At 47.4% G+C, this 52961-nt stretch carries 45 protein-coding genes; 29 read left to right on the top strand and 16 right to left on the bottom strand.

Annotation, left to right across the window (positions count from 1 at the left end; all coding sequences use genetic code 11):
- The 3 genes from ABIO93_RS03230 to ABIO93_RS03220 all read right to left on the bottom strand — a co-directional run.
- The coding region (locus tag ABIO93_RS03230) for an MFS transporter (protein ID WP_348064378.1) at positions 1-933 on the bottom strand (933 nt) is incomplete at its 3' end.
- 23 nt (positions 934-956) lie between these two features.
- On the bottom strand, positions 957-1190 hold the full coding sequence (locus ABIO93_RS03225) for a hypothetical protein (protein WP_348064376.1): 234 nt from the start codon (positions 1188-1190) through the stop codon (positions 957-959).
- 24 nt (positions 1191-1214) lie between these two features.
- On the bottom strand, positions 1215-3923 hold the full coding sequence (locus tag ABIO93_RS03220) for a PQQ-dependent sugar dehydrogenase (RefSeq protein WP_348064374.1): 2709 nt from the start codon (positions 3921-3923) through the stop codon (positions 1215-1217).
- A 380-nt stretch (positions 3924-4303) separates the two neighbouring features.
- Between ABIO93_RS03220 and ABIO93_RS03215 the strand changes: the two genes are divergently transcribed.
- Both ABIO93_RS03215 and ABIO93_RS03210 read left to right on the top strand, forming a co-directional pair.
- Positions 4304-5185, top strand: coding sequence for an alpha/beta hydrolase (locus ABIO93_RS03215; RefSeq protein WP_348064372.1), 882 nt, complete (start codon positions 4304-4306; stop codon positions 5183-5185).
- 240 nt (positions 5186-5425) lie between these two features.
- Positions 5426-6055, top strand: a complete 630-nt coding sequence (locus ABIO93_RS03210) for an L-2-amino-thiazoline-4-carboxylic acid hydrolase (RefSeq protein WP_348064370.1) — start codon at positions 5426-5428, stop codon at positions 6053-6055.
- A gap of 177 nt (positions 6056-6232) precedes the next feature.
- Here the strand turns inward: ABIO93_RS03210 and ABIO93_RS03205 are convergent, their stop codons facing one another.
- Positions 6233-6988: an MBL fold metallo-hydrolase gene (locus tag ABIO93_RS03205; RefSeq protein ID WP_348064368.1), complete on the bottom strand. Its 756-nt coding sequence runs from the start codon at positions 6986-6988 to the stop codon at positions 6233-6235.
- 314 nt (positions 6989-7302) lie between these two features.
- Between ABIO93_RS03205 and ABIO93_RS03200 the strand changes: the two genes are divergently transcribed.
- The 13 genes from ABIO93_RS03200 to ABIO93_RS03140 all read left to right on the top strand — a co-directional run bounded on the left by ABIO93_RS03200 (position 7303) and on the right by ABIO93_RS03140 (position 20831).
- Positions 7303-7434 carry a hypothetical protein gene (locus ABIO93_RS03200; protein ID WP_348064366.1) on the top strand — a complete coding sequence of 44 codons (132 nt, stop codon included), beginning with the start codon at positions 7303-7305 and terminating at the stop codon, positions 7432-7434.
- Between the two features lie 182 nt (positions 7435-7616).
- The gene (locus ABIO93_RS03195; RefSeq protein WP_348064364.1) at positions 7617-7931 is read left to right on the top strand and encodes a type II toxin-antitoxin system HigB family toxin; all 315 of its coding nucleotides are present in this window, start codon (positions 7617-7619) and stop codon (positions 7929-7931) included.
- A complete protein-coding gene (locus ABIO93_RS03190) occupies positions 7931-8287 on the top strand; it encodes a transcriptional regulator (protein ID WP_348064362.1) in 357 nt (118 codons plus the stop codon). The genes ABIO93_RS03195 and ABIO93_RS03190 overlap by 1 nt, the downstream gene beginning before the upstream one ends.
- 132 nt (positions 8288-8419) lie before the next feature.
- Positions 8420-10864, top strand: coding sequence for a heavy metal translocating P-type ATPase metal-binding domain-containing protein (locus ABIO93_RS03185; protein ID WP_348064360.1), 2445 nt, complete (start codon positions 8420-8422; stop codon positions 10862-10864).
- Between the two features lie 92 nt (positions 10865-10956).
- On the top strand, positions 10957-11115 hold the full coding sequence (ccoS, locus tag ABIO93_RS03180; RefSeq protein WP_348064358.1) for a cbb3-type cytochrome oxidase assembly protein CcoS: 159 nt from the start codon (positions 10957-10959) through the stop codon (positions 11113-11115).
- Positions 11116-11161: 46 nt separating this feature from the next.
- Positions 11162-13312 carry a cytochrome-c oxidase, cbb3-type subunit I gene (gene ccoN / locus ABIO93_RS03175; RefSeq protein ID WP_348064356.1) on the top strand — a complete coding sequence of 717 codons (2151 nt, stop codon included), beginning with the start codon at positions 11162-11164 and terminating at the stop codon, positions 13310-13312.
- A gap of 6 nt (positions 13313-13318) precedes the next feature.
- Entirely contained in the window at positions 13319-14341 is a 1023-nt protein-coding gene (locus ABIO93_RS03170) for a cbb3-type cytochrome c oxidase N-terminal domain-containing protein (RefSeq protein WP_348064354.1), read from the top strand.
- 71 nt (positions 14342-14412) lie between these two features.
- Positions 14413-15744, top strand: a complete 1332-nt coding sequence (ccoG, locus tag ABIO93_RS03165) for a cytochrome c oxidase accessory protein CcoG (protein WP_348064352.1) — start codon at positions 14413-14415, stop codon at positions 15742-15744.
- A gap of 22 nt (positions 15745-15766) precedes the next feature.
- A complete protein-coding gene (locus ABIO93_RS03160; protein WP_348064350.1) occupies positions 15767-16228 on the top strand; it encodes a FixH family protein in 462 nt (153 codons plus the stop codon).
- Between the two features lie 4 nt (positions 16229-16232).
- A complete protein-coding gene (locus tag ABIO93_RS03155) occupies positions 16233-16931 on the top strand; it encodes a sulfite exporter TauE/SafE family protein (protein ID WP_348064348.1) in 699 nt (232 codons plus the stop codon).
- A gap of 137 nt (positions 16932-17068) precedes the next feature.
- Positions 17069-18433, top strand: a complete 1365-nt coding sequence (gene hemN / locus ABIO93_RS03150; RefSeq protein WP_348064346.1) for an oxygen-independent coproporphyrinogen III oxidase — start codon at positions 17069-17071, stop codon at positions 18431-18433.
- A 79-nt stretch (positions 18434-18512) separates the two neighbouring features.
- The gene (locus tag ABIO93_RS03145; RefSeq protein WP_348064344.1) at positions 18513-19745 is read left to right on the top strand and encodes a PAS domain-containing sensor histidine kinase; all 1233 of its coding nucleotides are present in this window, start codon (positions 18513-18515) and stop codon (positions 19743-19745) included.
- 21 nt (positions 19746-19766) lie between these two features.
- Positions 19767-20831: a response regulator gene (locus ABIO93_RS03140; protein ID WP_348064342.1), complete on the top strand. Its 1065-nt coding sequence runs from the start codon at positions 19767-19769 to the stop codon at positions 20829-20831.
- Here ABIO93_RS03140 and ABIO93_RS03135 read toward each other — a convergent pair.
- The gene (locus tag ABIO93_RS03135) at positions 20828-22702 is read right to left on the bottom strand and encodes a hypothetical protein (RefSeq protein ID WP_348064340.1); all 1875 of its coding nucleotides are present in this window, start codon (positions 22700-22702) and stop codon (positions 20828-20830) included. The genes ABIO93_RS03140 and ABIO93_RS03135 overlap by 4 nt on opposite strands.
- Before the next feature lie 59 nt (positions 22703-22761).
- Here ABIO93_RS03135 and ABIO93_RS03130 point away from each other — a divergent pair, with 59 nt between their 5' ends.
- Positions 22762-24216 carry a TlpA disulfide reductase family protein gene (locus ABIO93_RS03130; RefSeq protein WP_348064339.1) on the top strand — a complete coding sequence of 485 codons (1455 nt, stop codon included), beginning with the start codon at positions 22762-22764 and terminating at the stop codon, positions 24214-24216.
- 78 nt (positions 24217-24294) lie between these two features.
- Here ABIO93_RS03130 and ABIO93_RS03125 read toward each other — a convergent pair whose 3' ends face one another.
- Entirely contained in the window at positions 24295-24684 is a 390-nt protein-coding gene (locus ABIO93_RS03125; RefSeq protein WP_348064338.1) for a LytTR family DNA-binding domain-containing protein, read from the bottom strand.
- A 320-nt stretch (positions 24685-25004) separates the two neighbouring features.
- Between ABIO93_RS03125 and ABIO93_RS03120 the strand changes: the two genes are divergently transcribed.
- From ABIO93_RS03120 to ABIO93_RS03110, 3 genes are read left to right on the top strand one after another with little or no spacing between them, the layout of a single operon-like run.
- Positions 25005-25889, top strand: coding sequence for a histidine kinase (locus tag ABIO93_RS03120; protein WP_348064336.1), 885 nt, complete (start codon positions 25005-25007; stop codon positions 25887-25889).
- The gene (locus tag ABIO93_RS03115) at positions 25886-26965 is read left to right on the top strand and encodes a histidine kinase (protein ID WP_348064334.1); all 1080 of its coding nucleotides are present in this window, start codon (positions 25886-25888) and stop codon (positions 26963-26965) included. The genes ABIO93_RS03120 and ABIO93_RS03115 overlap by 4 nt, the downstream gene beginning before the upstream one ends.
- A complete protein-coding gene (locus ABIO93_RS03110; RefSeq protein ID WP_348064332.1) occupies positions 26962-27759 on the top strand; it encodes a LytTR family DNA-binding domain-containing protein in 798 nt (265 codons plus the stop codon). The genes ABIO93_RS03115 and ABIO93_RS03110 overlap by 4 nt, the downstream gene beginning before the upstream one ends.
- Here the strand turns inward: ABIO93_RS03110 and ABIO93_RS03105 are convergent, their stop codons facing one another.
- From ABIO93_RS03105 to ABIO93_RS03080, 6 genes are read right to left on the bottom strand one after another with little or no spacing between them, the layout of a single operon-like run.
- Positions 27760-29532, bottom strand: a complete 1773-nt coding sequence (locus tag ABIO93_RS03105) for a hypothetical protein (RefSeq protein WP_348064330.1) — start codon at positions 29530-29532, stop codon at positions 27760-27762. It lies immediately after the preceding gene.
- Positions 29533-29561: 29 nt separating this feature from the next.
- Positions 29562-30584 carry a substrate-binding domain-containing protein gene (locus ABIO93_RS03100; RefSeq protein WP_348064328.1) on the bottom strand — a complete coding sequence of 341 codons (1023 nt, stop codon included), beginning with the start codon at positions 30582-30584 and terminating at the stop codon, positions 29562-29564.
- 43 nt (positions 30585-30627) lie between these two features.
- Positions 30628-32103 carry a sugar ABC transporter ATP-binding protein gene (locus ABIO93_RS03095; RefSeq protein ID WP_348064326.1) on the bottom strand — a complete coding sequence of 492 codons (1476 nt, stop codon included), beginning with the start codon at positions 32101-32103 and terminating at the stop codon, positions 30628-30630.
- 12 nt (positions 32104-32115) lie between these two features.
- On the bottom strand, positions 32116-33159 hold the full coding sequence (locus ABIO93_RS03090) for a Gfo/Idh/MocA family oxidoreductase (RefSeq protein WP_348064324.1): 1044 nt from the start codon (positions 33157-33159) through the stop codon (positions 32116-32118).
- 1 nt (position 33160) lies between these two features.
- Positions 33161-34174, bottom strand: a complete 1014-nt coding sequence (locus ABIO93_RS03085; RefSeq protein ID WP_348064322.1) for a GntR family transcriptional regulator — start codon at positions 34172-34174, stop codon at positions 33161-33163.
- Positions 34171-35112 (bottom strand): ABC transporter permease, encoded by a 942-nt coding sequence (locus ABIO93_RS03080; protein WP_348064320.1) that lies wholly within the window; start codon positions 35110-35112, stop codon positions 34171-34173. Before ABIO93_RS03080 ends, ABIO93_RS03085 begins: the two co-directional genes overlap by 4 nt.
- A gap of 138 nt (positions 35113-35250) precedes the next feature.
- On the opposite strand from ABIO93_RS03080, the gene ABIO93_RS03075 reads away from it, so the two are divergent.
- From ABIO93_RS03075 to ABIO93_RS03065, 3 genes are read left to right on the top strand one after another with little or no spacing between them, the layout of a single operon-like run.
- Complete coding sequence (locus tag ABIO93_RS03075; protein ID WP_348064318.1) at positions 35251-36063, top strand: TIM barrel protein; 813 nt, start codon at positions 35251-35253, stop codon at positions 36061-36063.
- Between the two features lie 22 nt (positions 36064-36085).
- Complete coding sequence (locus tag ABIO93_RS03070; protein WP_348064316.1) at positions 36086-36919, top strand: phosphogluconate dehydrogenase C-terminal domain-containing protein; 834 nt, start codon at positions 36086-36088, stop codon at positions 36917-36919.
- Between the two features lie 6 nt (positions 36920-36925).
- Positions 36926-38335, top strand: coding sequence for a glycoside hydrolase family 140 protein (locus tag ABIO93_RS03065; RefSeq protein ID WP_348064314.1), 1410 nt, complete (start codon positions 36926-36928; stop codon positions 38333-38335).
- 45 nt (positions 38336-38380) lie between these two features.
- Here the strand turns inward: ABIO93_RS03065 and ABIO93_RS03060 are convergent, their stop codons facing one another.
- Positions 38381-39301 (bottom strand): TIM barrel protein, encoded by a 921-nt coding sequence (locus ABIO93_RS03060; protein ID WP_348064312.1) that lies wholly within the window; start codon positions 39299-39301, stop codon positions 38381-38383.
- 287 nt (positions 39302-39588) lie between these two features.
- Between ABIO93_RS03060 and ABIO93_RS03055 the strand changes: the two genes are divergently transcribed.
- The 4 genes from ABIO93_RS03055 to ABIO93_RS03040 all read left to right on the top strand — a co-directional run bounded on the left by ABIO93_RS03055 (position 39589) and on the right by ABIO93_RS03040 (position 46767).
- The gene (locus ABIO93_RS03055; RefSeq protein WP_348064310.1) at positions 39589-41229 is read left to right on the top strand and encodes a tetratricopeptide repeat protein; all 1641 of its coding nucleotides are present in this window, start codon (positions 39589-39591) and stop codon (positions 41227-41229) included.
- 217 nt (positions 41230-41446) lie between these two features.
- A complete protein-coding gene (locus ABIO93_RS03050) occupies positions 41447-44239 on the top strand; it encodes a TonB-dependent receptor (RefSeq protein WP_348064308.1) in 2793 nt (930 codons plus the stop codon).
- A 43-nt stretch (positions 44240-44282) separates the two neighbouring features.
- A complete protein-coding gene (locus tag ABIO93_RS03045; RefSeq protein ID WP_348064306.1) occupies positions 44283-45542 on the top strand; it encodes a right-handed parallel beta-helix repeat-containing protein in 1260 nt (419 codons plus the stop codon).
- A 142-nt stretch (positions 45543-45684) separates the two neighbouring features.
- Entirely contained in the window at positions 45685-46767 is a 1083-nt protein-coding gene (locus ABIO93_RS03040; protein WP_348064304.1) for a phytase, read from the top strand.
- On the opposite strand, the gene ABIO93_RS03035 is transcribed toward ABIO93_RS03040, so the two are convergent.
- Entirely contained in the window at positions 46764-47882 is a 1119-nt protein-coding gene (locus ABIO93_RS03035) for a metallophosphoesterase (RefSeq protein ID WP_348064302.1), read from the bottom strand. The genes ABIO93_RS03040 and ABIO93_RS03035 overlap by 4 nt on opposite strands.
- 260 nt (positions 47883-48142) lie before the next feature.
- On the opposite strand from ABIO93_RS03035, the gene ABIO93_RS03030 reads away from it, so the two are divergent.
- Both ABIO93_RS03030 and ABIO93_RS03025 read left to right on the top strand, forming a co-directional pair.
- A complete protein-coding gene (locus ABIO93_RS03030) occupies positions 48143-49330 on the top strand; it encodes a hypothetical protein (protein ID WP_348064300.1) in 1188 nt (395 codons plus the stop codon).
- Positions 49321-50871 carry a glycosyltransferase family 39 protein gene (locus ABIO93_RS03025; protein WP_348064298.1) on the top strand — a complete coding sequence of 517 codons (1551 nt, stop codon included), beginning with the start codon at positions 49321-49323 and terminating at the stop codon, positions 50869-50871. Before ABIO93_RS03030 ends, ABIO93_RS03025 begins: the two co-directional genes overlap by 10 nt.
- A gap of 3 nt (positions 50872-50874) precedes the next feature.
- Here the strand turns inward: ABIO93_RS03025 and ABIO93_RS03020 are convergent, their stop codons facing one another.
- A complete protein-coding gene (locus ABIO93_RS03020) occupies positions 50875-51687 on the bottom strand; it encodes a sugar phosphate isomerase/epimerase (protein ID WP_348064296.1) in 813 nt (270 codons plus the stop codon).
- An 85-nt stretch (positions 51688-51772) separates the two neighbouring features.
- Between ABIO93_RS03020 and ABIO93_RS03015 the strand changes: the two genes are divergently transcribed.
- The gene (locus tag ABIO93_RS03015) at positions 51773-51940 is read left to right on the top strand and encodes a LytTR family DNA-binding domain-containing protein (RefSeq protein WP_348064289.1); all 168 of its coding nucleotides are present in this window, start codon (positions 51773-51775) and stop codon (positions 51938-51940) included.
- A gap of 94 nt (positions 51941-52034) precedes the next feature.
- On the opposite strand, the gene ABIO93_RS03010 is transcribed toward ABIO93_RS03015, so the two are convergent.
- Positions 52035-52961, bottom strand: a 927-nt coding sequence (locus ABIO93_RS03010) for an enolase C-terminal domain-like protein (RefSeq protein ID WP_348064286.1), incomplete at its 5' end; no start/stop codon positions are given.

Genomic DNA, 52961 nt, shown 5'->3' with positions numbered 1-52961 from the left:
GATCAGCAAAACCGAAGCTGCCGCGCATACCGACAGTACTACCGGCGGCCGCATTACCCTCAAAAGTCCCGCGCCTAAAAACCTGCCCATCAGCATTCCGCCCCAATAAAAAGCAACAAAACTGTTGGCTGCATTTTCACTGACCACCATTTTGTCGGCAATGTAATTTGTTAAAAATGATCCTATTGAAACTTCGGCACCTACATAGCAAAACAGTGCAATGACCCCGAATTTCAGGTTTCGGAAGTTCAAAATATTGGTTTCGCTTCGACCGTTATTTTCAGAATGCATGTTGATTACAGGCAATTTCAAGCGATTAACGACGATGGCAATGACGATCAGCAGCCCGGTAATGCACAAATACGGAATCCGCAAGGAATCGCTTGACCGCTGAACCTGACCTTCCGGCCCCAGGATCAGCCATGACCCGAGCAGCGGCGCGGCAGTGGTACCCAGCGAGCCAACACCCTGTATCAGCGTGAACCGGGAAGACGCGCTCGACGACGGGCCGAGCACCGTAATGTATGGGTTCGCAGCCACCTGCAAAAGCACAATTCCAATGGCCAGAATGAACAATGCCGCCAGAAAAAGATAGTACTGATGCATGATCGAGGCGGGAAAGAAAAGGAAAGTACCCAATGCCGCCACCAGAAAGCCAGCGACCATTCCATGCTTGAAACCTAACTTTTCGACCAGCCATCCCGCCGGAATCGACATAATGCCGTAGGTGAAAAAGAAGTAAAACTGCACCAGCGCGGACTGCGTGTAGGTCAGGTTAAAACTGCTCTTAAAAAACGGGACAAGTGTGTCATTCAGGCAGGTAATGAGCCCCATCATGAAGTACAAAACGGCAAGTGTCGCCAATGCAGACACATTGCCCTGCCGCTGGGGTATGGCGGTGGTCTGTGCGGAAGAAATCGGGATTTGTGCCATATCAGATGCTTAATAGCGATTTTTCACGGATAGATTCCCGCGTGTTCCAGCTGTTGCGGCCGGTTACCTTTTACATCCATAAAATAGAAAGTACCTCCGTGCTTAGGATCCCAACCATATTGGGTATCCAACACGTTTCCGTATTGATCCAGGCAAGTAAAATAACCCCCTGGCTGGTAATCACGTGAGTTTTTCATCCAAAACGGTATCACGTCATTCAGCAGTCCGCCACGGTACTGGTCAATGTATTTTTGCATTCAAAGTAAATATTCAGGGTTAGGCTATTTTTCAAAATACATGTGATCGACGTGAAACAATGCGCCTTTCGCAACCGGATTTTTAAAAACAAAATACAGGTCGTGCGTGCCGGATACCGGATTTATTTTAAGCAAAACATCTTTCCAATCCGTTTTAGGATCCTTCACCTGACCTCCCGGAACATCAACTTTACCCAATAACGGACCATCTTTCGCACCCTGCCGTAACTCGATCGTCCCGCCCACGCCTTCCTCCTGCACACGCATACGTATGCCTTTGATGTGCGTGAGATCTAGCGCATTGAATCGGGCGTATTTGCCATTGGTAATGTTGGCAATGTAGGAAATGAAACCAGTGTTCTGAGTCGCGATCACCACGCCCACATTTCCTTCCTGGTAGTCTTCCAGCTGAATCAATGGGTTTTTCAAAACAACGTGGCTGCTGGATTTTAATGGTTCAATGCCGTTTGCACCCTTATCCGTATACGCGGCGAGTAGTACGTAGGCGCCTTCGTTACCCTTGCCCTCGTGGTCGATCAGTTTAATGGTGCTGGCGAGCGGCGTTTTGCTCTGTTTTTGTGCCAATGATAAAATGTATGCAGCAATATCTTTGGCATCCTTTTCCGGCAGGTCGGCATGTGGCGGCATTGGATAAGTACCCCAGCTTCCGCTGCCTCCGGTAATGATTTTACGGGACAATGTGGCTTCTGCACCCTCCTTACCGGTATATCTTTTCGAGATTTCCTTCAACGCCGGCCCGATAGACTTGGTTTCCATGGTATGGCAGGCTTTGCAATCCAATGTTGCGTAAAGTTTTTGGGTACCGGCAAATCGCAGATCGCTTTCACCGGCAGACGTCAGCGCGCCAGCCAGGTCTTTCCCAAATGGCAGATAATTGAAGCTGACCTTCACATTTTCGGGGTCAATTTTACCATCTTCCTGATCTGTAACTTTTACCTGGTAATCCAATGTGGTGTTGTCCCAATAAAAGCTGCGGTTTGCCTTTGTGGCGATTGCAACGTCAGGAGGCGTATTTCCAACTTTGATTTCAGCCGTAGCAGTACCTTTCCCACCATTCTGGTCGGACACTGTGAGCACGACATTGTAGATTCCGGCTTCGGTAAATGTATGTTTTAGCTCCTCTCCGCTCAGCCTTTTCTCACCGATTTTCCATTCATAAGTAAGCTTGTCCCCCGGGTCATAATCTTTGGAACCTTTTGCGGATAATGTTACGGTAAAGGGTGCTGCGCCAATGGTCTTTCCTGTTTTCAAAGAAGCCACAGGATTACGGTTTCCCTCCGAATATTCAACCCTGATGATACCTGAATCGGTATTTCGTGCAAACCAGTTGGTACCATAAGCCAGCAAATACACCGCTCCGTCCGGCGCGATCTGCATATCCATCGGCGCTACCACTTTCAATTGCGGCAAAAACGGCTCCATACTTACATAGTTACCATTGCTATCCAGCGTCACGGCCATGATCCACTTCCTGATCCATTCAAAAATGAACAGTTTGCCGTTGTAGTAGTCCGGCAATTTGTACGGAGAATTGGGATATAAATCACTGTAATACACCGGCCCGGCCATTGCACTTGCTCCTCCTTTGCCCACCAGCGGCCACTTTTTAGAGGGAACTTTACCATACCAGATGAATGCAGGCTGCGCGGGTGGCAGCTCTTTTACGCCGGTATTATTAGGCGAGTCATTGATCGGACGTTTCGGATCTTTACCCGGCCCTTCTTTTTTTGTTTCAAAATTATAATCCGGAAATACCTCATTATCGCCCAAAAAATAGGGATACCCGAAAAACCCCGGTTTTCTTGCCTGGTTGATCTCGTCATAACTCAACTTTCCTTCGCTGGCGGGAATTTCAGTATCTGGCCCCACATCGCCCCAGTACACATATTTAGTTTTTGGGTCCACTGATATCCTGAATGGATTTCTCAAACCCATCGCGTATATCTCAGGCTTGCCTATCGAGCCGTCTTTGGGAAATAAATTACCTTCCGGAATGCTATACTCGCCGTCCGCCGTAGGTTTGATCCTCAATATTTTACCTCTGAAATCATTACTATTTGCCGTCGCACCCTGGTCGTCTGCCAGCTCGTGCCCTGGCCTTTCATCGGTTGGATTGTGACCTTCTATTTCTTCGGCATTGGTATTGTCGCCAATTGACAAATACAACAATCCGTCGCTATCGAAAGTCAGGTAACCTGCTGAGTGGCAGCAATATTTTCGCTGTGTAGGCACTTCCAGCAATACTTTTTTGGAGGATTGATCCAGATTTTGTCCACGCAATTCAAACCTTGTCAATTGGCTCACGTGCCGGTCACCTGCTATGCCATAGTAAAAGTAAATCCAGTGATTATTCTTAAAATCAGGGTCAGCAGCGACACCCAGCAAACCATCCTCAATGCCGCTAAATACATTGAATTGCGCAATGGTGGACAGCTCTTTGGTAGTATTGTTAAAATACCGCACCGCACCTTTTCGCTCAGCCACCACCATATCATAGTTTGGCAAAATAGCCATTTCCATAGGCTCGTCGAATCCTGAGATGAGGGTTTGATAAGTAAACCTGCTGGAATCCGGCCCCTGCTTTCTCGCCTCCATTTGAATGGCCTTGCTATCGGTTATGCTTCGGAACAGCGGCTGCTCCGGTTTTGAAACGGAAGCCACGCAGACGGCTGCCACGACCAGTAACCCGATGTAAGTTTTGATATTTTTCACCTGATAAACTTAATAATTTATTTTATTTAAAAATGCCTAGAATGGATAATTTTAATATAAAGTCACTCCAAAAAAATAGTTATTAATAATTTTATGGAACGCAGTGAAGCACCTGGCCCACTATACCCCAATGCATCCCTGTCGCCATCCGGCAAACGGGAAAGCAGTACGTCGTCCGGCTTATGTGAGTATCAGGACTAATGGTGCAGAAGGCGTAGGATTTCGCGATTTCTCAAAAAATGTGGTATCGTGAAGTGATCTACCATATATAAGTTGAAATTCCCCTGCAGTACCGGAATCAAGGGTAAACTCTTCCGACTTTCAGCTTTTGTCTCAAAGTAATAACCACCCGATTGCACAGAATTAAACTACGAGAACTCATGATATCCCGGAATATCCGAATTGACTGCACAGCATTTGTCACACTCCTCACATTTGTATTAGTACCCACATTCAATTTTGCCCAGGACACAAAAAAAGTATTTCCGCTTTGGGAAAATGGCGTTCCGGGCTTTGAAAACCGGCGTACTGAACCTGAGCAGGCTAAGGATTACTGGGTCAAAAATATTAATAGTCCATCATTGGAGGTAGTGCTTCCTCCTGCCGGAAAAGCCAATGGCACGGCGGTTGTGGTTTGCCCGGGTGGCGGATTCCGGTTGCTGGTTTACAATGCGGAAGGCACCGAACCGGCTGAATATCTGGCTAAATTGGGTATTACTGTTTTTGTCTTGAAATACCGTCTTCCACGGGAGGAGGGCTCACCCTATTCATTGGAAAAGGCGCCTCGTGAGGATGCATTACGGGCCATGCGACAAGTGAGGAGCCGCGCAAAAGAGTACGGTATAGATCCAAATAAAGTAGGTATGCTGGGCTTTTCCGCTGGCGGCGAGGTAGTAGCGGCGGTAGCCTATGCTTCCGGCAAAGGCGATCCTGCAGCCAAAGACCCAATCGATCGCCTCGACGGTAAGCCCGATTTTCAAATGCTCGTATATCCCGGTCCACTCGGAATACCCGAAACTGTCCCAGCAGACGCACCGCCCGCATTCCTGCTCGCCGCCAACGATGACCCTTGCTGCGGTGTGACCACCGCAAGTCTACTCGTTAAATACCGCGAGGCCAAACGCCCTGTCGAGGCGCACCTTTACACCAAAGGCGACCACGGATTCAACATGGGAAACCGCTCGCAGTGGCAGAGCATTAAGTCATGGCCACAGAGAATGGCTGATTGGTTGGGCGATAATGGGTATTTGGGGAAACAGTGAGATCGTCCGGATTAAATCTGTTGCCTACTTTTTCATCTCGCTCAATTTCACTTTCAATTCTTCCAAACCAGGATTTTAGCGACAACCCGCCCATCTGGACCAATGAGTAAAACATTAGGACAAAAATAACAGGAAGGAAAGAGGCACCATTAGGTTTTTTGAAATAAAAACTTCTAGTTAACCATGCAAATATTGGTGTAATTTAATCATTGCACACTCACTACCAACCAGGCCCGCGGGATGGACAACTTTAAAAAGTATTTCTTGCAAGCGATCAGGAAGCATTTTCCAGAGAACTCTGATCAATTGGTCGCGGAAATGGAGAATCATTTCAGCCATATTTCAAAAGACACCCGGTTTGCCGCTACTTCTAAAAATCCGATCGACAGGCGACTTGATTTTAGCGCATACTTTTTAGCGTTGGTACAAACGCTGGATGAGCTCGGTGAGAACTTTGAGAAGATCAGGGAAATATGCCTCGAAATAGTGATCGATTACGTGAAACCGAAAAACAAATTTCAGCAATTTCTAAAAAAGCTTCCGCCCAAATTGATCGGTACACGCGTTGCAGGGTTACTATTGAAGGTATTTAGCAAAAGGGTAAGCCAAAACGCCAATCCTGACGGCTTCATCGCCAATATTATTACCGATAAAAACGAAACCTACGGATTCGGGTACGGTGTTGACATTATCGAATGCGGCATCTGCAAACTTTTCAAAAAACATCACTACGAAAAATACGCCGCAATACTCTGCGAAGTAGACAAAGTCACCTCCGGTCTGGCCGGCCTCGACCTGATCCGCACCGGAACCATAGCGAATGGAGCTGACAAATGTGATTTTCGGTTTAGGAGGATTGTGGAGCCATAGCCATTTTGTAAAAGTGGTGCTCCCCTACAACCCAAATTTCTCCTGTGATTCTCATTTCGATTACGTTTCCGGCTTGACACCATTTTAACGTCAGTTATAGCAAATCGGGCACAGACCTTTATGATCCGTGCCCGATTTGCTATTGATTCTGAAAGTGTTTGGGTTCGTTGGTTAACCCTATTTAATTGTATACCAATCCCGCAACCGAACGTCAATGGATTTGTTTCCTTCATTAACCAATTTTTTGAATGCTTCGGTGTCGCTGAATCCGTTTGCACCGCGGTAATGGTAAGGATAAATGATTTTGGGTTTGAAATCCAGAACGGAAGAAGCGGCCTCAGGGACGTCCATCGTGTAAGGCAAATTCATGCAGACAAATGCCACATCGATGTTTTTCAGGGCGCGCATTTCGGGAATTCCTGCTGTATCGCCGCTGATATAAAGCGTTTTGTCGCCAAATTTCAGCACATAACCATTACCTCGGCCCTTTGTGTGCTTGGCATCCGCAGCTTCGGGGAGATTGTACATCGGAATGGCAGTGATCGAAATGTCGAGTTTACTGATCGTCTGGCCATTAGCAACTGCCACCGTTTTTGCTTTCAACTGGTCCGACATTTTATCAATAACGGCCTGTGGAGCAACGATAATCGTTTTGGTCAAATCCAGTACATCCAGGGTTGATGGATCAAAATGGTCGCCGTGGATATCGGTGATCACGATCAGATCGGGTGTGGCGATGCCAGCGAATGTTTTGGCGCCGCCATAAGGATCGGCATAAATTGTTTTGCCGCTCCATGTCAGTGCCAGGGTAGCGTGATTGAGCGGCTGAATTTTCAGCGGACCTTTGGAAGTTTTGATCTCATCTGCGGCCGGCAGCTGCGCCCAAAGTGGCGCTGAAATCATCAGTAATAAAAGTGCGAACGTCGTTTTCATAATTTGGTTTTTTTAATTGATCAAAGTTAAGTTTTCCAACGGTTTCTGCAACCGCAACATTTCCCTAAATATGCTGATCTGGCAAAACAGATATAATAATAGTAGGGTTAGTTTCAAAGTTGTTTCAATGTCAATTTTAAGGCTTGTGCCGCTGATGCTTTGCGATCCATTCCGGAGATTTTTGTATTTATTTCGGGCCGGGTAAATTGGGAAAGAATTTGCTGGGTGATGCCAGGCCTTATTATTTGGATGGGTATAACGCACATTATTAGTATCATTATTGGATTTTTACGAATCAAAAATATTCTAAGAAAATGAGCATTCAATCAACAGCTGGAAAAATGAAAGTGCATACCACAAACTACCATGACGCATTTATACAGGTTGCCGATGACAGTCCGGCCAGGGCAGGGGAAAATTTTCTGATGATGAAAAACTGGAAATAGTAAAGGCCATGCGGTCGAAGCGCGCTTAAATTTTGGTACGAAACTTGGCAAGTCTTGGAGACTTACCAAGTTTTTTTTGCGCGATTATTAAAATTAATGTGACCGATTGAAGGATGTTGAGTCTAAATGTTTGGAAAGACGAAAATAATCTATAATTTTGTTCACTAATAGTAAACTTTACTATGTTTAATATTATCGCCAGGAAGACTTTATTAGCCTATTGCGCACTTTACCCACAAGCATCCAATGCACTCAGAGAATGGTACGAGGAAATGATTAATGAAGAATTCGGAAGTTTTCAGGATTTAAAATCGGTGTATCCGAAGGCTAGTTTGGTGGGTGATGACCGGGTTGTTTTTAATATTATGGGGAATCATTACCGGCTGGTTGTGAGAATGGCTTTTGAGTACAAAGTGATCCAGATCAAATGGTTTGGTACACATTCTGAATATGATAAAATCGATGTTAAAACAGTAAAATTTAAATCTCAAATCTGATGGAATTGAAACTGATTAAAAATGACGCTGAATACGAATTGATGCTCGAATGGGTTGATGATCAGTTCGATAAAAAGCCACATCCCGAAAGTAAAGAAGGCAATAACTTACAAATTGCCCTGCTTCTGATCAAGGCTTATGAAGATGTGCACTATCAAATCCCTACACCGGATCCGATAGAAGCCATCAAACTTAAGATGGACGAGAAAGGGTTGAAGAGCAAAGATTTGGTTGAATGGGTAGGCAGCAAAAGTTATGTTTCTGCTTTGCTAAATAGAAAAAAACCACTAACATTGAAACTAGCGAAGCTTTTTCATGAAAAACTCGGTATTCCTGCTCAGGTACTTTTGAATTGATCAAGTTTTTTTGAAGCCTGCGTTGCTATCTTAAACCCCATTTCCTGACCAAAGTCATTTTTCCAAACCGCTCAGGTCATCTTTCCCCTCCGGCTATTCTGGCAATTTTGATGCATTCAACATTCGATGCTCATGCCGGTAGACCCGATATTCCAACCATACATTGAAACCCGTCACGCCTGCTACCATTGCGGTGAGGAATGCAAGGACGAAGTGATCCATTCCGACGACCATGATTTTTGCTGCGATGGCTGCCTCCTGGTATATGACATACTGAAAGACAACGACTTATGCCGCTACTACACCATCGACGGCGCACAGGGGATTTCGCCTGACACTTCGTTCTTCAAAGGAAAATATGACTACCTGGACTTACCCGAAGTAATCGGTAAAATGATCGAGTTCACAGACGGGCAACTGACTGCCGTCAACTGGTACTTTCCCAAAATGCATTGCAGCTCATGCATATGGTTGCTCGAACATTTGTACAAATTAAATCCGGCGCTCAGAAGCTCTGTTGTTAATTTTCCGGAGAAAAAAGTCAGGATAACATTTGAAGCGCAGCACATTAGCCTTAGCGAGCTGGCTTCGCTGCTGACCCGTATCGGTTATGAGCCTTATCTGAGCCTCAACGATCTGGACGGCAAGCACGTGGGCAAGTGGAACCGGACGCGTTTATACAAGATCGGTATCGCTGGTTTTGCGTTTGGCAACATTATGATGCTGAGCTTTCCGGAATATTTTCATTTAGGCCAAAGTGTGAGCGATCAGCATCTCCGGTTGCTTTTTGGGTTGCTGAATTTGGGGTTAAGCCTGCCCGTCTTGTTATATTGCGCCGCCGACTTTTTCAAATCTGCCTGGTCCGCATTGAAGGGCCGGTACCTCAATATCGACGCCCCCATCGCGCTGGCATTGCTCAGTGTTTTCCTGATCAGTCTTTATCAGCTCATCACTCAAACGGGCCCGGGATATTTTGATTCCTTCGCGGGAGCCGTGTTTTTTATGCTGATCGGACGGTATTTTCAAGACAAAACCTACGCTGGTATTTCCTTTGACCGTGATTATAAATCCTATTTTCCGATCGCAGTGTCTGTTTTCAACAATGGTACAGAGGCGCGGAAACCCATTACTGAACTGAATGAGGGTGATCTAATGCTTGTTCGAAATGAGGAGCTGATCCCCGCTGATGCTGTGCTCAAAAGTTCGCGCGCGCTCATCGATTACAGTTTTGTTTCCGGGGAAGCCGAACCGATCGAGCGAAAACAAGGTGATACGATTTATGCGGGAGGGAAGCAAAAGGGCGTTTCCATTGAACTGGAAGTGTTACGCAAGGTGTCCCAAAGCTATCTGACACAACTTTGGAACAATGAGGCATTTACCAAAGAAAAGGAAAACCAGGATCAGACATTGGCCGCCCGGATCAATAAGTACTTTTCATTAGCAGTGCTGGCGATTGCAGTGGCCGCTTTTTTAGTTTGGTTTTTTATACTTAAAAATCACGAAACAGCCTTTCTCTCCTTCGCTACTACCCTGCTCGTAGCCTGCCCGTGCGCATTGCTACTCTCCTCGACATTTACGAACGGAAACCTCCTGAGCCTGTTTGGCAAGAACCGTCTGTATCCCAAAAACGCCCACACCATAGAGCGGCTTTCTCACATTGATACGGTGGTTTTTGACAAAACCGGGACAATTACCCTACCTAACGAGGCTGATGTTGAATTCATTGGCAAGGCATTGACGCAGGAAGAGCAGGTCATGATCAAAACGCTGGCTATGCAATCATCGCACCCGTTGAGCCGCATGATAGTCAGTCATTTATCGCACATTACGGCCAGTCGCCGCACATTGACCGATTTCGCTGAAACCGGCGGCCACGGAATGCAAGCGATTTGGGGTAAAAAACATGTCAAATTAGGGTCCGCAAGTTGGGTAGGCACCGACGGCAGCGCGTTGCATGGCAACATTTCTTCAAAGGTATTCGTGTCGGTGGACGGAGAAACTGCGGGCTATTTCAGCATGACAAGCAGGTACCGCCCTGAACTGGCCGACACGATATCAGCGCTTCACAACGCGGGTATCCAAACCTGCCTGCTATCTGGTGACAAACCTACCGACAAAGTGTTCTTATCAGGTCTTTTTGGTAAAGAAGCGACCCTTCTTTTTGAGCAAAAGCCTCAGCAAAAACTCGAATTTGTCAAACAATTACAGGCCCGGGGACACCATGTACTCATGGTCGGTGACGGGCTGAACGATGCCGGGGCGTTGCGGCAAAGCCATGTCGGACTTGCCGTTTCCGACGACATCAACAACTTTTCCCCCTCCTGCGACGCCATTCTCGAAGGCAGTCGGCTCGCGCTGCTTCCCGCTTACATTAGTTTGGCGAAAGCGGGCCAGCGGATCATTAAACAGAGTTTTGCCATTTCGCTGCTCTACAATGTTGCCGGGCTGTCGTTTGCGGTAACGGGCGCATTGTCGCCGGTTATGGCCGCGATCCTGATGCCGCTGAGTTCGATTACCATTGTGGCCTTCACCACCCTTTCAAGCAACATAGCAGCCAGAAGCCGGATCAAAAACTGATCAATGTCATAAAAAAGCACCGCTGTTGGTCATCGTTCCGGGAGGGCCTTGCCGGTAGTTTTGACCCATTAATCCAAGTAAATCTTTCTGCCATGAGTGCGCTATACCTCTTAATCATTGCCAGCCTGACAGTCGCCCTGGGATTTCTGGGAGCCTTCATCTGGTCGGTCAAAAAAGGACATTACGACGACGACTACACGCCCTCCGTTCGCATCCTACTGGACGACACACCCGAAGATACCCACTCTTGATACCGCTTACCTGAACAACATTTACCATTCAATTTCCTTTAAAATTATGTCAAACATTCCCCATCCCGACCTCGCAACCGTTGAGCTGGACGAGTTTCAATATGACAATCGGATCGTCCGGGATTTCGCGATTGCGACGATCCTGTTCGGGCTGATCGGTATGCTGGTTGGTCTGCTCGCAGCATTCCAGCTGGTTTTCCCGAACCTCAATATGGATCTCCCTTTCCTGACATTCAGCCGCATACGGCCGCTTCATACGAATGCGGTCATCTTCGCTTTTGTTGGAAATGGTTTTTTCACCGGCTTGTACTACTCCGCACCGCGTGTTTTAAGAACGCCGATGTGGAGCCCTGTTTTGACCAGGTTTCACTTCTGGGCGTGGCAGGCGATCATTGTCGGCGCAGCCATTTCCCTACCGATGGGTATCACTACTTCCAAAGAGTACGCCGAGCTGGAATGGCCATTCGACATTGCGATTGCGATCGTGTGGGTTTCTGCATTGGTCAACCTGGTTATGACGACCATTAACCGTCGCGTCGAGCATATTTATGCGGCTATATGGTTCTATCTGGCGTCCTTCGTCACCGTCGCCATGCTGCATGTGGTGAACAGTATTGCACTGCCGATTTCATTGTTCAAAAGTTACTCCGTGTATGCAGGTGTGCAGGATGCGCTCGTGCAATGGTGGTACGGGCACAATGCGGTCGCATTTTTTCTGACAACGCCTTACCTGGGTTTGATGTACTACTTTTTACCCAAAGCGGCCAACAGACCGATCTATTCCTACCGGTTATCGATCGTCCACTTCTGGGCGCTGATCTTTCTGTATATCTGGGCCGGACCGCACCATTTGCTTTATACCGCGCTCCCTGAATGGGCACAGACGCTGGGAACCGTTTTCTCGATTATGCTCATCGCTCCATCGTGGGGTGGGATGATGAACGGGTTAATGACCTTACGCGGTGCCTGGGACAAAGTGCGCGAAGATGTAGTGCTGAAATTCATGGTAGTAGCCATCACGGCATACGGCATGGCCACTTTCGAAGGCCCGATGCTTTCTTTGAAAAACGTCAACGCCATTGCCCATTACACCGACTGGATCGTTGCACACGTACACGTAGGAGCGCTCGGCTGGAATGGTTTCCTGACTTTCGGTATTCTTTACTGGTTGTTCCCCCGACTGTACAATCGACCATTATACTCTCAAAAGGCCGCCAATTTCCACTTCTGGATCGGCACTTTAGGGATCATTTTTTATACTGTCCCAATGTATTGGGCTGGCTGGGTACAAAGTTCGATGTGGAAAGAATTCACTGCCGAAGGTCTTTTGAAATACCCCAACTTCCTTGAAACAGTTACCCAGCTTGCGCCTCTTTATTTTCTGCGCAGCGTTGGCGGCACCTTATATATCATTGGCTTCATTGCCATGATCTATAACCTCTGGATGACCGCATTGAAAGGCAATCTGGTGAAAACTGAAACTGCCAAAGCAATGCCGCTCAATGCGATCTGGAACGCTCCGAAAAGCGAATACTGGCACCGTCGCATTCTGGAACGCAAGCCGCTGGCTCTTACCATTTTCTCACTGATAGCAGTAGCGATCGGTGGTATGATTGAGATGATCCCTACATTTTTGATCAAATCCAATGTACCTACTATTGCCAGTGTGATGCCTTATACACCGCTGGAATTGCAGGGAAGGGACATTTACGTTCGGGAGGGTTGCTATGTGTGCCATACCCAGATGATCCGCCCATTCCGTTCCGAGATCGAGCGCTTTGGGGAATATTCCAAATCAGGCGAGTTTGTTTACGATCACCCGCATCAATGGGGCTCCAAACGTACCGGCCCCGATTTGCACCGTATTGGCGGAAAATATCCGGATTCGTGGCATTACAACCACATGGAAGACCCTACCAGCATGTCGCCGGGCTCTATTATGCCAAGATACGGCTGGTTGCTGGAAGATGACCTGGACACCAGTACTACCAAAGCGAAAATCGAGGCTATGCAGACATTGGGCGTTCCTTATGCGAAAGGATTTGAGAATGAAGCCAATGCTAACCTGCATAAACAAGCGCTGGAAATTCAGGGCAGGCTGAAACAAAGCGGCATCAAGGCCAGTGCCAACAAGGAAATTATTGCGCTCATTGCTTACATGCAACGGCTTGGAACAGATATCAAAGCTGAAAAATAACCGACCATGAAATTCCGAAATTACCTCGAAACCATCGCGGGAGTGGGAATTTACCCGCTGATCTCGCTGATCATATTCTTCGCCTTTTTTGTCGGGCTGCTCGTGTACGTGCTCCGGCTCGACAATGAGTCGCTGAACAAAATGCGCCGGCTGCCATTGCATGATGGTGTCGTTAAAAAAACCGTCTTATCAATCACCTTTTTCTGCTTGCTGAACCGCTCTGCATTTGCACAAGAAACAGAAAAAGTGAGGGCCGTGACAGGTACCGACCTGATTCTTTATGTGGTACTGGCAGGTTTGTTATTTGTTGTCATTCAATTGGTTATCCTGCTGGCTAATGCAATAAGTCTTTTGAAGAAATTCTCTAAGAAAGCCGAAGAAACTGAATCAACATTCGTTTTCAGCAACCATTGGTGGAGAAAATTCAGGGGCATTTCAGTGGATCTCAAAGACGAAAAACAGATCCTGATCGAAGGTCACGATTACGACGGCATACAGGAGCTCGACAACCGGATGCCACCGTGGCTGCAGTCACTTTTTATCGCCACCATTATCATTGCGATCGGTTATGCGGCCTACTATTTCAGCGGCATCGGCGATTTGCAAATGGCTGAACTGGAAAAAGAAATAGCCGCTGCGGAAATTGAGAAAAAGGCTTACATGGAGAAAGTCGGGGCAAGTATGGATGAAAATTCAGTCACATTAGTAACCGACCAAGCTGTACTGGGACAAGGAAAAGCCATTTTTACCGAAAAATGTATTGCTTGTCACGGTGTGGATGGAGGTGGTACAGTGGGGCCCAATCTGACAGACGAATATTGGCTGCATGGCGGCGGTATTAAGAATTTGTTCAAGGTAATTAAGTACGGCGTGCCCGAAAAAGGAATGATCTCCTGGGAAAAACAATTGTCCCCGACTGACATTCAGAAGGTGGCCAGCTACGTCGTTTCGCTGAAAGGTACCAAGCCTGCGAATGCAAAAGAACCGCAGGGCGAACTGGTGAGCGATGCCGCCATGGCGGCCAAGTAAACAAGCGAGACTTGCCAAGTCTAGGCGACCCCGTCTACAAGACTTGGTAAGTCTTATTTTACCGACCAATCATGAATAAGCTTCACCCGCAAAAACCAACAGGACAATGGCATAACCGCCGGATAGTCTTCACTGTGATCGTTTTGACATTGTTATTTGTCACACCTTTCATCAGAGTAGGCGGCCAGCCGTTGCTACTATTTAATGTGTTGGAAAGAAAATTCATCATTTTCGGAATTTTCATCGGACCGCAGGACTACTGGCTTTTCGGCCTGACGATGCTTTCGTTTATGGTTTTTGTGGTACTATTCACGACCATTTTCGGGCGGTTATGGTGTGGCTGGGCTTGTCCTCAGACGGTTTTCATGGAAATGGTTTTTCGCAAGATCGAATATGCGATCGAAGGTGATGCGGGTAAGCAAAAACTGTTGGACAATGCACCCTGGAATGCAGACAAGATCATGAAGAAGGGGCTGAAGTATAGTATTTTCCTCGTCGTATCTTTTGCGATTGCCAACCTGCTTCTTTCTTACGTACTCGGTGTCGATGCGCTTGCAAAAATCATCCGCGAACCCATAGCCGATCACGTCCCGCTTTTTACGGGCATCATGATTTTTACAGCGATTTTCTATTTCAATTTTGCGTGGCTGCGTGAGAAAGCCTGTACGGTAGTATGCCCCTACGGACGTCTGCAAAGCGTTTTACTAGACCGCAATTCGATCGCGGTGGCTTACGATCATGAGCGGGGCGAGCCAAGAGGCAAGCTACATAAAGATCTGGCGAGAACGGAAGGGGATTGCATTAACTGCTTCCAATGTGTGACCGTATGCCCGACTGGTATCGACATCCGGAATGGTACCCAAATGGAATGTGTGAACTGCACCGCCTGCATTGATGCCTGCGACCATATTATGGACAAGATCGGTTTTGACCGGGGCTTGATCCGCTATACCTCCGAAAATGCGATTGTTAAAAAAACTACCAAACTGATCACGCCCAGAGTTATTGGCTACTCGGTTGTGCTTTTGTTGCTTTGGTCTGGCCTGGGATTCATGGTCGCTACCCGTAACGACACGCAGACCACACTCTTTCGCGCGCCGGGAAGTCAGTACATTGAGAATAATGACGGTACGATCAGCAACCTTTACACATTTAAGATTTTCAATAAAACCAATCAGACCATTAACCCCACGATTCACCTCGACAATCCAACCGGGAAACTTCTTTTCGCGGGGTCACCGGACCTTACGCTGGAAGCCGCCGGAATGTCGGAGGGGACCGTGTTCATTATTATTCCAAAATCTGCATTGAATCGTCGGAAAACAACATTGACGCTTTCAGTCTCCCAGGGCGCGAAAAAACTGGAAGATTTCGAAACCACATTTATGGCACCTGAGGAATGAACATTCGCTAAACTATTGAACTATGAAAACGATCAAAATAAACTGGGGAGCGGGAATTGCTGCGGTATACATCGGTTTCGTTGCGATGATACTGGTACTCGTTGGCATGAGCACCAGTCAGAAAATCGATCTTGTGACTGACCATTATTATGACGAAGAACTCAGGTTCCAGGACAAAATCGACAAAGTAAAACGCACCGACTTACTTCCACAACCACTGACCTGGGAGGTGACTAACAATGGATTAGCCATTCATTATCCCAAAATGCTGAATGATCAGACCATCAGCGGAAAAATCAATCTGTACTGCCCTTCGAACAACAAAAACGACCGCAGCTTTGATATTATGTCTAACGGAAATGAGCAATTTATTCCTTTCAGCCAAGTTCCGGACGCCCGCTACAAGGTCCAGATCGATTGGAAATCAGGCGAAACCACTTACTGGAATGAAGGCGTAATGGTGACTAACCACGCTGGCAAATAGAATCATGACTACCGCGCTTCCATACCTCGCATTCACGATAGGACTGATCAGCAGTTTGCATTGCATCGGTATGTGCGGCCCGATCGCGCTGGCATTGCCGGTGCACAAAGGATCACGGTTGCAGCAGTTTTCAGGTTTACTGATTTACAATTCCGGTCGTATATTATCCTATTCAGTCCTTGGTTTGCTGGTTGGCGGTATTGGTACCTCTCTTGCCTGGCTGGGTTACCTGCGCTACCTATCGGTTTTTGCGGGGCTACTAATGTTGGCTTATGTTTTCTGGCCCACGCGGCTGGATAAGTACTTTCGTCCTCCTGTTTTTTGGGTACGATCTGTTCATTTTTTAAAGAAACAAATGGCCGTTCTGTTGCAAAGCCGCACTGAGGGTGGCTGGCTTTTGCTCGGTGTTTTTAATGGACTAATCCCGTGTGGAATGGTGTATATGGCACTTATGAGCTCCATAGCGACGGGTAGCATGGCTAGTGGCGCTATTTATATGATGATGTTCGGGTTGGGTACATTTCCGGCGATGATTTCCATCGGTATTGCAAAGCAGAAGTTTACGCCTGCGCTACGCTCCCGCATTCGAAGTTTTGTGCCGGTTATGCTTGCGGTGGCGGGGATTTGGCTGGTAATGCGAGGGGTTTTGGTGGATTTGCCTGTGAGTGGTGAATCGCATGCTGGGATTACGATTTGTAAGTAATGAGACTTGCCAAGTCTCCAAGACTTGGTAAGTCTTGTCGTTCCAACCAAAATATGTTTTTTTCATGACGACTGTCATGTTTTTCGCGTGGCTACCTGGTTAGCTTTGGAACCTCATCACATACATCAAAATTCACAATGGACAAGGACTTGCTGTTCAAATACAATACACCCGGGCCGCGTTACACCAGTTATCCAACTGTTCCCTATTGGCAAAAAACTGCTCCTACCCAGCACAAATGGTCAGATCTAGCCAATGAAGCATTTTCTGTTTCGAATGATAAAGAAGGGATCAGCCTTTACGTTCACCTGCCATTTTGCGAAAGTCTCTGTACCTATTGTGGCTGCAATACCCGAATCACCATTAATCACGCAGTTGAAACCAAATACATTGACGCTGTTCTGAAAGAGTGGAAAATGTACTTTTCCATTTTTGGAGGCACCCAACCTGTTATTCGTGAGCTGCATCTGGGCGGCGGTACGCCTACTTTTTTTAGTCCCAAAAACCTCACCAGACTGGTGAATGGACTGCTTGAAAATGCAATCGTTCACCCGAAAGCAAGTTTTGGTTTTGAGGCACATCCGGGCAACACCACTGACGAACATTTACAGGCACTATACCAGGTTGGTTTTCGAAGAATCAGCATTGGCGTGCAGGATTTTAATCCCATTGTACTCGCAATCATCAACAGACATCAGACTTACGAGCAAGTAGCGCACCTCACCCGCAAAGCACGCGAGATAGGCTATACCTCTGTCAATTACGACATTGTGTACGGTCTCCCGCAGCAAAAAGCCTGCTATATGATGCAGACTATGCTCCGCGTGATACAGCTCAAACCCGATCGCATTGCGTTTTACAGCTACGCCCATGTGCCCTGGATCAAACCCGGCCAGCGTAATTATACCGAACTCGACCTTCCTGATGCGGACAAAAAAATGTCCATTTACGAAACCGGCAGAAACGCGCTGGAACTGGCTGGCTACCGCGACATTGGCATGGACCATTTCGCATTGGAGACCGACGAACTTTTCATCGCCCAAACCGAAGGCCGACTGCACCGGAATTTTATGGGTTACACCGACACCCGTACCCAGCTGCTCATTGGTCTCGGTGCTTCCTCCATCAGTGATTCCTGGACCGGATATGTTCAGAATGAGAAAAAGGTGGAAGATTATTACAAGAGAATTGAAGCCAATGAAATCCCGATCGCACGCGGGCACGAGCTGACACGTGAGGATTTAATCATGCGCCGGCACATTTTAGAGTTAATGACCAGTTTTGAAACTTCCTGGACATCGTCTTCCGAAGTGTGTATGGATGTTTACAATGCGTTGGAACGATTATCCGAAATGGAATTCGACGAACTGGTTGAGATCGAGCCATTTCGGGTGCGGGTAACCGAAAAAGGGAAACCATTTATACGCAATGTATGCATGGCCTTCGACGCGAGGTTATGGGCGGACTTGCCGCAAACTGCACTTTTTAGTCAAACTATTTAAATAGCCGCTCCTTGCGGTGTTCACCTATGTCCTGTACCTTGGTATGTTTGATACAGATATTTTAATTCATACTCAGGTGATGACACGGCATATAGAAATGCTCGACGCCTTGTTCAAGCACGCGACAGAAGGCATTGTCGTAGTGGACAGAAGCGGCAGCATTGTAATGTTAAACCCAAAAGCCAAAGAACTTTTCGGGTATAAAGATCAGGAACTGATCGGAAATAAGATTGAAATACTCATTCCCGCCAGGTTTTCCAAAAACCACGTCGGAAACCGTGATGAATACCTGGAATCACCACGGGCGCGTGGGATGGGGCATTTAATGGACTTGTTTGCAAGACGTCATGACGGCAGCGAGTTTCCGGTAGAGGTAAGTCTCAGCCCATTCAAAACCAGCGACGGCGAGTTTGTCGTGAGTTTTGTGATTGATATAACGGAGAGAAAAAAACAGGAGAACCGCATCATTGAAGCCAATCTGGAAATTCAGAAACTGAATGCTGAGCTGGAAGAGCGCGTAGAGCAGCGCACCAGGGAACTGGCGAGTGCGATTCAAAGGGTGGAACAGTCGCAGGAAGAGGTGATCCGTGCCCTGAAAAAGGAACGCGAGCTGAACAATATGAAAAGCCAGTTTGTGACCATTGCTTCCCACGAATTTCGGACACCGCTGGCCACCATTCTTTCATCGGCCTCATTAATAGGAAGATACACCAAAACAGAAGAGGAGGACAAGCGTCATAAGCATGTGCAGCGGATCAAATCGACAGTAACGAACCTAACGGAGATACTGAATGATTTTATGTCGATCGGTAAGCTGGAAGAAGGTAGGGTTAACAGCGTTCCGATATTGACCACACTTCCGGCATTTTGCGAAGCCCTCATTGAGGAGATCAAAGGGCTTTGTAAAGAAGGTCAACACATTCATTTCCAATACACTGGCATTCACGAGGTTTGGCTGGACAAACAGCTGCTGCGCAATGTGCTTTTCAATCTGCTTTCCAATGCGATCAAATATTCGGAACCGGGCAAATCCATTTTCCTGAATGTGCAGTCGACACAGGAAATGGTGCGGGTGGAAATTGAAGACCATGGTATAGGCATTCCGGAACAGGATCAACAACACATATTTGACCGTTTTTTCCGCGCACACAATGCGGGTACCGCGCAGGGAACAGGCCTTGGATTAAATATTGTCCAAAATTACATTGAGCTCATGGGCGGAGCAGTACACTTTAGGAGCGAGGTTGGGAAAGGAACTGTTTTCGATATACAGGTTCCCAATCATGTGCCTTCTCAGGTGAAAAATGATTGATTCACAATTAATTACATTGTCTTGGAAACCAAAAAAGTACTACTGATCGAAGACAATCCCGAAATGCGGGAAAATACCGCTGAAATTCTGGAACTGGCCAACTACGAGGTCATTACCGCTAAAAATGGTAAAGAAGGAGTCCTGCAAGCCGCCAGCCACAATCCCGACCTGATCATCTGTGACATTATGATGCCTGAACTGGACGGTTACGGCGTGCTGCACCTGTTGGGGAAAGACGAACGCACCTCCGCCATTCCTTTCGTTTTCCTGACCGCAAAAGCTGAAAAAGAAGATTACCGCAAAGGTATGACCATGGGCGCCGACGACTACCTGACCAAGCCTTATGACGATGTGGAGCTGCTGAATGCTGTGGAAATGCGGCTAAAAAAGAGCGAACGCATCAAGCGCCAGTTTGACCGCTCTGCGGAAGGCCTCGATTCGTTTATGCAGGAGGCCAAATCATTCGATATGATCATCAAACTGGCTGAGGATAAGAAGGTTAAATTTTTACGTAAAAAAGAAACCATTTATACTGAGGGCAGCTACCCTTCCTACGTTTACTTCCTGCAAAAGGGAAAAGTGAAGGCGTACAAGTCCAATGATAATGGTAAGGAATACATTACTGATCTGTACAAAGAGGGAGATTTCTTTGGCTACCTGGATCTCTTGCAGGGTGAAACTTACCAGGAATCCGCCATTTCGCTGGAAAAATCGGAGGTAGCGATGATACCGAAGGATGATTTCTTCAATTTGCTGCAGGGTAACCGCGAAGTAGCCTCAAAGTTTATCAAAATGCTTTCCAACGAGATCAAAGACCGGGAGGAGCGGTTGCTGCAACTGGCATATAACTCCGTCAGAAAGCGGGTGGCGCAGGCACTGGTGATGCTGGCACAGCGTTACCAGGATGATCATTCCAAACCATTCTCCATGTCCATAACCCGTGAAGACATTGCATCGATCGTGGGAACCGCCACTGAAACCGTGATCCGGACGCTTTCAGATTTCAAAGACGAAAATCTCGTAGAAATGAAAGGCAGCCTGATCACGGTTTTGGAATATGAAAAACTGGCGCGCATGCGGAATTAGACTTCCGCCAGCTGCATTTCAATGATGTGTAGCTGCGTCAGCATTTCCTGGCGGTAAGCGAGCGTTTGGTTGGTGATTTCGGGGATTAGGTTTTTGTAATAATCAATCCCTTGGATCAGCTGCTCTTTGAATTTGGCAAAATACTTCGCCTTCTTGTCCGTCAAATCCTTGGCGTGGCGCTCCAAGTCCTTTTTCAGGTAATTCACATATAAAGTCAGCTCGTTAATGAACATATTAGGCCGCTCCACTTTTTCGAGCAGGTTGGCTTTTCCGTAAATGTGTCTGACCATTTCATCCAAAGAGAATATCCCGGAAAACCAGGCAAGATTAGGACCCGGGCAAATTGAAACGGCTTGATTCTCACGCGGTTTCAGCAGATCATTTTTCAGCAAAGCAGCGGTGGTAAGTCCTTCACAGAGACATAATTTCTCGGTCACTGCATTAATCTGTTCTTCCAGATCAGCCTGGTTCAGATCAAGCGATTGTAATTGTTTGATTTTGAGATGCTGGTATTCGCGGGACGCAGTACAGATAGGTTCCTCGGTGAATTCCGTATTGGAAACCAGGTACCGCTTGTTGCACGGACTGCCCGGCCTACCTTTCGCAATCCGTTCGAGGCGCTGCTTTTCCGCGCTGCTGTTTTTGAAATTATTGAAAAGCACACCCAGCGGAGAAGAGTTGCTGATGTAATAATCCTCACTGGTTGCCTTAGAAATGGCATTTAATGTCTGCTCATCCACATTGGTGACTTCCGGTACCAGCAGGAAAGGACTCCCCCAGCCCGTGGCGTCCATTTCATAATGACGCAATAAAAAGTCGTTTTCTTCCGCGGTTCCTATACCACCCTGCACGGTTATTTTCAACTCAGGCGGATGGTTAATTACTAAATTTTTACCTTCCAGCGCTGCCTGGTACATGTTGAAAAGCTCCGTGATCATCTCGGTTCTTTTGGTTTTAAATTCCTCCAAAACCGGGCCTAGCAAATAACCATCAGTCGCAAAAGCATGTCCCCCACAGTTCAGGCCGGACTCGATCCTGAATTCTGAAACCCAGATCCCTTTTTTGGCCAAAAACTTTGCCTGAATGAGCGCAGAACGAAAATCGCTTACTTTCAGGATTACCTTCTTTTTGAAATGACCATTTTCATCCGGAAAAAAGTCGGGGAAATTTTCCAGGTAGCTGTAAAGTCTAGGGTTCATTCCGGCCGAGAGAACGAGGGAGGAATTGAGGTTACTGTTTGCGAAACCTCGTAATGCGGCCAGGGCGTCCGTGTAAGCATCACCCAATAGGTGCCCGTCGCGGTCTTTGTTCACCTTATCTACCTTGGACATAATGTTCACATCAATCGCCCCTTTGGTTAGCAAGCCGCGCAGCACCAGGTCCGCATTCCGCTTTTCTTTCCCTTCGGGCATCGCCAGCAGGTTGGTATAGCGCTTTTTGAGTTGTGACGTTTCGGGTAAAAGGCTGAAATAACGATCAATGTCATGATGGTGACCGAAAGGTTGCCTACGAAGTTCGGCAAACTGTTCATTGACGATCCAGTTCATCAGGTTCAGATAGTCTGTGATCCTCCGGCTGCGGTAATCCGGCTCGGACTTTTCAATCGGGATATAAGTTTCTCCCTGCTTTAAATAATAATTCTTCCTCATTCGCTCGATCAACTCATCGTCCACAATGGATACGACCGATGAGATGCCGAAACGCGAAACTTTAATGGGTGTATCAACAGAATATCCCAGGCCTAAAACAGGAATATGAAAGGTATGCGACATGATCAGAATATGTTTGTTTTGCTTTAAGAGCAAAAATCCCGATTTCGCCTGACGATTTACATGACCATTATCATGGCGATTCGTGATCAATCGCATCATAATAAGCTTTTTTAAAGTAAAGGTCTATGTAACTTATTGTTTCACTAAACTCAGCTGCCATGTCTTATTGCTTAAAGAGTACCCTAGTCATTCTGATCTCCGTTTTTGCATTCGCCTGCCACGACCAAAAGGACACCGGAAAAGTAAAAATCTCGGTTAAACTCCATAATGGAAAAGGCGCGAAAGTAGATTTGATAAGTAGTAATATACTCTCCTTTGACACGATCATGCTCGGTTCTGTCAATGCCGACACAGCTGGCAGGGCATTTATTGAGATAGCACTTGATCAACCCGTTTTCGCTAATATTCAAAGCAATGATGAATACATTCAGCTGCTCCTGATCCCTGGTGATATAATTAACATTGAACCTGATAGCAGTAAAAAGCCTGGCGGATTAAGGTCTACCGGTGATGGCGCGACAGTGCACCAATACCTGGAAAAAACCAGGGCCCTACAACAAAAATATGAAGAGGTGAACGGAAAACCTGCCATTCACGCTGACCTGAACGAATTTATCGGGCGCCGCGATGCATTGCGTAAAGGGTATGATTCTCTGTATGCCAATCTATCAAAAGATCAGACGGTGAGCAAGTTAGCTTTACAATTGATGGCTAAAAAGAATCAAATGGCTCAGTACTTTTTTCACCAAAACTACATCAGCGCTCAATATGATTTCAATTTCAATAATCCTGAAATTCCTGCAACATTGAAAACGGTCATTAAAGATCTGCCTGATGATTCACTGGCTATGGCCGCCAATATGTATGAATACGGTCAGGCTTTGAACTTCTATCTGCAGGCAGATATTTTTCAAGAGGTCGGTGATGTGGCCAAAGATCAGGAAAATGATTCATTAGGCGATAAATGGCCGACCATTACGAACAATGTCATTAAAAAACGAAAATTATCGCCACGGCTTGACGCGCATTTCAGGGCCGCTAATCTAAATTATTATGTTAATATGGAAGGAATTTACCCTGAACTTCAAACCATCAGGGCTGATTTTAACAGAGATTGCAAAGTCCCAGCTTACAAAAAAGCCATTGATAAGAGTTTTGCCAAATGGGAAGCCATCGGACCCGGAAAACCTGCACCAGACTTCACAGGGCAGACCGCGGATGGTAAAAAAGTATCGCTCAGCAGTCTGAAAGGAAAAGTTGTGTATGTGGATGTGTGGGCAACCTGGTGCGTTCCTTGCCGGGAAGAGTTTCCCGATTCGAAAAAACTGGTCAAACAATTCGAAGGTAATGATCAGGTTGTATTTCTCTATGTTTCCGTGGATCGCGACGTGGATGCTTGGAAGAAGCTATTGAAAGACAACAGCATCCCCGCCGGAAGTCACATTAACGAGCAAACGGATCAGCCCGGCTCGCTTTGGGAGAAGTATCACTTGTGGGGAATCCCGCGGTATATTTTGATCAACTCGGACGGTACTATGCTGGAAACACATGCGCCCCGCCCCAGCTCCGGTAAGGCAGCGGCTCTGATCAAAAGTCATCTGAAAACGGTCTGAATTTGTTACAAAAAAAGAACACCGGTACCGGGACCCCATCCCCTCCCGGTGTTCGGCACCTCCTCACACTAGAAACTTTTACCCCGCGGCCAGGTACTCTCTCGACAGCAGCGTCTGAATTTCACGCATTCTTCTGCGGGCGATCGGCAGTCTGGCGCCGTTGGTGAGCAGTAACGTGTCCGGTTCCACGCGGGCCGTTACAAACTCAGGGTTAACCGCGCAAGACTTGTGGATGCGCATAAAATCCGCACGTAACGTTTCCATCACGCTTTTCAGCGTTTTGGAAACCAGGTAGTTGACACCTTTATGCGTATAAATGTGGGTATAGTTGCCTTCTCCACGCAAATGGGTGATCTCATTGGCGGCGACCCAAATGATCCTCCCCCGGACGTGTGCTGCAATCCGGTTGGGATTGGCATTACCGGCTAATGTTACAACTCTTGAAAATGGACTGATCGATGCATTCATGGCTAATAAAGATGGTCTGATTGATAACGCTATTTTTTCATGGCTCACTGTTTCTGACAGCGTGATACAAATGTGGCATCAACCCGCTCACTTATAAAACAGAATTTCGTCAGAATGTATGTTTTAGCAGTTGAAACTCACTTTTTAGCCTCTGATCTGTATTTCGTCGTTTTACGACTTTCCGGCTTTACCTTTATGATTGTTTGCCAAATGGATTAAAGGGCCAATTCTGACAATTCGGCAATTATTTATTACATCTGGCAGGCCCATAGCTTTTCTAACCGGCAAACCACCCCTATTTTTATGGTTTGTAAAATCCTATGATAAGCATTCGGTTCTGGTCATTTATTGCAAAAACCTACCCTGAAACACATCAGTCGGGATGGCGTGTTGCATTTTGGTTCATTTCCTACGCAGTCATCAGTGTTTCAATACTTTACCTGACCTTGTTTTTTTATAATAACGACACATTCTTCGAAACGGCCCCGCTGACGGAAGGCGTGATATGGTTTGTATTGGCAGTACTGGCAGGGTCGCTGATCGCGGCAGGGCTGACCGAGCTGGCTTTTACATTCAGGCAATGGAAATCCAATCAGCAGGAATTGCAACAAATGGCAGAAAAACAGTTACAAACTGAACTCGACGTCGTAAAACAGCAGGTTAACCCTCATTTTTTGTTCAATTGTCTTAACTCTCTCTCCGTACTAATTTCCGAAGCGCCTGCCACGGCCGAAAAATTCGTGGATGAAATGTCGAAAGTGTACCGGTACCTGCTGAGTGTGAATGGGCCTGACAAGGAAACCAATTTGGTTACCCTGGAAGCCGAGCTACGATTTATACGTTCTTACATTTACCTCCTGGAAACCCGTTTTGAAGGCGGAATCCATGTTCGCATTGAAATAGAGGACGTTTATCTGACGTTACTGATCGCTCCGATCACCCTTCAAACGCTGATAGACAATGCGATCCGGCACAATATCGTGTCCGCAGAGCGACCGTTACATATCCATATCACAACCACACCCACGGGACAACTGGAAGTGAGTAATAATTTACAGAAACGACTCGTCCGGATGCCATTCAGCACGGCCGGGCTGGCGACCTTGATCTCGCGCTATAAAATGTTGTTTAACCAGGCAGGAACCATTCAGATCAAAGAAAGTGAAGCGGGTTTCAGCATTCTTTTGCCATTGATCCACACATGATTCCCACATTCAGATTCGATTACATTGGACGGCTCATCTGGCTCAGCCTTTTCGGCAGGTGGATGTTTGCCCTGCTGGTACCGTGGTTTGTGCCAATCATCAGCTACCTGCTCATCGGCGAGCCCTACTTGTCCAGTATTTCTAATTTCCTGTTGGGCACGTTGATGGTACTGACGATGACCATTCTGGCATTCATACCGCACGATTGGGCGGCCCAGTACATTGCTCAAAAGTATCCTTCTATTCATTCCTCGACCAAAAGAGCGGTTTACACCGCTCTCGCTTTCTGGACTTTGACTTTCATATATGTTTCATTTTATGCCCTGCTGATCATCAAGTTCCGCCCGGTGAATGCGCAGTTGGATGCTGAAAAGATGGTCAACGTATACATTTTTGAGTTTTTCGCGGTATTGCTACTGACTGGTCTTTACGAAGTGAATTACTCGCTACAGAAATGGCGGGAGATGAAGGTCAATAAAGAAGCAATGAGAAAGGCCGGGTTGCAAGGCCAGTTACAGAGCTTGAAAAGCCAGGTAAACCCGCATTTTCTTTTTAATAGCCTCAATACCCTATCCGCACTGATCGGCGACGAACCTGCGCGGGCAGAGCAGTTTGTGGATGAAATGGCGAAAGTATATCGCTACCTGCTGCAAACGAATCAGGATGAGCTGACGACATTAGAAACCGAGATCAAATTCATTCAATCGTATTATCATTTGCTCCGTACCCGCTACGACGAGGGTTTGGAAATGATCATTGACGTGGATGAAACTGCCCTGGGTATGTACATTCCGCCGCTTACCTTGCAACTTTTGGTAGAAAATGCGGTGAAACACAATACGATACTTGAAAAAAAACCGCTATGCATTGTGATCCGCTCTGTCGGGGATGAACTTTTGGAAGTCAAAAATAATTTGCTGGAAAAATCGACGCGCGTTAAATCAACCAGGCTGGGGCTCGCCAACATTGAAGCCAAATACCGCCTGCTTTCTGAGCGGCAGCCACTTATCGATCCAGGCCCCGACTATTTTAAAATAACCTTACCCTTGCTTGCCGAAAAAACTAAAAACCAATGAATATATTAATTGTCGAAGATGAAAAGCTGGCTGTCAGAAAGCTGACCAAACTCCTGGAAGAAGCCGCACCCGATTTTGTGATCAAAGGTGTGACACCCAGCATTGAAGCCACGGTAGAATGGATTTCTCAAAACCGGGTCGCCGGCAACCCTGAGCCTGACCTGCTGTTTCTGGATATCGAACTCGCCGATGGACAGAGCTTTGAGATCTTCAATCGGATCGACATTCGCAGCACCGTAATCTTCACCACTTCCTACGACGAATATGCATTGCAGGCATTCAAGGTCAACAGCATTGATTACTTACTAAAACCGGTACAACTTGAAGATTTACAGCGCAGTATCAAAAAATTCTACGATCTCACCGGAGGCCAGCGCGGAACATCGGCTCATGTGCTGCCGCCCAATCTGGAAAATATCCTTAAAAACCTGCATTTGCAGCAGCCTGTCGCCGACTATCGCAAACGTTTTCTCGTCAAGCAAGGTGTAAAACTGCTCTCGATTGAAACCTCCGAAATCGCTTATTTCTATATTGATGAAAGTATCAGTTTTTTCAAAACACACCTGGGCCAGCGCTTTATGGTAGATTACCGGATGGACGAAATGGAGCTATTCCTCGATCCCGACCGGTTTTTCAGGGTTAACAGAAGCATTATTGTAACACACAGTGCCGTGGTGCAGATTCAGCCCTATTATAACAACAGGCTGGTGATCACATTGAAACCGGTATTTGAGAAAGAAGCCATTGTCAGCCGGGAGAAAACGAACGATTTTAAGAAATGGATGGGCAAATGATCATGAGTACATTACCGCAACCACTTGATTAGAAGTCAAAATCAATTCTTGATCAACATCCAAAGGCTTGCCAATATCCCCGAACGATGTAACAATGGACGCGATCTGGACCGGCACCAAATTCTCCGGAAGTATAACATTTTGCTCCTCCACCGAATGATTGGCGAGTAACAAACAGCTGGCACCTGGCTTGTGCAGCATCAGCGACGACACCATTAGTGGCAGATCACATTGCGTCACCTGTACTTCGTGCGGCTGCCATTTCAAGATAAAACCAAGCAGTATCCCTACCGGATAAATGGTCGTTTTTTTCATGATACCACCCGGGCCGGTCGTTTCGAAATAAGTAATTGCTGCTGCACCCGCCTCGGAAAGGTATTTCAGGCTGCCCAATGTCCAGGCTGCTGCAAATTCCGTATCCTGCCGGTCATCGTATGCATTATTTTCCTTGCAGCCTGTGGTGGCTACCGCATTAAAGCGCGGCTTTAACGTAATCGGGGAAATATGAACGGGCTTTCCGGATGTTAGTCGCTGAGCACTCCTGACCTGATCGAATTGAGCTGGCATATTTTCTACCATTGTTAGATTATCCGGTAAATGCACCTGAGGATTCAAGGAATAACACACAAAGTCCTGATTTTCAAACACAAATGCATGACGGTTCAATTCAGCGAAATTGGCATCCGTCCCGACTCCTACCCGTATGTCCGGCAAATCACAATGTAATAATGGAAGATATTTCTCAATCAAAGCCGCAGAAGTGACCCGTCGTTTCTCCTCCATCAACGCCACAGACTGAATGTTGGCAGTTTTGTTTTTCAGATTATCAATGAGCAGATTCCACTTACCTTCCAGTTCATCATTCACAAAAATCACCAGTTCCAATGGCAATTTCAACCGGCTGCTAATGATGCATGCACAATCCAGTTTTTCTTCCCAATTGTTGGTCGAAAGGAAAAGATCGGCACGCAAATGCGAAAACCCGGTTTTGGAAAGAAACTTGGTGTGATAAGGTTCTGGAATCGCAAAATCAGACGGTATTTGCAGGCCGATTGCCGGAAAATTCTGTCTTTCACCAAGCAATGAAATGCGGACCGCCTTTTTGGCAACAGATTGATAGACAAAGCCTCCAAGGCTCACGGTCAGGCGAACAGACTGGTTAAACCCTTCTCCTTTTACCACCTCCACCGGAAACGGAATCGTCAAAGGCGTACAATAGGTTTTGAATGAGGCGTCAGACCAGTTCCGTTGATCTTCGGTTTCGAAAACCTCTCCCTCAAAGTCCAATCGGGCGGTAATGCTACCGTTGACCAGCCACTGCATCGCGCTCACATTCAAAAACGTCTGGTGCGGACTAACGTATTCCGGGAAAAACTCGTGCGAAAAATACCCACCCGAATGCTCAATCGAGCACGGCCTTCCCGCTAGGCTGTCGGTGGGATGAAGGATACAAAGACCAATGCGGTTTTTAAGAAATTGACTGCGCGCTTCACCTTTGATCACAAAATGAATGGTACCGTCGGCCAGTCCGGTGATTTGTACTTTCCATGTGAACTTAACGCCCTGAAAATCTATATAACTAGTCAGCTTTACAGTAAAATGGTCAGTACCATCGTGAATCTTCTCTTTTTTGATCGTAAAAGGCAATGTTTTCCAATTCTGATCGCGGATCGCGAAATAGATCATACGCACAATCTCGCGATCGCCTACACGGATGTACCGGAGAAAGCCGTCGGCATAGTCGGCGGTAACAGGACCGGCATGCAATTGCATAAAGTTGATTTTTAGGTGTTTAGGAATAACTATGGTAAGAATTGCGCCACATTCTCCTTGGTAATGCGCAGTAATCCGGTGTTGATCGTTTGTGGAATATTAGTTATGCCTGCTTCGGAATCATTGGATGATAACCGATTGGTACTGTGCACCATATCAAACAAAAGTTGCCCGCCATACCAGGTAAACAGCTCCCTTTTCTGGCCTGCCAGCATCTGGATCACGCCGTCCCGCACCAATTTCAAATGTTGTAGTTCCCAATCGACGGTCGTTATTTTTATCTTTCCAGCCTTCCCCGCTTCCTTTACGGCCAACCCAATTCCCGGGCCTGAGTTAGAATCGAAGCCGCAAATTCCGGCAATATCAGGGTGCGCCGCGATAATGTCAGAAGTGACTTTCGAAGCGATTTCGACGCTCGATTTGTCTTCAAATTTACCGACGACCTGAATGTTGGGGTATTTTTTCAAAACATCCAATAAACCGCGAAAACCAGCCTCCATACTATTCAAACCCAATATCCCCATGTACGCGACCTTGCCTTTTCCGCCGATTAGCTTGGCCATTTCATTTCCCTGCATCCGCCCTATCTCGTACCAATCGGTCCCCAGAAACCCATGTCGGCGCGATTCCGGAATGTCCGAATCGTAAATGACCGTTGGAATGCCCGCGTCGACGGCTTTGTTGATCACCTGTGCAATACCCGGATCGGTACCGTTAATGAGCAGTCCGGTGGGCCGGGAAGCGATCACTTGTTCGATGGTTTCAATCTGTGCCGGAACGTCCCATTCCGGCGGGCCAAGTATGGACACTTTCACGCCCATTTTCTTGCCCCAGCGCTTGAATGCGGCCTGGTCGTGGTTCACATACATAGGCATGTTCACGGCCGTAGTCACCATCACATACTCCTCGTCCGGGCTCACCACATCCTGATCCACCACTTTGAAACCTTTGGAAACCTGCTCACCGGAACCTTGCCTGGGCGGCAACTCGCACGCACACAGGAGCGCTGCAAGCGTGAGACAGGCTAAAAATGAAAGCGATCGTGTATGCATAATGTAAGGATTTAGGAATAAAGGCCAGGAAATCAATGACAGATCACCCCGTGGCCAGCGATAAAATCTCTTCTTCTGTGGTTTCTTCCGCCGCAACCTCACCCACCACCCTACCCGCCCTGATCACCAGAATGCGGTCGGCCAGTGTCAACATTTCCGGCAACTCACTTGATATCAACAAAATACCCTTACCCTCCCTCGTAAGCTGGCGCAGCAGCTGGTAAATTTCAGCTTTCGCACCTACGTCAATTCCGTGCGTAGGCTCGTCGATGAGCAACACTTTGGGATTGTTCAAAAGCCATTTGGCCAGCACTACTTTTTGCTGATTTCCTCCACTCAGGTTCATCACCAGCTGACCGGCATCCGGCGACGCAATGTGCAGTTTGTCAATGTATTCCGTAGCGATCCATCGCGCTTTTCCTGCATTATACCACGTTGGGTCCGACGCTGCTTGCAGGTTAGCGGCCAGGATATTGTCTGTTAAAGTTTTGTTCAAAAATACACCCTGTGACTTGCGATCTTCTGGCACATAGCCTAGTCCTGCGCTAATGGCATCGGCAGGATGTGCTGAGTTAATGCTCTGGTCTTCAATTAAAATCGCCCCTGAAATTCGAGGTCGGTAACCAAAGATCGTTTGTGCGATTTCAGTCCTGCCTGCGCCTACTAATCCCGCCAATCCGACGATTTCTCCCGCGTGAACATGCAGGCTAATGTCTGAAAATCCATGCCCGAAGAGGTTTTTCACTTCCAACAACACCTTTTTTGTCGCCACCGACTTCCATCTCTGGTTCAGAATATCCCTGCCTACCATGAGCCGGATCAGCGCGGCCGGTGTCGTTTCGCTCGTCTCACCGGTACCCTGGTAACGCCCGTCTTTCAGGACACTCACCCGGTCGGAAATAGCGAAAATCTCTTCCATTCGATGCGAAATATAGATAACCGATTTACCTGCCGATTTTAATTGCCTGATAATGCCAAAAAGCGTCTTGGTTTCCCGGTCGGTAATGGAAGCAGTAGGTTCGTCCAGCATCAATATTTCAGGATCCTTTGACAATGCTTTCGCGATTTCAACCATTTGCTTTTCCGCTGGCGACAGCTCGCCTACCAGCGTTTCAGGTGCGATATAACTGATCTGCAGGCTTTCGAGTAAAATCCGGGTTTTCTCAAACAGTTTTCCATATTGAATAAAACCCCAGGAATTAACCGGCTGTGTATTAGCAAAAATATTCTCAGCCACCGACAGCGTATCGATCAGGCTGAGCTGCTGGTACACGATCGCGATGCCTTTTTCCGACGCCTCCGCCGGCCCGTTGATCGAGATCACATTCCCGTTCAGGATCAGGTCACCTGCGTCGGGTTTCAGATTGCCCGCCAGAATGTTCATCAATGTTGATTTGCCCGCGCCGTTTTCGCCACACAATGCATGCACCTCGCCGGGCAAGAGTTCGAAACTAATCCCGTCCAGCGCCTTCACGCCCGGAAAAAATTTACTGATACCCACAAGCTGCAAATGGCTCATAATAAGTCTGTTTCAAATATAAATCACCATATTCTCCCGCGCCGACCGATAAGCCGCGTGCACCAGCCTGATCGTTTCAAAATTGTCGGTACCCGTCGTTTCAGCATTCTTTTTCCCCTGCAAACTTTCCAGAATGTCCCGGTTACAATCCACAATCGATGCATGTACAACCGCATAGGCCGGGTCGATCCATGGGTACAGTTTTGGTTCCGCCTTCAAGATGGTCGTCCCTGCTATCGTCGTCACCCGGATCTCGTAATCGTTCAAAAGCGCCACCGTTCCTTTTTCACCTTCCACCGTCACCAGCGTCTGCGGAAATGACTCGCGTTCTTTGATAGTAGCATAAGACATTTCCACGTAACACGAAACCCCGTTGCGCATCCGCAGCAGCACATTCGCCACGTCTTCACCTTTTATTTCAGCATTAATGCGGGCGGTATGGCAGTACAGCGACGCGACTTCTCCAAACAAAAACCGTGCAATATCCAGCACATGCGACCCGATATCCGTAATGATAAATTCATCAAGATCCTTCAAAAATGGCTGGTTATCAAACACCGGAAAACCGGAGCAGAACGCCACATTAGCCTTGAAAATTTGACCAATCACGCCTGAAAGCAATACCTCCTTCAACTTCCTGATCGGCGCCTGGAACCGGAAATTTTCGTGTATATATAAGGCTACATTCGCTGCGCGGCAAGTATCAACCATTCCCGCCGCGGTTTCCAATGTGGGAGCCATCGGTTTCTGGCAAATCACGTCCAATCCCCTTTCCGCAGCCTTTTCCGTTAACATCGCGTGCGTGCTGACGTCTGTAATGATATCTACAAAATCGAGTTCATGTGCATGCTTGTCCAGCAATTCGTCTACGTTGCCATATACATTCTCTACGCCAAATTGATGCGCCAACGCAGCGGCCTTTTCAATGCTACGGTTGTAAAAAGCAATGGGTTTGACGCCCGCCAGCTCACGCCAGCCTGCAAGCTGGTACCCCGCCCAAAAGCCGGTACCCAACACTGCAAACTTTAATGTGCCCCCATTCTCCATATCCTGCATTTTAAAGCGATTTTCGTCTGATCAACTGCGATGGATTGGCAACTTGCTCCGATATTTTTTCATTGACCATCCTGCTGATCGTCCTGCCCATTTCTTCAAAGTCCGTCGAGATAACCGTAATTCCGCCTTCCAGGATCTCCTTCATCGGCGTGTCGTCGTAGGATATCAGGCCAATGTCTTTGCCCAGTTGAAGTTTTTCCTGATGCACATTTTTCACAAAATCAATCAAATCCCGGTCTGAAAACATCAGGTATGCCTCTCCTTTCCGGATCAGGTCGGGCGTCAGTTTGTCCGTGATCTCACAGCTAAGGCCAAAATCCTTACCGAAACGTTTGAAACCTTTGATAATGCCATCGGGAACAAACTGGAACTGGCCTTTCGACAGTACCAATGTCAGTTTTTTGTATTTTTTCAAAAGATCAAGACCCGACGCCAATGCCGCGTGAATATCGTTTTCAAAATCCTGATATACAGCCGCATACTCGCCGGTAAGATTTCCCACGGCTTTATCAATGATGACCAGCTTGTCTTTGGGAATACGGTTGATGACCTCCGACACATCCTCATTGAAGTGCGGCATGATCATAAAATAATTGTAGTCGTTCAGATTGTTACTGATCAGGCTTTCAAACAAATAGCGATCATAATGATGAAAGAACAGGCTTAGTTGCGCACCTTCGGGCAGCCCCGCTTTCAAGGCAAAATACAATGTCTCTTTATAAGCATTGAGCGTATCAAAAAGCACGAAAATGTTGAGTGAGCTGCGAACTTCCGTGTTCGCCACATAAAAGCCCTTCCCATGCTTTGCCTGGATCACTCCTCGTTTGCGCAGATCTTCGTAAGCCTTCGCTACCGTCACTTTTGCCACGTTCTGCCACCCCGAAAGTTCACTGATCGACGGCAATTGCTGCCCGTGGTTCAGCGTTCCTTTTTCAATGGACGAAATGACTTCGTTCAGGATCTGCTGGTACTTCGGCTCCTTCGATTGTGCATCAATTTTAATCAAATCTCTCATGCCCGACTTCTTTTTTGTACATATAAATCCAGCAAAACGGCCAGGATCAGGATCACACCCATGATCATTTCCTGCCATAGTCCTGATATTCTGGCTATGACCATGATATTTGCAATGATCCCTGTAAAAAGTGCCCCAAGCAGCGCACCGGGGATTTTCCCTACCCCGCCGGAAAGGCTCGCCCCGCCTAGAATGACCGCTGTGATCACCCTCAGTTCCAGCCCTCGCCCGAGTGTGGACATAGCCGCCCCGAGACGCGACGACAACAAAATGCCCGCGATACCCGCCAGCAATGCCGAAAGCACAAATGCGTACATTTTCATCCGCTTCACCCTGATTCCCGAAAGGTCGGCCGCCTTTTCGTTGCCCCCAATGTAGTAGTACCGTCTGAAAAATACAGTTTTATTGACCAAAAACGTAAAAACAACAACCGTAAGCAGCATATACCACACCGGCATTTGAATGCCCAGCAGCTTCGACTGCCCGATGGCATTGAACCAGTAAGGCAGATTTTGGATACCCGCACCTGCTACCAGCAGCGCTCCGCCCCGTACAATTCCCATCATGGCCAGCGTCTGAATCATCGGATTAATGCCCATATAAGCAATGAGATAGCCATTTACCCAGCCGATCAGGAGCGCACTGCCTATGCCAGCGACCAATGCAATGGGTACGGGCACATTATAATGAAACATCAGATGCGCCGCCAAACCTCCTGTAAAAGCGACAATTGAGCCGACAGACAGATCAAACATGCCTGAAATGAGGAGCAACATCATCCCCACGGCCACGATAGTATCAATGGAAAGGTTGAGCAAAAGCTGGCTCAGGTTTTCAAAAGTGGGAAAATTGGACGGAAACGCGATGCTCGCCAACAAACAGATCAGCGCGATGGTAAGTGCGAGAGAATTGACACGGTCCTGTAATATTTTCTTCATTTGGTAAACTGATAGTGAGCAGCTTAAACTTAAAACTTTTCAAATTAACATTTGAATAATTAAAAAAAGCTTTACCTTCGCCATCTCTACTGTACTCTACTGATATAAATTCATAAATGGTCAGATCAACCCTATTTCATGACTATGCAGCTGGGGATTAGCACCTATACTTACGGCTGGGCAATTGGTGTAAACGGCCAAGTCTCAGAGCGGCCATTTACTGAGAATCACCTCCTGGAAAAGGTCAAAACCTTTGGAATGAGCCTGGTACAGATTGGCGATAACTTGCCGCTACACGAGTTCAGCCCTGACCGGTTGAAGGATTTCGCTGATACTGCGAGAAACAACCACATTCAGATCGAGGTAGGCGCGCGTGGGCTTACTGCCGAACATCTTGATCGGTACATTCAAATTGCATTGCAATTAAATGCCAGCCTGATACGATTCGTAATTGACCAGAAAAATTATGAACCCGCATTGCCTGCTATCATCGCGATCATTCAAAATGTGTTGCCGGAATTGGAAAAACACCACATTACATTAGGCATAGAAAATCATGACCGACTGAAAACCAGCGAATTCGAAGCAATCATGGACGCCGTCAATAGTCCTCATGTGGGCATCTGTCTGGACTCGGTGAATTCAATGGGCGCTGGTGAAGGATTGGAACAGGTTGTGAATGCGCTCGCCCCTTACACGGTTAACCTGCACATCAAAGACTTTGGTATTCAACGACTTCCGCATGCGATGGGCTTTCAGATCGATGGTAGGTCGGCTGGAAAGGGAATGCTCAATGTCCCATGGCTGCTTGAAAATATCAGTCAGTACGGGCGGTGTAAAACCGCGATCCTGGAACAATGGGTAGTACCCGAAACCGACCTGGATTTGACGGTTGAAAAGGAAGAACGCTGGGCTCAGGAAAGTGTGGATTTTTTGAAAAACTATTTCTAAACATAAAATAATAAGACGCCAAATGACAAAAATCGCATTGATTGGTGCGGGAGGAAAAATGGGCTGTCGATTGACGGACAACTTCCTCAAATGCACCGACTATCTGCTTCATTACCTGGAAGTAAGCCCGCAGGGTATTTCTAATTTGCAACAACGCAACGTAACCGTGAGCGATCAGGAAAGCGCTGTACCCGAGGCCGATGTAGTGATCCTGGCAGTGCCGGATGTTGCGATCGGTGCCATTTCCAATGAGATCATTCCGCTCATGAAACCCGGGGCGCTGGTACTCACACTAGATCCCGCCGCCCCGCTCGACGGCGTCATCGCTCATCGCGACGAACTCGGCTACGTGATCGCCCACCCCTGTCACCCCGGTATATTCAACTGGGAGCCCACGGAGCACGATTTTCGCGATTTTTATGGAGGTATCACCGCCAGGCAATCGATTGTAGTCGCATTGATGCATGGTACCGAGGCACATTATCAGCTCGGAGAAAAAGTGTCGCAGGATATGTATGCGCCGATCAAGGATACGCACCGGATCACATTGGAACAAATGGCGATCCTGGAACCTGCGATGGTAGAAACACTGGCGCAAACGTGCATGGAAGTGGTGAAGGAAGGCTACGACAGGATCCTGGAACTGGGCGTTCCCCAGGCTGCGGCCCGGGACTTTGTTCTGGGACATCTGCGAATCCAGATCGCGGTTTTGTTCAAAGAAGTAAATGGTACCTTCTCGGATGCGGCTTATAAGATCAGCAAACGCGCCAAACCGATTTTATTCAAAGATGACTGGAAGAAAATTTTTGAAATGGACGACATTCGCCAACAGGTTAAGGACATTACAAGCAAATAGTTAATCATGAAAAGATACTTACTACTAATAGGTCTGGTGCTGGCTGGCGCCGTGGCCTCCGCCCAGCAGCCATTTTCAAAAGGCCGTCTGAAAGTCTCCGATAACCATCGCTACCTCGTCCATAGCGACGGGACGCCGTTTTTCTGGCTGGGCGACACTGCCTGGGAGCTTTTTCACCGATTGACCAAACAGGAGGCCGAACAATATTTGAAGCACCGTGCCAAACAAGGATTCACCGTGGTACAAGCCGTGGCCCTGGCCGAACTCGACGGGCTAAATACGCCCAATGCGGAAGGTGCTAAACCGCTGGTCAATAATGATCCTGCACAGCCCAATGAGGCATATTTCAAACACATGGATTACGTGATCGACAAGGCGGCCGAAAACGGTATCGCCATTGCACTGCTGCCAACCTGGGGCGATAAGGTTTTTAAAAGTACCTGGGGCAAAGGACCTGAGATTTTTAATGTCGGTAATGCGGCTGCTTACGGTGAATGGATCGGCAAGAGGTACAAAAACCGGGACAACGTGATCTGGGTGCTGGGTGGCGACCGCACGCCAAGGGCGGATTCGGACGATGTGAAGGTTTGGCAGCTCATGGCGGCTGGTATTGTCAAAGGTACAGGCGGCGACGATCAGGCTCTGCTCAGTTTCCACCCGCAGCCCAACGCGCTGAACATGGGAGGCTCGTCGAACTGGTTTCACCAGGATACCTGGCTGGATTTCAACATGTTGCAAAACGGACATTGCCGCGACGAGATCAATTATGACAAGATTGCATTCGTATACGACCGCAAACCGGCCAAACCCGTTCTGGATGCAGAGCCTATCTACGAAGATCACCCGGTGTGTTTCAATGTGACCGACCTGGGTACTTCCAATGCTTACGACGTTAGGAAATACGCCTACCTGGACCTGTTTGCGGGAGCATTCGGGCATACTTACGGATGTCACGATATATGGCAAATGAACGGCGGCGGCCGCGAGCCTGTAAATGGCCCGCACATGACCTGGAATGAGGCACTAGACTTGCCTGGCGCCAAACAAATGACGCTGGTAAGACGCCTCATGGAGTCCCGTCCGCTACTCGACCGCATTCCCGACCAGTCATTAATAGAAGAAAATAACAATGGTCCAGCCACACGCATACAGGCGACCCGCGGCAAGGATTACGCGTTCGTATACACGGCTACGGGCCAGCCTGTGACGGTACATGCGGGGAAAATTTCGGGAAAGGAATTCGTCGCACACTGGTACGATCCCCGAAAAGGCGAAGTCACCAAAATCGGTACTTTTCCCAACCAGGGAAAGCACCAGTTCAAAGCGCCATCGAGTGGTTATGGTAAGGACTGGGTACTGATCCTGGATGATACGGAGAAGAAATATGGGTTTGACTTTGCTTCGGCTGTGAAGTAGTGACAAAACTTCACTACTTCATAGTTGAACGTGTTGAAACAAAAATCATTTCCTGTAGGTCTTCAAGGCCGCTTTGTCTGACTGGACCTGCAGGATCTTTTTTAGACCTTCTACATTCATTGTCAGTCCTACCTCCGCATCCGGTGCGGTGTCCTCATTGATAATGCCGATCGGGCCACGGTAGGTACTTTCTCTTACGATACGGATCATTTCAGCTTCCGCGTCGCCTTCACCGATGGGTACTACTTTAACAGGGTTACCCTTTTTCAAACCCATCAGGTTAACAGCCATCAGGTGTGGCAATATCTTCGGGAAAAATTCAGGGAAACGATCGATATCTTCCTCGGCGTGATGAAAGTTGTAAACGATGCCGACATTGGGCCGTTTCAGATATTTGATCAGTTCCAGCTGGTTTTCAGGAACCCCATACCAGCCTCCGTGGTTGTAAATTCCTACCGAACAACCGATTTCAGCAGCTTTGTCGGCAATGTAGCTCAAAGGTTTCGCGACGGCTTCTATCTTTTCCTGCTGCGACATTTTATCCATATCCTTGATGCCAGCAATCATACACCAGATCTGCGTTTGTATACCATGGCGTTTCAAAACATCCAGAATGATCGGTAGCGTTTTGTCATTTTCAGGATTAGGGCCGGAATGCAGCCAGAATGCCTGTAATTTGATGTGGTGCGATTTCAATGCTTCCATTTCCTGATCGAATTCGGGAATGTGCTTCTCGCGCCAGTCATACGCCAGCATCGTAAAACCAAGTTTATTAAGCATTTCCGCCCTTTCCACCGGCCCACGGTTTTTGGAATCGAATGGTACAACGCACCAGGCTATCAGGTTTTCCTTTGCGTAAATCTTGTCCGTGCCGATTGTTTTTTGAGCGTTGGTATTCTGGTATTTTAAACACAAAACCAGCAGCAAGGAGGTTAATGCTAGTTTTTTGAGGAAAAGAGTAGTCATATCGCAGTCAGAATATTGGTAGTATGTCGCTATTACTGAAACAAAAGCAGGTTTGCGTGGCTAAATACCGTAACTGTGTAAATTGGGCGTAGTATCTCACTACGTCCGAGCGTTGGCCGGTCTCAGGCCGGTTTCCTCGCACTGTATTTGTGCCGGTCAGAGACCGGCATCCGCTCGGACGTAGTCGGAGACTACGCCCAACTTAGGGCGCTTTTCACTTCAATTCTTAACAAAATGATAATCCATTCAATAACTACCAAAACAACACCTTAACTAATTTTGCGAAAATGAAGCAAAAAGTTTTCATTCTCCTCCTGTTTTGGACTTGCATACATGGCTATTCCAAGGCGCAAAATGCTCCTACTTTTTCTGCTTCCAGGGATTCCGGCGACCGGATCGAAAGCAGTTTTCGCAGCCCTGACTCACTTTTACTGGTTACCAAAGACAAATATAATCAGGCAATCAAAGATAATGCTGAGCTGAAAGCAGCGGGTTACCTGCAACAAATGGGGTGCATACTGTTTGCCTCCGGACATTACCCGCAGTCGCTCGAATACCTTTTAAAAGCCGACAAAATCTATCGCAATCACCAGTCCGCCAACCTGTTGGCCGAAAACCTGATCGTGCTTGGGGAGCTTTATTATAGAAGCAAACAAACCGCTCTTGCCCGAAAACAGTACGACGAAGCATTGGTTTACTACCAAAAACAGAAAAACGAGGCAGGTAAGGCGGATACTTACGGGCGGATCGGGCATTTGTATGAGAAAAAACAGCTTTACGACAGCGCGTTTTATTTTCAGCGCAAAGCATTGGAGGGTTACCGGCAGCAAAATCACCAACCTGGACTGGCCAAGATTTACGAGAACCTCGGGAGCATTTACGAGGACCAGGAACGCTACGATTCTGCCTATTCTAACTTTAACAAGGCCTATTTACTCAACGAAGCGCAACATAACGAACGTGCCCAGATAGAAGTATTGAACAATCTGGGCGACGTTTTGCGCAAAACAGGCAAATACCGCGAAGGACTGGCTTACAGTTTTCAAGCACTAAACCTGGCACGACAAAAAGGAGAATTTTATCAGCTTTCGGGTGCTTACAATGATGTTGCCAAAGGCTATAACTTCCTGAACCGCAACGACAGCGCATTTTACTATCTCGCCATGAGCCGCGAGTACCTGAGTGAGATCTATTCCCAGGAAAGTAACAAGCAATTGGCGCTGCTACAAACTCTTTACGACATTGAAAAGAAGGATAATGAGATTGAAAAACTGACCCAGGCGCGCAAAACCGATCTCCTGATTTCTATTTCAATCGGCGTGATGGTAGTACTGGTCATTTTCATCGCCGGGCTGGTCATTAGCAGGCAGAAACTGAAATTCAGAAACGAGCAAAAGCTGCATGCGCAGAGCAAGCAGGTATACGAAACGCGTAATCAGCTGATGGAGGCTGATTTGGAGAATAAGCGGCTGCTGGAAGAAAATTTGAAACAGCAGCTTGAAATCAGGACCAAGGAACTCACCAGCTACACGCTGCACGTGATCCGCAAAAACCAGTTGCTGGAAGAGCTGCAATCAGCGTTGGACGCGTTAGTGAAAGACGATAAAAGAGACCAGAAGAAGCAGATTCGCCAACTTTCAGAACAGATTACTCAGGGACTGAGCGACGACCTGCATTGGGAAGAGTTCCGAACCATTTTCGAGCAGGTACACCAGTCCTTTTTCGATCGTCTGCAACTTCTTTCCGAACCCCTCACCTCCAACGATCTCCGGCTCGTTGCGTTGATCAAAATGAACCTGACCTCCACGGATATGGCGACGTTACTGGGCGTGTCACAGGACAGCTTGCGGGTCATGCGCCATCGCCTCAGGAAAAAACTAAACCTCCCGCAAGGCGATAATCTTTCGAACTACATTCAAGCGATTTAACCACTTCACATTTTCATAACATTAAGTTAACACAAACTTAATGGCTTTTGATCTACTCATAACTAACTGATTTAAAAACCATTAACTGCAATTTGTTAAACTTGTTGCCTTCATGTAACGCTTCACCGCGACACGTTTCCTTTTTGTAACGCCAACGGTTTGCATCCTGCCTCATTCTTTCTTCACCTTCGTTCCGTCATTTGAAAAATACCAGCAAATGACGCGGTACTTAACAGTTTCCATTGGAATGAAGGTTTACAAATTTTACTCGTTTCTGATTCTTAGTCTCCTCGCTGCTACCCCGCTTTTCGCAGCGACTCTCAGAGGAAAGTTGCTGGAGGCGGCGAGTGGCGAGCCTGCGCTGGGCGTGGCGATCATGATCGAAGGTACTAGTTACAATGATGTCTCCGGGCTGGACGGGACATTTGCGATTCATCATCTTCAAAAAGGCACTTACCAGCTCACTATCCGTCATATATCCTACACGACCATCCGGAAAGACATTACGGTTACCGACAACGAAACCGTCGAGCTGGATTTGAAACTGTATGCCGCAGCGGGATTGCAATTGAATGAAATAGCAGTAACAGGCAAAAAAGATGCATCATCCGAGCAAACAGCGAGGTCGCTGGAACGGAATGCGAGCCAAGTCATGAATATCGTTTCCGGCAAAACCATCCAGATCTCTCCAGACCTCACAGTTGCCAATGTGATCCAAAGGATTTCGGGGGTTACCATTGAAAGAAATAGCAATGGGGACGGACAGCACGCGATTTTGAGAGGGATGGACAAACGGTACAATTATACATTGGTTAACGGTGTTAAAATTCCAAGTCCTGATAATAAATACCGCTACGTGCCCCTGGACATATTTCCTTCCGATTTGCTCGACCGGCTGGAAGTCTACAAAACCCTCACTCCTGCCATGGAAGGTGACGCGATCGGTGGCGCGGTGAACATGGTGATGAAAGATGCGCCGGACCGTTTTACATGGTCGGCCAATATCTCTTCGGGATATAATGAGCTGTTTCTGCAAAGAGATTTTATGTCTTTTGATCGGAAGAACATTCAGTTCAAATCGCCTTACGAACAAAAAGGCAACCAATACAGCGCAGTACCAGCCGATTTTTCCAAGGCAGCCATTGATTACAAATCCAAATCGCCCTCACCTAATCTGCTGGGTAGCCTCGCAGTAGGAAACCGGTTTTTCAACCAAAAACTGGGCATACTATTGGCCGGTAGCTACCAGAATACCTACCGCGGCAGCAATAGCCTGTTTTTTGATTCCGAAACTGTGGATACCCTAAGCGACGAAACGCTTACGAAGATGAGCGAAAGGCAGTATTCTGAACAGCAAACGCGTTTTGGGCTACATTCCAAGCTGGATTACCGTATCAATGACAGACACAAAATCCAGTTTTACAATGCATTCATGAGCCTCACCAATGCGCAGGTACGGGATGTCAAATCTACACAGCTGACCATTGGTGGCTACGATCCGGTATTGGGCAATGCAACACTCGGCTATTCTACCCGATCGAGGTTGACGAAGCAGCAGATCTACAATAGTACGTTACAAGGTAAGCACCAGCTCACCGGAAAACTGGCTGTACAATGGTCGGCTGTTTATTCCAAAGCGACCAATGATGTCCCTGATAATGTGACAGTTCCGCTACTCGGGATTCGCAAGAATTTTGTGGAGAAGCGTACAACAGTGGGCGATGCATCTCGCCGTTGGGAACACAACTCGGATCGTGACCTGTCGGGTTACTTGAACGTTTCCTACCTCATGCCGATCGGTAAAATGCAGGTGGAATGGAGCGCGGGCGGACTTTACAGGGACAAATCACGGACGAATTTTTACAATAATTACCAGTTGAGGCCTTCCAAGCCACTAGCTGAATACGGTGTGGATTTCACGGACTACACACAAATCGGCTGGACAATCCAAAACCCGAGAGGGTCGGTGGCATCGGCTCTCAATTACAGTGCTACCGAGCGGATCACTTCCGGTTATGCTCAGTTCAAGGCCGAATCTGCCACATTGGAAATCTTGGGCGGTGTTCGTGCAGAGGCTACCGACCAGGGGTATGCGATGCGTTTCCCGATTGGTGAAGAAAGGCCGGTAGGCAACCAGACTTATACCGACATTCTCCCAAGCATTCAGTTTAAATACAAAACACAGGAGAATACCAATCTCCGGGCATCATATTTCAGGTCGCTCAACCGCCCCGGGTTCTTCGAAATAGTGCCTTACCGCATTGTACAGGAAGAATACCAGGAGCGTGGCAATGCTGATCTCAAAAGAGCATTGGCCGATAACATTGATTTTCGCTACGAACTTTTCCCAAAACCCGCGGAGCAACTAATGGTGGGTATTTTTTACAAACACATTAAAAACCCGATCGAGTACACGTTGCAAAAAGACGCTATTCGCGGTCAGGACATTTACTACTCGCCGGGGAATTTTGGGAATGCTACCAATTACGGTTTGGAGATTGATTATATCAAATACTTCAAAACAATTGGTATAAAGGCCAACTATACCTACACTCATTCCCGCATTACGACACCGAAATCGAAACGCATCCGCAATGCGAGCGGCGATCTTGAAACCATTAGCGTGAACCAGTCGAGGCCGCTTTACGGACAGTCCGCACACGTAGGTAACCTCTCAATTCTATACAAAAACGCCAAACAGGGGCTCGATGGCCAATTAGCTGCATCCTACACCGGCGACCGGATCAACACTGTTTCCCAGTTTCTGAACAATGATCAATGGCAGAAAGGATTCGTCCAGCTCGATGCTTCTCTTGAAAAGACATTCAAAAACGGTCTGGGTATCTTTCTAAAAGCCGCAAACCTGCTCAATACGCCTATGGAAGTGTACATGAAAGGTACGAGTGCGGTCAATGAAGGAATCCCCAATCAAAACCGTCAGAACAGGACTTTAATGCGGCGTGACTATTACCAGCGTTCGTACCTGCTCGGCGTTCGTTACAAACTTTAAAACAAATCCACCAAAATTGATTTACAAAATGAACAATCTGAAAATGAAAAATCTACTAGCATTCGCATCCCTGGCCCTTTTTGCATTGGCTGGCTGCAGTGAGGACAAAACCGAGCCTACCCCGGAAGTGAAACCGGTCGTGGAAGAAGCCGTTTCCGGCGAAGTATCCGGTACCTGGACCAAAGGCGGAACGTACAAGATCACCGGCCACATTCAAATCCCGTTGGGCAAATCTTTGACCATTGAAGAAGGTGTTACGGTGCTTTTCAGTGATTCGGTAGTGAAACCGGAAGTGGTAGTGCAAGGAAACCTGTACAGCCTGGGTACCGCCGAAGCCCCCGTAAAATTTACTGTGCCCGATGCGTGGAAAACATCTGAAAATCAGTTTGGTAACCTTTGGGGAGGATTGATCGCGGGACCAAAATCTGCTGAATTTGTTCTAAAATATACAGTTTTGGAATATGGCGGCGCGGTAACGACCGAAGAATCACCTTCCGTAAAAGCAGGACTTTACAAACAGTTGGCAGGTGAGCATGTTCCGGTGATTTACTTCCCGAATGTGGATGGAAAGCTGGTGGTGATCAACAGCACGATCCGCAACTTCAATGAGGATGGCTTCTACATTGAAGGCGGAAAGGTCATTATCGCAAACAATTATTTTTACACAACGGGTGTATCAGGAGGTGATGCGATCAACATTAAATCCGGTGTGCAGGCTGATGTGGCTTTCAATGTCATTTACAGCCCTAATACCAATGCTTTGAAGCTTTCAAACTCGGGAGACCGCACACCGCAGGCTTACGTGGTGGGTTATAACAACACCATTATCAACGCCGGATGGAGAAGGCCCACGACCAAAGGCGGCTCGATATGGCTGGAAAAAACAGTGCGTGCCGATCTGTATAACAACCTGTTAGCCAACGACCGTTTTGGAATTAAAAGAGACAAAGGAGCTGCCGAAGATAGCCGCTCGGTGATCAGTAACACGGTTTATTACGGTCACGACCAGGTTACTACCGATCAGTTTCAGCCTAATACGGAGATCATCAAAGGAGCTAATGACCTGCTGTCTGCCAAAGCTGGCGATAACGATCCCAAATTCGTCAACTATCCCCTATCGACCGCGACTACCAATGCTGCTTTCGATACCAAATGGGACTTCCACTTGCAGGCAGGTTCGCCGGCGCTCGGCAAAGGCAAAACCGACTTTACTCGTCTGTATGCTAATGGTCTCGTGATCAATGGCGTTACCTATACCTCCCCTGCGCCGCAGACCTTTGCCGGTGCTTTGGGGGCAAAGTAAGGTCCTTTTTTGTCACACTGAGCGGAGTCGAAGTGAACACGCACTCTGCAAAATTCCTTCGACCGCCGGGCGGCCCGGTCCGCTCAGGATCACAAGCTAAGTTCCTGATGACTAATGAATTAATAAAGCTTATATTTTCGACGTGAAACAAACCATTCCAATAGTACTGCTTGCCATTGCCATACTTTCATGCCATGACAAAAAGCAGCTCAATGCTAACCAAACCGATGCTGACACGACAGCATCGGTGGTTAAACCACTTTACGTCACCGACACCGTCGCGCATGACACGGACGATCCTGCGATATGGATCAATCCATTTGACCCCGCAGCAAGTCTCATCATTGGCACCGATAAGGATCAGGATGGTGGACTGTATGTATTTGACTTAAAAGGTAAAATACTCCAAGACAAGACGATACGAGGTCTGCAACGCCCCGACAATGTGGACATTGAATACGGTCTGTCGCTGAATGGCAAGCCGACCGACATTGCGGTAACCACGGAACGCTTTACCCACAAGCTGCGCATTTACTCACTGCCTGATATGAAACCGGTCGATGGCGGCGGAATTGAAGTTTTCGCAGGACAAACGGGTAACAGTGAACGTGATCTGATGGGTATTGCGCTTTACAAAAATCCAGCTGGCAAGATCTATGCAATCGTGGGACGTAAATCGGGGCCTACTGATGGCACTTACTTATGGCAGTACCTGCTTTCCGACAATGGAAAAGGACAAATCAAGGCTGATCTGGTACGAAAATTTGGTGCTTACAGCGGCCTGAAAGAAATCGAAGCGATTGCGGTGGACGATCAGCTAGGTTATGTTTATTACTCCGATGAAGGGAAAGGCGTACGAAAATATTACGCTGATCCTGAAAAAGGCAGCAAAGAACTCGCACTCTTCGCCACCACCGGTTTTACCGAAGACCATGAAGGCATATCGATTTATCAGAGCTCTGATTCAACGGGCTACATTCTGGTTTCGGATCAGGGTGCTAACAGTTTTCAGCTTTTCTCACGCGAGGGCGGCGCTGGCAAGCCGCATGAACATGCATTGGTCAAAAAAGTAAAAGTATCGGCCAGCCACAGCGACGGGTCCGATATGGTGTCGGTACCGCTCAATGATGACTTCAAAAATGGCCTGTTTGTGGTCATGAGTGATAACAAAACCTTCCATTTGTACCGCTGGGAAGATATTATTGCGGAACAGAAACTACCTTAAATTGCAATGACAAACCGGTCAGCCAAAATTGCCGTCATACCTGGATCCGGTTTCTTTTCGTGAGGAATGGTGTAGAACTCGCCGGTCAAGGTTAGTTTACCATCCTTTTTTTCGAGAATGATCTTTAAAAAACCGTGCTTATTGTCGCAGTAGTATTCCAGGTCAACATGGTCAAATAGCGCATGATTAGGATCAAAACGTCTGTCGTCCGTGGTCGCTACGGGGTGAAGCTCATCGTAGCCCCCGCCTCCTGCTACGACGTATGACAGCGTTTTTCCATCTTCATAATGTTTGGTAAAACGCTGATAATTATGAACATGACCGCTAAATACGGCATCGGGACGAATACCTGTTTCTGCAAAAACGCCTTCTAAAAACGTGATCATCGGTATGCTCGCACCGTGATTAATATCCGCCGAATAAGGTGCGTGGTGTTGGCAAACGATGATCGCCTTGTCCGGCTTTTCCAGCTGCGCCCTGCGTAATTCTTCGATCAGCCAGTTACGTTCTTCATCCGTCACTACCCCGAACTTGGTAACATTACTGTACAAGCCAATGATGTTCGCAAGCGGCGTGACCAATGTCCAGAAGACATTCGGCTGCACCATACTTTTGCGCTCCGCACCTCCGCTGAACGATACCGTCCTGCGTTCCGTATCGCAAAAAACCTGTGTGAATGCATCCAGACTCTTGTAAGGCGTACGACTGTCGGGATTTACATCGCTGTCGTGGTTGCCGGGAATGGCGAAAATCGGTGCGGGATATTTCTCAAAAGGCTTGAAAAACTGCCGCTCGTACTCGTGGGCTTCTCCGTGGTTGTAAACAATGTCGCCCAAATGGTACAGAAACTGCAATTCGTCCTGATCTGTAAACTGCTCAACAAGCTCTGTGACAACCAATTTCAGAAAATCCACGTGCCTGATACTACCCGTATCGCCCATCATGTGAAAAGCCATCCTGTTCTGATCAGGCAGCGGTCGGATGCTTTCCAGATTTAAGTGGTAAGGGTATTGTCCTGCGGGCTTGGGCAATGGCTGAAATTTGTTGGAATCGTCGGGCTGGTGTTTCTTGAATACCGGTTTTTTGAATTTTGGAGCAGTTTCGTAACGGAACATTATGGGCACTTTTGGTAATTGACTTTGGTCACATTTGGCACGTTTTGCCGCATTTCTACAAAAATAAACAAGTTGCGTTTAGAAATTATCAACATATCGTTACCATACCTATTTTGTATTTAATCAAAAATTGGGAAATCAGGCCGCTTCCGGGCATACCATTGGGCTACAAGCGAATGCGTTTCAGGTATTATCAAAACCGGCTTTTGATTTTTTATTAAGCTAACAATCTGGTAACATGAGAATCACATCTTTGCAGCATGATCAAAACATCCGGCATCATCCTGCTCGCACTGTCCACCTGGCTACTCTGGCTAATAGTATCCCAATTTATGCTCTGTGCCCGTTTTCAGTTTAATGATTCGATCCCTTTTGAAGGCCCGGTCATTTACAACCCTTATGATTCTGCAAATGCAGGCAGCTGGGTCAAATGTAATTTTCACGCGCATTCACGAGCGTGGGAGGGTGTTACCAACGGACATGGCACGGCCAATGATGTCCACAACGCATATAAATCTCTGAACTACGATTTTCACTGCGTTTCCAATTACCATCACATTGACACCACACACGCCTCCGAACCCGGTTACATTCCGGCCTATGAGCACGGCTACAACATTCTAAAAACACACCAGCTGGTACTGGGGAGCCAAAACGTGCAGTGGCTCGACTACCTGTTTTTCCAAAACGTCCACAACAAGCAACATGTTCTGGAAAACCTGGCAGACGAAAATTCAGTGATCATTCTCAACCATCCCGGATTGAAAAATGGCTACACCGCACAGGATCTTTCGCTACTCGGCGGTTATGATTGCATGGAAGTTTTAAACCCGTCGGTGATTTCCACACCGCATTGGGACGCGGCCCTTTCTGCGGGTAAAAAAGTGTTCATTGTGGGTGACGACGACATTCACGACGTGATCGCCAAAAAGCGGCTTGGTGAGATGTGTACCTTCGTGAATGTGGCCAAAAATTCGGGTTCTGAGGTGTTGGAAGCATTAAAAGCCGGGAGAAGTTATGGCGTAGTCATCGGTAAAGATCAGACAGCCGATTCCATTCCCAAACTTAGCAAGCTAGCAGTAAAGGACGATTCCATTCTGATCCAAATGACCCAACCCGCTACCGAAGTGACTGTTACGGGACAAAATGGAAAGGTACTGGCATCATTTGAAAACACATCCGGAGTTCAATACAAATTACAGCCCGACGATCACTATGCGCGCGCGACCTTCAAATACCAAAACGGCACTGCCATTTACCTGAACCCCGTATTTTTCACTCCAAAATCAGGTTATCAAGCGCCTAGGATTTATGAGAATGTCAATGAAACTACCTTTTATCGTTCATTGGGTATAGTCATTCTATTTTTATGGGTTTTGATCGCCTGGCGATTGCTACCCGGTAACAAACGTCAGCGATTGGGCAGAAGAAGGCTTTCATGGAGATAACCAGATTGATCATCATCGCAACGGTAATCCGTTGTATCATAGCATGCTACATTGATCTTGGCAATGACGAGGTGTACTATTTCACCTACGCCGTCCAGCCCGATCTCAATCATTTCGACCATCCGCCACTCGTCGGGTTGTTTATCCGCCTGTTTACATTCAACTTACATTGGGTGAACGAATTGGCCATGCGGCTCCCCGGCATTGTCGGCGCGGCGATCAATACCTGGCTCATTGCGCAATGCGGCCAGCTGATCCGAAACCGGAGAACGGGCATCATTGCTGTAACACTCTATAATACATCGGTTTACGCAAGCATTATTTCCGGCGTTTTTATCCTGCCCGACTCGGTACAGCTGGTGTTCTGGCTTGCCGCGGTGTACACCATGCTGAAAAGCATTGACACGCAATTGCCTCGCCAACGAAATCAGTTGCTGTTACTCACCGGGCTCTGGATCGGCCTGGCAGTTATGAGTAAGGTTCACGGTGTTTTCCTTTGGTTTGGCCTGCTGGGGTTTCTGTTTTTTCACCGTCCCGGCTGGTTCAAGAATCCGTTTTTGTACCTCTCCATGCTTTTGACCGCCCTCATCATTTCGCCGATCCTTTTCTGGAACGTTGATAACAACTTCATTACCTGGCAGTTCCACAGCGAGAGGGTCACGGTGAGTAAGCAGGGCATTAATTTCAAGTCGTTTTTAACCACCACCATCGGCCAGATCCTCTATTGCAACCCTGTGCAGGTAGCTATTTACATTCCGGTGCTCGGTGCGATTTTTAAAGGTTACCGGTTTGTCAGTAAACCATTCCTGTTGCTGCTGCTTTGGTGCAGTTTCCCGATTATCCTGTGTACCACGGCCATATCCCTTTTTCGCGACACATTACCGCATTGGAGCGGACCCGGTTTTTTGGGAATGATGCTCATTTCAGCCGCGTGTATGGACGAGCGAATGAGTCAGGGTGTTTCGCGGTTTTACAAAACAGCATTGAATTCAGCCATTGGAATCATGCTTTTTATATTCGTCGCCGGTCTGTCAATCGTAAATTTCTATCCGGGTACATTAGGCAAAAAAACCTTTCCGGAAACTGGGAAAGGCGATGCTACACTCGACATTTATGGCTGGGATGCCCTGCTGCCCGCATTCCAAAAGATCAGGGAAGACGATATTTTGCAGCACCGTATGTTGGCCAGTTCCCCTATGCTCGTACATCACTGGTTCCCTGGCTCACACATGTACTATTACGTCGCGTACCCGTTACACATGCATGTGATAGGGGTAGGTTCACTGCTGAATTTGCATAAATTTATATGGCTGAACTCGCTTTCTGCCCCGGTTTCGCCGGGTATGGATGCCTACTATATTTCCCCATCCAACAACTTCACCGATCCGGCCGTGGAGTACGGCAATGCATTTGAATCTTACGAAAAAACCGCGACCATTACTCAGAAACGAACAGGCAAAATTGCGAGATACTGGTATGTATATCGTCTAAAACATGCCACCAGAACATTAGGAAGCAGTTTTCAAGAAACAGCCCCATGACGATCAGGCAGTAGCGTACCGCTTTTTGAGCAAATTCATTATATGCACATTAATCTCCCATTGATCAGCCAGCGGCATCCTCGTGTAGGGCATCACCGGCATATAAGTGGCCGGGCCAAATTCCGTCGTGACGGTTAGTTCAGTGCCCTTTTTCTGATGCTGAGCGACCACCGCGTCCCACCATTTCAAATGCGTTTCCAGCGTCTCGTCCCACTCCGGCGCGCGGGGATCATTCACCTGCGGGCCCTCCGGGTGCCCTACTCTGCTGTGCACATGATCGGCATGGGCAACCGCCAGTGCGACTTCCTCCGGCAGGTCCGCCAGCAGAGATTCGTGGACATTGCACCAATGCGAAATGTCGAGCGTAATGCGCAGGTTGGGCATGCGCGTGAGGTAGTCGTAGGTAACATTGGCTGCGTAAAGGCTCTTTCCCCGATGCGTTTCATGAATAATCCTGATGCCGGACTCCATGGAAAGTGCCGCCGCAAGGTCAAAAAGCCGTTTATTTTTCTCAAAACTAAAATAATCCTTACCAGTCTGGCAATTGACAAATACGGGTTTAGCGGCGATCAAGTTTCGAAGGTATTTTTCATAATTGGCGGCATGTTCGTCAATATCTTTCTCAAATGACTGCCAGTACTGACCGATCAATTCCAGCCCGCGCTTGGCCAATGCTTCGAGGATCTGGTCTTTTTCTTTTTGTTCAAAAGGCAAAGCCATTTCCACGCCATGGTATCCCGCCTCTTTTACATTCCGGCAAAAAGTGTCAAAAGGAAGTACATTACCCCATTCAGGCGCATAAAATTTAATATTCATCGGCAGTATCCTAATTATTCAATGTCGTTTTTACAGTAACCCAAAGCGGTTGCACAACCCAAATTACTGTTTTCGCCACTATTGCATGGGGAATTATGTAAAAGTATGGAGCGAGCAGAAATTCTGGCTGACGCCGAGGACATTGAGCAGTTTTGAAGAACAGTTGCCAGTGGATTCATTCATCCGGATTCACAAATCATACATGCTTACCAAGCGATTTGTACATTATATAGAAGCAATGTGGTCCGTCTGAAAAATGGAAAAGAGCTTCCGGTGGGCAAAAATTACCGCCACACCGTGAAGCTCTTACCCAGATTTCATCCCTAATCGGATTTTTTGTATCAACATTACCAACGTACCGCCTTGAATTTCCAGCCGGGCACCTTTTTCTGCATTTCAATTTCATCGTCCCGTTTTTTCAAACCACAGTCAAGGTAATTCTGATGCAAAGCTTTCAGTGCTTCCCGGTCCAGCTCTACACCAAGCCCCGGCCCCTCAGGCACCGCCACCGATCCTTCCTCAAATTTCATGCGGCCACCGACAATGATCTCGTCCGACTGCCAAGGATAATGGGTATCCAGCGCATAAGGAACTGCCGGCAATGCTGCTCCTAAATGCACCATAGCAGCTAGCGAAATGCCTAAATGACTATTTGAATGCATAGAAAGGCCTCTTCCAAACGTATCGCAGATACCCGACAATGTCATCGAAGACCGCAGTCCACCCCAAAAATGGTGATCGCTCAGGATAATATCCTCGGAACCCAGCTGAATGCTTCTTGGAATATCCTCAAATGAAGTGGTACACATATTGGTGGCAAAAGGAATGTCCAACTCCTTGCGCACCTTCGCCATATTCTCCTGTCCGCGCACGGGATCTTCCAGATATTCAAGGATATGCTGCATTTCCTTGCCGTATTTAATGGCAGTTTCCACTTCCCATATTGCATTGGGATCCACACGCAGTGGCACATTGGAACCAAAAGCTTCATGCAAAGCAAACATGGAATCCACCTCGACACGCGGCTCAAAAACCCCACCTTTTAGTTTAATGGATTGAAAACCAAACTCTTTACACATAGCATGCGCCTGCGCCACAATGCCCGCCGGGTCTAGCGCAGCGGCCTGACGCGCCGCCGCCCAGCCGGTTGCATGGGGATCAGTACCAAACTCCAATTTACCACCCGCGCCCTCATATTTATAAAAAAGATAGGCAGCAAATGGTACACGGTCCCGCATTTTGCCACCCAGTAAATCGACAACCGGCCGGTTGGT

The sequence above is a fragment of the Dyadobacter sp. genome, from assembly GCF_039919315.1.
GTDB lineage: Bacteria > Bacteroidota > Bacteroidia > Cytophagales > Spirosomataceae > Dyadobacter.
This window is presented reverse-complemented; position numbering and strand designations above follow the sequence as displayed.

What these genes read in the sequence shown, in the direction of transcription:
- ABIO93_RS03035 (WP_348064302.1), bottom strand. Translation starts at nt 47,882, where the DNA reads ATGTTCCGTTACGAAACTGCTCCAAAATTCAAAAAACCGGTATTCAAG.
- ABIO93_RS03030 (WP_348064300.1), top strand. Translation starts at nt 48,143, where the DNA reads ATGATCAAAACATCCGGCATCATCCTGCTCGCACTGTCCACCTGGCTA.
- ABIO93_RS03190 (WP_348064362.1), top strand. Translation starts at nt 7,931, where the DNA reads ATGGAATTGAAACTGATTAAAAATGACGCTGAATACGAATTGATGCTC.
- ABIO93_RS03215 (WP_348064372.1), top strand. Translation starts at nt 4,304, where the DNA reads ATGATATCCCGGAATATCCGAATTGACTGCACAGCATTTGTCACACTC.
- ABIO93_RS03195 (WP_348064364.1), top strand. Translation starts at nt 7,617, where the DNA reads ATGTTTAATATTATCGCCAGGAAGACTTTATTAGCCTATTGCGCACTT.
- ABIO93_RS03120 (WP_348064336.1), top strand. Translation starts at nt 25,005, where the DNA reads ATGATAAGCATTCGGTTCTGGTCATTTATTGCAAAAACCTACCCTGAA.
- ABIO93_RS03065 (WP_348064314.1), top strand. Translation starts at nt 36,926, where the DNA reads ATGAAAAGATACTTACTACTAATAGGTCTGGTGCTGGCTGGCGCCGTG.
- ABIO93_RS03095 (WP_348064326.1), bottom strand. Translation starts at nt 32,103, where the DNA reads ATGAGCCATTTGCAGCTTGTGGGTATCAGTAAATTTTTTCCGGGCGTG.
- hemN (WP_348064346.1), top strand. Translation starts at nt 17,069, where the DNA reads ATGGACAAGGACTTGCTGTTCAAATACAATACACCCGGGCCGCGTTAC.
- ABIO93_RS03060 (WP_348064312.1), bottom strand. Translation starts at nt 39,301, where the DNA reads ATGACTACTCTTTTCCTCAAAAAACTAGCATTAACCTCCTTGCTGCTG.
- ABIO93_RS03130 (WP_348064339.1), top strand. Translation starts at nt 22,762, where the DNA reads ATGTCTTATTGCTTAAAGAGTACCCTAGTCATTCTGATCTCCGTTTTT.
- ABIO93_RS03105 (WP_348064330.1), bottom strand. Translation starts at nt 29,532, where the DNA reads ATGCAATTGCATGCCGGTCCTGTTACCGCCGACTATGCCGACGGCTTT.
- ABIO93_RS03050 (WP_348064308.1), top strand. Translation starts at nt 41,447, where the DNA reads ATGACGCGGTACTTAACAGTTTCCATTGGAATGAAGGTTTACAAATTT.
- ABIO93_RS03015 (WP_348064289.1), top strand. Translation starts at nt 51,773, where the DNA reads ATGGGGAATTATGTAAAAGTATGGAGCGAGCAGAAATTCTGGCTGACG.
- ccoG (WP_348064352.1), top strand. Translation starts at nt 14,413, where the DNA reads ATGAATAAGCTTCACCCGCAAAAACCAACAGGACAATGGCATAACCGC.
- ABIO93_RS03205 (WP_348064368.1), bottom strand. Translation starts at nt 6,988, where the DNA reads ATGAAAACGACGTTCGCACTTTTATTACTGATGATTTCAGCGCCACTT.
- ABIO93_RS03025 (WP_348064298.1), top strand. Translation starts at nt 49,321, where the DNA reads ATGGAGATAACCAGATTGATCATCATCGCAACGGTAATCCGTTGTATC.
- ABIO93_RS03185 (WP_348064360.1), top strand. Translation starts at nt 8,420, where the DNA reads ATGCCGGTAGACCCGATATTCCAACCATACATTGAAACCCGTCACGCC.
- ccoN (WP_348064356.1), top strand. Translation starts at nt 11,162, where the DNA reads ATGTCAAACATTCCCCATCCCGACCTCGCAACCGTTGAGCTGGACGAG.
- ABIO93_RS03100 (WP_348064328.1), bottom strand. Translation starts at nt 30,584, where the DNA reads ATGCATACACGATCGCTTTCATTTTTAGCCTGTCTCACGCTTGCAGCG.
- ABIO93_RS03070 (WP_348064316.1), top strand. Translation starts at nt 36,086, where the DNA reads ATGACAAAAATCGCATTGATTGGTGCGGGAGGAAAAATGGGCTGTCGA.
- ABIO93_RS03090 (WP_348064324.1), bottom strand. Translation starts at nt 33,159, where the DNA reads ATGCAGGATATGGAGAATGGGGGCACATTAAAGTTTGCAGTGTTGGGT.
- ABIO93_RS03210 (WP_348064370.1), top strand. Translation starts at nt 5,426, where the DNA reads ATGGACAACTTTAAAAAGTATTTCTTGCAAGCGATCAGGAAGCATTTT.
- ABIO93_RS03145 (WP_348064344.1), top strand. Translation starts at nt 18,513, where the DNA reads ATGACACGGCATATAGAAATGCTCGACGCCTTGTTCAAGCACGCGACA.
- ABIO93_RS03110 (WP_348064332.1), top strand. Translation starts at nt 26,962, where the DNA reads ATGAATATATTAATTGTCGAAGATGAAAAGCTGGCTGTCAGAAAGCTG.
- ABIO93_RS03225 (WP_348064376.1), bottom strand. Translation starts at nt 1,190, where the DNA reads ATGCAAAAATACATTGACCAGTACCGTGGCGGACTGCTGAATGACGTG.
- ABIO93_RS03200 (WP_348064366.1), top strand. Translation starts at nt 7,303, where the DNA reads ATGAGCATTCAATCAACAGCTGGAAAAATGAAAGTGCATACCACAAAC.
- ABIO93_RS03055 (WP_348064310.1), top strand. Translation starts at nt 39,589, where the DNA reads ATGAAGCAAAAAGTTTTCATTCTCCTCCTGTTTTGGACTTGCATACAT.
- ABIO93_RS03125 (WP_348064338.1), bottom strand. Translation starts at nt 24,684, where the DNA reads ATGAATGCATCGATCAGTCCATTTTCAAGAGTTGTAACATTAGCCGGT.
- ABIO93_RS03020 (WP_348064296.1), bottom strand. Translation starts at nt 51,687, where the DNA reads ATGAATATTAAATTTTATGCGCCTGAATGGGGTAATGTACTTCCTTTT.
- ABIO93_RS03075 (WP_348064318.1), top strand. Translation starts at nt 35,251, where the DNA reads ATGACTATGCAGCTGGGGATTAGCACCTATACTTACGGCTGGGCAATT.
- ABIO93_RS03115 (WP_348064334.1), top strand. Translation starts at nt 25,886, where the DNA reads ATGATTCCCACATTCAGATTCGATTACATTGGACGGCTCATCTGGCTC.
- ABIO93_RS03045 (WP_348064306.1), top strand. Translation starts at nt 44,283, where the DNA reads ATGAAAAATCTACTAGCATTCGCATCCCTGGCCCTTTTTGCATTGGCT.
- ABIO93_RS03080 (WP_348064320.1), bottom strand. Translation starts at nt 35,112, where the DNA reads ATGAAGAAAATATTACAGGACCGTGTCAATTCTCTCGCACTTACCATC.
- ccoS (WP_348064358.1), top strand. Translation starts at nt 10,957, where the DNA reads ATGAGTGCGCTATACCTCTTAATCATTGCCAGCCTGACAGTCGCCCTG.
- ABIO93_RS03085 (WP_348064322.1), bottom strand. Translation starts at nt 34,174, where the DNA reads ATGAGAGATTTGATTAAAATTGATGCACAATCGAAGGAGCCGAAGTAC.
- ABIO93_RS03155 (WP_348064348.1), top strand. Translation starts at nt 16,233, where the DNA reads ATGACTACCGCGCTTCCATACCTCGCATTCACGATAGGACTGATCAGC.
- ABIO93_RS03170 (WP_348064354.1), top strand. Translation starts at nt 13,319, where the DNA reads ATGAAATTCCGAAATTACCTCGAAACCATCGCGGGAGTGGGAATTTAC.
- ABIO93_RS03135 (WP_348064340.1), bottom strand. Translation starts at nt 22,702, where the DNA reads ATGATGCGATTGATCACGAATCGCCATGATAATGGTCATGTAAATCGT.
- ABIO93_RS03160 (WP_348064350.1), top strand. Translation starts at nt 15,767, where the DNA reads ATGAAAACGATCAAAATAAACTGGGGAGCGGGAATTGCTGCGGTATAC.